The sequence below is a fragment of the Amycolatopsis sp. WAC 01376 genome (assembly GCF_003947415.1).
In the GTDB taxonomy this organism is placed as follows: domain Bacteria; phylum Actinomycetota; class Actinomycetes; order Mycobacteriales; family Pseudonocardiaceae; genus Amycolatopsis.
Genome location: NZ_QHKL01000003.1, coordinates 1,133,737 through 1,191,407, shown reverse-complemented (window position 1 = coordinate 1,191,407; position 57,671 = coordinate 1,133,737). Strand labels below are relative to the sequence as shown.

Genomic DNA, 57,671 nt, shown 5'->3' with positions numbered 1-57,671 from the left:
AGATGCGCTACACCGGCGCCTCGCTCGGCTACCAGATCAGCGCGGTCGTCGGCGGCGGGCTCGCGCCGTTCATCATGGTGCTGCTGCTCGAATCCACCGGGACGTCGATGTCGGTTTCGCTCTACATCATCGTGCTGGCACTGATCTCGCTCGGCTCGATCGGCCTGCTGGCCAAACGCGCCAAGCGAGCCGAACAGTCCACTTCGGACTCACACGACCGCGCGCGCGAAACGGTCGGCGACCAGCCTTAGCTTCTCCTTGACCTCGTCGGGCGCCTCTTCCACGACGAAGTCGACGTCCCAGTGGGCGAGGTAGTACGGCATCACGGAAAGGTCGTTGGAGCCGACCCGGACCCGGCAGGTGTGCTCGTCGATGGCCTCGATCGCGCCGACGGTCGGTGCCACGTATTCGGCGAGCGCGTCCGCCGGGGCGTTCACCCGCAACACCATCTGATGCGGATACGGCGACGACGAGATCCCGCGGGAGACGTAGGCCGCGAGGTCCTCGGCGGGCGGTTCCCTCGGCGTGAACCGGAAACTGGTGTCCGGGACGCCGTCGATGCGGTCGACGCGGAAGGTCCGCCAGTCGTCACGGTCGAGGTCGAACGCGACCAGGTACCACCGGCGCCCGGTGTGCACCAGGCGCAGGGGCTCGATGCGGCGCTCGCTGACGTCGCCCTTGTGGCTGCGGTAACCGAATCGGAGCTGCTGATGGTCGCGGCACGCGGACGCGATCACCGTCAGCGCCGCCGCGTCGATGACCGGGACGACGCCGCCGATCGGGATCATCGCCGTGTTCAGCGCGGTCACCCGGTGCCGGAGCCGGGCGGGCAGCACCTGCTCCAGTTTCGCGAGCGCGCGCACCGACGTCTCCTCGATGCCCGAAACCGTCCCGTTCGCGGCCGTGCGGAGCCCGACGGCGACCGCGACGGCCTCGTCGTCGTCCAGCAGCAGCGGCGGCAGCGCGGCCCCCGCGCCGAGCCGGTAGCCGCCCGCGACACCGGGGGTGGCGTGCACCGGGTAGCCCAGTTCCCGCAGCCGCTCGACGTCGCGCCGGACCGTGCGGACGTCCACCTGCAGGCGGTCGGCCAGGTCGGCGCCCGGCCAGTCGCGCCGCGCCTGCAGCAGGGAGAGCAGCCTCAGCAGCCGCGCCGACGTGCCCGTGGTCATCGGTTCGCTCGCTTCATGGGAGGAGTGTGGCAGACATCGAGGACAGTTCCGGTCCGCATTGGGCTCGCGAGTGGTAAGGCAAAGGTGTCGGGGTGGCCGTGTCGCGAAAGCCACTTTCGGGACCTCAGGCGTCGCGAAAGTGGCTTTCGCAACCTCCCACCTTTGCCTTACCCCTCGAGAACCGTCCTCACCGCTCACGAGCCGTAAGGTGAACCTCGTGATCGATCCCGCGCACCTGCTGTCCGTCGCCCGTGAAGAGGCCGAACTCGGCAAGGCCGAGGGCGGGGTCCCGATCGGCGCCGCGCTCTTCGACACCGCCGGTGTCCTGCTCGGCCGCGGCCACAACCGCCGGGTCCAGGACGGCGACCCGTCGATGCACGCCGAGACCTCCGCGTTCCGGAACGCGGGCAGGCGGGCGCACTACCGGGACACGATCATGGTCACCACTCTCTCCCCCTGCTGGTACTGCAGCGGGCTGGTGCGCCAGTTCGGCATCGGCCGCGTGATCATCGGCGAGGCGGCCACGTTCGAGGGCGGGCACGGCTGGCTCGAGGAGAACGGCGTCGAGATCACCCTGCTCGACGACCCGGCGTGCACCGCGCTGATGACCGAGTTCATCCGGGATCACCCGGAGCTGTGGTTCGAGGACATCGGCGGCCCGGCCGAAGATTAGTTTTCGGCCTCGAAGACGACGGTCCGGTTGCGTCCGGCCCCCTTCGCGGCGCGCAGTGCCTGATCCGCCGCGCCGACGAGCCGGTCGAGCGTCTCGCCGGCGGCCGCTTGTGACGACACCCCGATCGAGACGGTCGCCCCGGCGAACGTCCCACCCAGTGAGACGAAGGTCGAGGAGATCCGCAGCCGGATGCGTTCGGCGATCGCGTGCGCGTCGAATCGGCTCGTGCCGGGCAGCAGGACGACGAACTCTTCGCCGCCGAACCGGCCGACGAGATCCGCCGCCCGCACCTCCGCGCGCAGAGTGTCCGCCACGGCACGGAGAACGTCGTCCCCCACATGTCTGCCGTGCTGGTCGTTGAGCCGGGCGAAGTGGTCGAGATCGAGCATCAGCAGCGAAAGATCGGCGCCACGGCCGCGAAGAAGCTCGAACTGGGTGCGGGCACCGTCCAACCAGGACGACGCGGTGAGCAGTCCGGTGCCGGAGTCCGTCCCCGCATGGCCGCGCAGGGCACGCATCGTCCCCGCCCGGTGAAGTACCACGAGTGCGCCCGCGAGTACCACGGTGACGAACGGCCAGTCCGCCGCCGACCACGCGAGCAGCAAACCGAACGCGACCATCGCCGCGTCGAAGGCGAATCCCGAAGGTTCCGCCCCGAATTCGGCCGCCGGGGCGGCCAAGGCGGCGTCGACGGACAGGAACACCAGGCCGGTCGCGAAAACCAGCGCGAAACTTTCGAAATCCCTTGCCGCGTCGAGGAATGGCGGCGCACCCAGCAGGACAGGGATGATCGACGCACCGAGCGCCGAAAGCATGGTGGCGGAAGCCGCGAACACCTGGCGGTGCGGGATACCGCGCCGGATCCGGCACCAGCGGTATGCCGCCGAGGCGACGACGAGTACCGCTGCCAGCGCCGGCGGCAGCAGCAACGCGCCCGCGAAGATCCAAGCCGCGTCCAGTCCGGCACCGAGCCGGGTGTCGGCGCGGGACCGCTCGACGGGACGCGAAAGCTCCGAGCTGAGGATCATTCCCGCCAGCAGAGCGGAAAACGGGAGCAAGGACGACGGCGCGGGCGGCCGTAACGCGAAGAGGTACGCGGTGGCGGCGAAAGCGGCGGCGTCGACGAGGAGCAGATATCCGATCAGGCCACGCCTGGGTACTTCCCACAGGCTCCAGGACCCCAGTATTCGGCGCGGCGCCGCGAGCCGGTCTCTCCGGCCGCGGCTTCCGGTCGCCATCAGGGAGTCCCCCACCATTTCGGCAAACTAGCCGGTAATCGCGGTGGTGTCGATCCGCTTTCCGGGTCAAGACCCCCCTACTAAGGTCGGTCGTTTCCCCCGGGAATTCCGGTGAATTCTTGACAGTCCTCATTGGTCCAGTCCACTGTGAGTGAGCACACAGTTACCTCCCGGTTGATCCGCCGCGTCAAGACGGAGGTGCTCCACACCTGCGCGCCCTCGCCGCGCGCGTACCAGTTGGAGGACCGATGAAATCCCTACGACGCTGGGCGACCTTGGCCACCACCGTCGGCACCGCGCTCGCCACGGCCGTCGGCCTCGCCCCTGTCGCCTCGGCGGCCCCGGACGCGGTGCTCGCTTCGCCCTATCTGTACCAATGGTCGGGACAGACGGATCCGATCGCCGCGATGAACGCCACCGGGGTCAAGGCGTTCACCCTCGCGTTCATCCTCTCCGACGGCGGCTGCAACCCGAAATGGGACGGCAGCCGTTCACTCACCGGTGCCGACGCCACGATGATCGCCAACATCCGGGCGAAGGGCGGCGACGTCATCCCGTCGTTCGGCGGCTGGTCCGGCACGAAACTCGGCCCGAAATGCGGCACCCCCGCGGCACTCGCCGGCGCCTACCAGAAGGTCATCGACGCCTACAAACTCAAGGCGATCGACCTCGACGTCGAAAACACCGACGAATTCGAGAACTACACGGTCCAGGACCGGATCCTGAACGCCGTCAAGATCACGAAGCAGAAGAACCCCGGCCTGCGCGTGGTCATCACCATCCCGACCGAGGTCGGCGGCCCCAACGCACACGGGAAGCGGCTGATCAACCGGTCGAAGGCACTCGGCGCGGGGGTCGACGCGTGGTCGGTCATGCCGTTCGACTTCTCCAGCGGCGGTGACATGGCAGGCAAGACCCGCAGTGCCGTGGACGGATTGAAGAACGTCGTGAAGTCCACCTTCGGCCTGAGCGACGACGCGGCCTACCGGCGCAGCGGGCTTTCGTCGATGAACGGGAAGACCGACGTGGCGGGTGAAACCGTCAGCGTCGCCGACTTCCGGGCCATCCGCGACTACGCGGCGAGCAAACATCTCGCCCGGCTGTCGTTCTGGGCGGTGAACCGCGACTGCGACAACTGCGCGGGAATCGCGCAGGGCAAGTACGACTACACCAAGATCGTGGCGGGTTACACCGGCTGACTTCCGTTCCCCACCGGTGTCAGTCCGTGAAGGCCTCCTTCCCTGCTCTCGAGGTCAGGGTCCCGGCAAAGTCGCCTAACCGCTGTTCGGTTCAGGGTCGTGAGCTACTCAAGGCATGCGTCAAGCCCCTGAGTGCCCACAAGGGACACCTTCGAGCGGTGAAGTGTCTGAATGATGGCTAGATGTGCGGTTCTCGATGGGGGTCGTGAGTGGTAAGTGTCGTTAGAACGATCATTACCACTCACGACCCCTTCACGACCTTCGCCCTTCAGCGACCGCAGTCCGCCTTCGTGTTCAACGGCCGCCCGCGCGACCACACGAGGTCGACCGGATGCACCGAACCGTCCGGGTCGATGGACAGGATCGGCAACGCCTTGTCGAGCTGGTTCCCGGTCGCCTGGTCGAAGGCGACGAATCCGGTAGCGCCGGGCACCGGGGAGTTGCAGTCGATGGCGCGCAACACATCCGCCACCGAAACGGGATCCGCCGACACGTTCTGCACCGCCGCTTCGACCGCCGCGGCGACGGCGTCGTGTTCGATCATCGCGGCGCCGTCCCACAGTTCCGCCTTGGGAAATCCGTGGGTTCCGGTGAATTCGGCGACGAAGTTGTCGTAGTTCTTCTTGTACGCCGGATGCGCCGGATCGGCGGTGAACATATCCCACTGGTCGGGATAGGCGAGTGCCGTGTAGCGAAGACGGACACTGATGTCCCCGTTCAACGGCAGGGGGTTCCCGGCGAGTGTGCTCGCGTCGTCCCCGGTCATCACGGTCACCGTGTCCAGCCCTTCGCAGGCGCCGTCGCCCGCCAGCGCCGGCACGAGGGCGCCGACATCGAGCCCACGGCCGGCGAAGTAGATCAGATCGGGCCTCGCGCCGCAGATGTCGTTGTGCCACTTACTGAACAGACCTCGCAGATAGCCCTCACGCGAAATGTCGGTGAACGGCTTGACGTCGTAGGTCTTCGTGAAGATGACCGGGATCTTCGACGAGTTCTGGAACGCCTCGGCGAGCGTGGTCGCGTAGGTGTCCTCCTTGCTCACTCCCTGGATCATCATCACGCGCTTGAAACCGTGCGCGGCGATGTATCCGGCCGCGGCGCGGGCCTCGTCGGTGTTCGTGGGGCCCACCCGGAAGAAGTTGTCGATCCGCACGCCCTTCGGATCGGTGTTCATGTTGTCCGCGGTGGGGGTCGCGCCGATCGTGGCGATGCCGTGCCGGGACAGCTCGGCCACCAGCGCCCGGCTGTTCTCCGAACTGTTGCCGACAGCGGTGACCGCCACGATGCGCTGGGCCGCGGCCGCCGCGACGATCTCTTCGGCGGCGACACGCCAGTGGTCGGCGTTGCTCCCGTAGTTGGCCAGCAGGAGCTTGATCCCCGGGGGCCCGTTCTTCGGCCAGGCGGCGGTGATCGCGCCCTGGACCTCCCGCTGGATGAACGGGAACGGCTGGCTGTCGACCTTCGGATCGGGCGTGAGGTTCTCCAGCATCACGATGGTCTTGAAGTTGTCGCCCGCCTTCTCGTTGCGGCTCTTGATGAGCTTTTCGAGTGGGTCGAGCGGGTCGTCGTCCCGCACCGGGCCGGAGTCGAGGTTCAGCCCGACGCAGACGTACGACGAGCCGACCGAATCCTTGTCCGCGTCCACCGCCCGCAGCCCCGGACCGCAGGACTCCCAGGGTCTGATCCCCAGCAGCACGGCACTCACCAGCAGGGCCACGACCGCGATCAGCAGCACCCGATGGCGGCGCCCCCAGCCCCGTGGCCGCACCGGCGGCCCCGTCACCGCGCGTTCACGGGCCTCGGACATACGTGTTCTCAACGAATCGAGCCAGGACATCACAGAGTTCCGTTCAGGTTCAGGGGAATTCGCCGCGCCGCGCGGCTTCCTTGGCCGACACGAGCGCGCCGACGTCCGGCTGGTGCGAGGTGGTGGCCAGCGCTGCGAAGGCGTTCGCGATCACCTGGTGCTGGCCCTGCCCGCGGACCGCGAAGGGGTCGGCGGTCAGCCAGCCCGCCGCGATGAGCCGGGCGACGTTGTTCCGGATGTCGGACCGGTCGTCCGGGCATCGCGCGTTGTCCAGTTTGACGAGTTCTTCGTACAGCTCCGCGTGATCCCGCCCGGGTGGCAGATCGTCGGGCGCGTTGAGGACCAGTTCGAGCTTCGCGACCCATTCCGCGTGCGGGATCCGGTTGAACTCCCGCTCGAAGAAGGTGACCACCTCGCCGATGTCGCCCAGCGCGAGGTTGCAATAGGCCAGGCGCACCGGATCCTGTGCGGTGTCCGGGTCGTCGCGCAGGGCCTTGAACTGATCCGTGTAGGTCGGCCCGTCCCCGCGCCTGGCCAGTGCGGACACCAGGTTCGCGGCGATCCACGGATGCAGCGCCGCTTGGTCGTCCGTCGTACCGGGCGAGTTCCTCGCCGTCACCCACAACGAGGTGCGCAGCTCGGTCAGGATCCGCCCGACGTGCGGCTGGTCGATCCGGCTCTGCGCGGCGTCCGGGATCAGCCAGGGCGCGGTCGCGAACGGGGCCGCGGTCACGAAGTCGTCGAGGTCGACGTCGTCGAGATGCTCGGTCAGGCCGAGTTCGGCCAGCCTGCGGTAGCAAGGATCCTGCTCACCGCGGGGATCGGTGGTGAGCAGGCCGCGGTCGCCTTCTCGCACGTCGCTCTCCCGCAACCGCGTCGCGAGCTGCTCGACCGCCGACGGCAGCCCGCCGGTCGCTCGGTGCGCGAGCGTGACCTTCGGGGTCAGCGCGCCGGAATCGAGGACGCGCGCGATCCGCCCGATCGGCTGAGGCGAGATCCGGACCGGGTAGTACGCCGAATCGAGCGCGCCGTGGGCGGGGTTCGCCCAGTCGTCGTAGGAGGCCTCTTCGCAGTCCACCATCGGCCGGACGGCGGACGGCGCGCCGGAGGCGGGTTTCCACGGCGCCAGCCAGGCGGTGCCCCAATCGTCGTGCCACCGCCCGCTGGTGGCGATGACCAGCAGCGCGTCGTGGGCCTCCCGGTCGTTCGGATGCTGGACGGCGTGCCGTTCCCGTGCGGTGATCAGATGGGCGAGGAACTCGGTCCCGCCGGCGTGGTCGACGTCGTCGAGTACCACCACCCAGTTGTGCCAGTGCCTGCGCTGCTGCGTGATGTCGCAGGCGCAAGGGCTCTTCTCCTCCGGTCTCGCCATCCGCGGATGGTTCTCCCGGACGTCGCCGAGGAACGCCGCCATCAGCCATTCGGTGACGGCCTTGGCGTCACGGGCGGTACCGTGCGCGAGCCGGTTGAGTTCGAGCAGCGCGTCGAACGGGGATCTCCCTTCGGCGTTGGGGAAGTCGGCCAGCGACCGCAGCGCCTTGCCGAGCCGCGGCCGGATGTTCCGGACCAGATGCGGGAACGTCTGGCGGAACAGATCCGCATACGGCGGTTCGACGAGGCCGGTCGCCTTCGCCGCCTCGGTCAGCGTGGCGAGCGCCTTGTCCAGCGCCGGTGTCCAGATGATTCCATGGAAACTGTTGATCAACGATTTCAGCTGCACCAGATCTTCGTCACGATTTCGCCCGGAAAGCTCCGCTTGAACCGCGATCAGCGCGATGGTGAAACGAACGAACTGCGGTTTCGGCCGATTCCGCCATTTACTCGACAACGAGTAGGCCAGTTTCGTGAGCACGTCGATCGTGCCCGCCCTGCCGCCGTGCCCGAAATCGAATCCGGCGTGCACGACACCCCAGCCCAGATCCTGACGGATCGCTTCCAGTGCCGTGGTCTTACCCGAACCGACCGGCCCGAGCAGCAGCGTCACCGGCTGCTGACGGGACGGATTCCCGACCTCACGATTGATCAGCATTCTCCGGGCGAGCTGCACCGCGGGAGAATGTCGCCCCACACTCATTTTTCCTGTTCAGCCCCTCGCTCTGCTCCGGAATAAATGGAGAGTGCGAACCATCGTAGATACCGGGCCGAAGCCCGCACACGGGAAAAGGGGCACCAGACACGAAAGGACGAGAGCCGGAGCGAATCGTGATTCTTGTTCGACGGTGAGCGACGCCGCCGGTCACCCGAACGGCGCTATTTGCCCCACTGCGGCCAGCGGCCGCCACCCGGATATCCGCCGTGGTACCAGTCGTCATACCACTCGTGGTGACCGGCGCGCGGATCCGGCCGTTCCTCACGGACCGGGGTGGGCGTCGGTGACGGCGTCTCCGAGCCGTGCATCGACGCCGTCATGGGTGGCGGGGGCGCGACACTGCCGCCCGAAGGCCCCGACGGGGTGGTCGGAGAAGCCGTGTCATCCGGGGCATCGACAGCCTGCGGGGCGATGATCAGCGACGGCGGCGGGAGCGGCGTCCCCGGGACGACCTCGACCGGGTCGGCCGGAGTGAGCAGGAAGACCAGCACACCGCCGACGACGACTCCGCCCGCCGAAAGCGCCGAAATCCGCCGGATCTTCCCGTTGCCGGGAGCGGCGGTGTCCGGAGCACGGTGTCGGGGCCCGCGCGGTCCCCGGCGACGGGGCGACGCACCGGCTTTCCGCATCAACTCGCTCAGTGTCTGTTGGTGAACCCGCGTCCGCGATCGACGTCGGCAGGGCACGACCTGGTCTTTCAGCTCGCGAAGGGCGGTAAAGGTGCCCTGCCACCGCGTCGGCCGTGGCGGGCTCAGGGCGTCCCCACTGGCATCGCGACGAGCCATGCGTGCCATCGGCACCTCCCAACCCGGTCCGTCGATCGCGCGACGGCCTCATCCCGGGGTGGATCCTAGGAACGCGGGAGGCGGTTGTAAACGATCGTCGTCCACTGCGGACGGACGATGCGGTGAAAGGTCAGGCAGCCGCGGTGACCGCGATCGCGGCCTCGCCCGCCTCGGCCAGCTCGGCGGGCACGCGGCCGGTGACCGCGGAGAGGCCGGTGGACTCGGCGGGGCGGATGTAGCCACCGTGAGCCAGCGCGTGCGCGGTCATCTGATCGCAACAGGCGAACCCGTCGATGAAAAGATCCGGCTCGCAGCTGCACGACATCTGGGCACGGCGCGCCGCGACCGCTCGCAGCATCGCCATGGCTCGATGGGACAGTTCGACCTCTGAACCGGACACCGGTTTGTACCTCTCTCGATCAGCCACCTGAATCAGCAGCACTTACACGGTGTTATCGGTCGCTGCTCCATCAGTGTTAACAACATCTCAGACGTTGTCGTTGACTTTTCGGTTCCGTGAGATCTTCGCGGACGCCAGGGTGGGCTCCAGTACCCGCGCCCACTGCGCCACGATCTGCTTGCGCCGCTTGGTGTCATCGGTCAGCAGGTTCGCCAGGCCCAGGCCGCGGGCAAGATCGAGAGTGGCCTGGACCAGCTCGCGAACGCCCTGGTGGGACTCGTCGACGCCGAGCAGTTCGACGGTCACCCGGTGCGCCTCCCTGCCGACCCGGGCCTCCAGCGGCACCAGGGTCGCGCGCAGCGACTCGTCGGTCGACGCCGCCACCCACAGATGAAGCGCGGCACGGAACATCGGCCCGCTGTAGAGGTTGAGCACCATGTCGACGGCCCGCTCGATCCGCGAGCGCCCCGACGGCAGTTCCGCCGCGCGGGCACGCAGTTCCACGATCTGGATCTCGCCGACGCGCTCGACCGCGGCCGCGACCAGATCCTCCCTGGTCGGGAAGTGATGCTGGGCGGCACCGCGCGAGACCCCGGCGCGTTCGGCGATCAGCGCGACGGTGGTCCCGTTCCAGCCGAGCTCCCCGATCGTCTCGACGGCGGCTTCGACCAGCCGCCGCCGGGTCGTGCGGCTTCGCTCCTGCTGTGGTTCGCGGATCATGGCCCTGATTCTGGGGTATGTGCTTCGACCCAGAAATCGAGTTGCAGGTCTTCTTCGCGCTCACCGATGCGGTACTTCGAGAAGTCCGTGACCCCTTCGGCGGCGAGCACCTCGTCGTCGATGTAGAAGTGCCCGGACGCCTCGCGGGCCGGTTTGGTGAGGATCGCGTGCGCCGCGTCCGCCATGATCTCCGGCGTCCGCGACTTCGCCGCGAGTTCGGCGCCGACGACGTTGCGGATCGCCGCGGTGTCGATGGTGGTCCGCGGCCACAGCGAGTTCGCCGCGATCCCGAACTGCCGCAGTTCCGCGGCGAGCCCGACGGTCACCAGGCTCATCGAGTACTTCGCGATGCTGTACGCGAGATGCCCGGTCTGGAACCACTTCTCGTCGAGGCTGATCGGCGGCGACAGCGTCAGGATATGCGCGTTCTCCGACAGTTTCAGGTACGGGATGGCGAGTTTCGACAGCAGGAACGAACCGCGCGCGTTGACGTCCTGCATCAGGTCGTAACGCTTCATGCTGATCGCTTCGGTCGGCGTCAGGTCGATCGCGCTGGCGTTGTTGAGGACGATGTCGATACCGCCGAACTGCTCCGCGGTCCGCGCCACCGCGGCCTCGACCGACGTGTCGTCGCGGACGTCGCCGACGATCGGCAGCGCCTGCCCGCCGGCGTCCTCGATCGCCTTGGCCGCGGTGTAGAGCGTCCCCGGCAGTTTGGGATGCGGCTCGGCGGTCTTGGCCAGCAGCGCAATGTTCGCGCCGTCGCGGGCGGCGCGAACCGCGATGGCCTCGCCGATCCCCCGGCTGCCACCGGAAATGATGATCGTCTTGCCGTGGAGCGTGCTCATGATTCGCGCCTCTCAGTAGGAGCGGGGCAGGCCGAGGCTGTGCTGGCCGACGAAGTTGAGCACCATCTCGCGGCTCACCGGCGCGATCCGGCCCAGCCGGACGGCCGTGACCAGCGTGCCCAGCCCGTACTCGCTGGCGAGGCCGTTGCCGCCGTGGGTCTGCACGGCCTGGTCGACCGCGCGGATGGCGACCTCGGCGGCGGCGTACTTGGGCATGTTCGCCGACTCGCCCGAGCCGAAATCGTCGCCGGAGTCGTACAGCGACGCCGCCTTCTGCGTCATCAGCTTGGCCAGTTCCAGCTCGATCTTGATCTCGGCCAGCGGATGCGCGAGACCCTGGTGGGTGCCGATCGGCGCGCCCCACACCTTGCGCTCGTTGGCGTAGGAGACGGCCTTGCCCAGCGCGTAGCGGGCGATGCCGAGCGAGAACGACGCGCCCATGATGCGTTCGGGGTTGAGCCCGGCGAACAGCTGCGCGATCGCCGCGTCCTCCTCGCCGACGAGCGCGTCGGCGGGCAGGTGGACGTCGTCGAGGAACAGGCCGAACTGCTTCTCCGGCGAGATGATGTCCATCTCGATCTGCTTGTACTCGAAGCCGGGAGCGTCGGTCGGGACGGTGAACAGCGCGGGCTTGAGCTTGCCGGTCTTCGCGTCCTCCATGCGGCCGACGACCAGGACGGCGTCCGCCTCGTCGACACCGGAGATGAAGACCTTCCGTCCACTGAGGACCCAGCCGTCGCCGTCGCGTTTCGCGGTGGTGGTGATCTTGTGCGAGTTCGACCCGGCGTCCGGTTCGGTGATCGCGAAGACCATCCGCCCGCTGCCGTCGGCGATCCCGGGCAGCCAGCGCTTCTTCTGTTCCTCGGTGCCGAACCGCGAGATGACCGTGCCGCAGATCGCCGGCGAGACGACCATGAGCAGCAGCGGGCAGCCCGCCGCGGCGAGTTCTTCGAGCACCGCGGCGAGATCCGCGATGCCCGCTCCCCCGCCGCCGTACTCCTCGGGCAGGTTCACGCCGAGGTAGCCGAGCCGTCCGGCCTCGGCCCACAGCTCGTCGGTCTTGAGCCCGGCACGGGCCTGTTTCGCGTAGTACTCGTGCCCGTACTTCTTGCCGAGTTCGGCGACGGCGGCCCGCAGCGCGACGCGCTCCTCGGGCTCGGTGAAGTTCATCGCGTTCATTCGTTGTCTCCTACCACCGCGAGGATCGTGCCCACTTCGACCTGTTGTCCGACCACCACCGGGAGTTCCGTCACGACGCCGTCGGCCGGCGCCGCGATCCGGTGTTCCATCTTCATCGCTTCGAGCCACAGCAACGGATCGCCGGTCTTGACGGTGTCGCCCGCTTCGACCGCGAGCCGGACGACCGTGCCCGGCATCGGCGCCACCAGCGATCCGGCGGCGAGCGCCGCGTCGGGATCGGTGTACCTCGGCACCACAGCCAGCTCGACCGCGCCTTCCGGCGAATCGACGTACACCGTGCCGCCGTACCGGGCGACGGCGAACTTCCGCCGCACCCCGGACACTTCCAGGACCACACCGTCGCTCTCGGCGGAAACCAGTTCGACGCCTTCGAAACCGTCGGCACGCAGACCGTCACGGCCGAGGGTGTAGACGACCTCGATCTCGTCTTCGCCGGTGCGGAAACGTTTGCGCTGTCCCTGGGAGTGGACGTTGCGCCAGCCGCTCGGCAGCCGCTCCTGCACTCGCGCTTGCGAGCGGTTCGCGGCCGCACCCGCCAAGGCGGCGGCCAGCGCCGAAATCCGTACGGTGTCCACAGTGGCCAGTGGACGGGCCAGGGTTTCGAGTCCGTGCCGGTCGAAGAACGCCGTGTCGGTCTCGCCGGCGAGGAAGGCCTCGTGGCGCAGGACGTTCACCAGCAGGTCGCGGTTGGTCACCACGCCGTGGATCTCCGCTCCGGCCAAGGCGCCTGCCAGTGCCCGCGCCGCGCTCCGGCGATCCGGGGCGTAGGCGATGACCTTGGCGAGCATCGGGTCGTAGTGCACGCCGACGGTCTGGCCGCTGACGAAACCGGAATCCAGCCGGACACCCGGCCCGACTTCGAATTCCCGTTGCGCGGCGGGCACTGCGAAGCGGTGCAAGGTGCCGCTCTGCGGCTGCCAGCCCGCGGCCGGATCTTCGGCGTAAAGCCGGACCTCGATCGCGTGGCCCCGCGTCTCCGGTTCCTCGATCGGGAGGTGCTCGCCCTCGGCGATCCGCAGTTGCAACGAGACGAGGTCGAGTCCGGTCGTGGCCTCGGTGACCGGATGCTCCACCTGGAGCCGGGTGTTCATCTCCAGGAAGTAGAACCGCCCGTCCGGTCCGGCGAGGAACTCGACCGTCCCGGCGCCGACGTAGTCGATCGCCTGCGCGGCCTTGCGGGCGGCGTCGAACAGCGCCTCTCGCATGGTTTCGTCGACGAACGGCGACGGCGCCTCTTCGACGACCTTCTGGTGGCGGCGCTGGATCGAGCACTCCCGCTCCCCCACCGCCCACACCGTGCCGTGCGTGTCGGCGAGCACCTGCACCTCGATGTGACGGCCGGTCTCCAGGTACCGCTCGCAGAACACGGTCGGGTCGCCGAACGCCGAGGCGGCCTCCGCACTCGCGCCTTCGACGGCTTCGGCGAGTTCGCCGAGCGAGCGCACGACGCGCATGCCACGTCCGCCACCCCCGGCGGAAGCCTTGACCAGCAAGGGAAGATCGGCCTCGGTGACCTCGGCCGGATCCAATTCGGACAGGATCGGGACACCGGCGTCGGCCATCATCCGCTTGGACTCGACCTTGGAGCCCATGCTCTCGATGGCTTCCGGTGGCGGCCCGACCCAGGTGAGCCCGGCGTCGATCACGGCGCGGGCGAACGCGGCGTTCTCGGACAGGAAGCCGTAGCCGGGGTGGATCGCGTCGGCGCCGGTCTCGACGGCCGCCTTGATCAGGAGTTCGGCCCGCAGGTAGGTATCGGAGGGCGCGTTGCCCGGCAAGCGGACGGCGACGTCCGCCTCGGCGGTGTGCGGCGCGTCGGCGTCCGCGTCGGAGAACACCGCGACGGTGCCGATTCCGGCGTCGCGACAGGTGCGGAACACGCGGCGGGCGATCTCGCCGCGGTTGGCGACCAGCAATTTCTCGATCATGCCGCTCACATCCTGAAGACGCCGAAGCCTTCGGCGCCCTTCACTGGTCCATTGTGGATCACGGACAGGCTGAGCCCGAGCACCGTGCGGGTGTCGCGGGGATCGATGATCCCGTCGTCGTAGAGCATCCCGGAGAGGAACATCGGCATCGACTCCGCTTCGATCTGCCCCTCCACCATGGCGCGCATGGCGGCGTCGTGTTCCTCGTTGTAGTCCTGGCCTCGCGACGCGGCGGCGGCGCGGGCCACGATGGACAGCACGCCCGCCAGCTGCTGCGGCCCCATGACCGCGGATTTCGCGCTGGGCCAAGCGAAAAGGAACCGGGGATCGTAGGCCCGGCCGCACATGCCGTAATGCCCGGCGCCGTACGAGGCACCCATGAGCACCGACAGATGCGGCACCTTGGAGTTCGACACGGCGTTGATCATCATCGCGCCGTGTTTGATGATGCCGCTCTGCTCGTATTCCTTGCCGACCATGTAGCCGGTGGTGTTGTGCAGGAAGACCAGCGGCGTGTCGATCTGGTTGGCCAGCTGGATGAACTGCGCGGCCTTCTGCGACTCCTCGCCGAAGAGCACGCCTTGCGCGTTGGCGAGGATGCCGACCGGGTAGCCGTGGATGCTCGCCCAGCCGGTGGCGAGGCTGCTGCCGTACAAGGGTTTGAACTCGTCGAAGTCCGAACCGTCGGCGACCCTGGCGATCACCTCGCGCGGGTCGAACGGCACCTTGAGGTCGGTGGGCACGATGCCGAGCAGGTCCTCGGCGGAGTACAGCGGCTCGGCGTAATCCGGCTTCGGCGTCGGCCCCTGTTTGGACCAGTTGAGCCGTTTGACGATGCTGCGGCCGAGCCGGATCGCGTCCTCTTCGTCCGCCGCGAGGTAGTCGGCCAGACCGGAGGTACGGGCGTGCATCTCGGCGCCGCCGAGCGATTCGTCGTCGGACTCCTCACCGGTGGCCATCTTGACCAGCGGCGGCCCGCCGAGGAACACCTTCGCCCGTTCCTTGACCATCACGACGTAGTCCGACATGCCGGGCAGGTACGCGCCGCCGGCGGTCGAGTTGCCGAACACCAGGGCGATCGTGGGCACCTTCGCCGCCGACGAACGCGTGATGTCGCGGAAGATCCGTCCGCCGGGGATGAAGATCTCTTTCTGCGTCGGCAGATCCGCGCCGCCGGACTCGACGAGGTTGATCACCGGCAGGCGGTTCTGCGCGGCGATGTCCGCGGCGCGGTAGCTCTTCTTGGCCGTCCACGGGTTGCTCGCCCCGCCTTTGACCGTCGGGTCGCTCGCCGAGATCATGCACTCGACGCCTTCGACGACGCCGATCCCGGTGATCACGCTGGCGCCGACCTGGTAGTCCGAACCCCAGGCCGCCAGCGGCGACAGCTCCAGGAACGGCGAGTCCTCGTCGAGGAGAAGCTCGATCCGTTCGCGGGCCAGCAGTTTGCCGCGTTTGCGGTGGCGGGCGACGTACTTCTCTCCGCCGCCCGCGATCGCCTTGGCGTGCTCGCCGTCGATCTCGGCCAGCTTGCCGAGCATAGACTCGCGGTTGGTGGCGAACTCCTCGCTCCGCGTGTCCACAGTGGACCGTATCGTGCTCATGCGGTGTATCCCAATCGCTTCGCGGCCAAGCCGGTGAGGATCTCGTTGGTCCCGCCGCCGATACCGAGGATGCGCACGTCACGGTAGTGACGCTCCACTTCGGACTCTCGCATGTAGCCGAGTCCGCCGTGCAGCTGCACGGCCTCGTTGACCACCCATTCGGCGGTCTCGACGGCGGTGTTCTTCGCGAAACAGGCTTCGGCGATGACCTCTTCGCCCGCGACGTGCCGCTGGGCGACCTGCCGGGTGTAGGTGCGGGCGACGTCGATCTTGCGCGCCATCTCGGTGAGCTTGTGCTGCACCAGCTGACGGGAGATCAGCGAGCGGCCGAAGGTCTCGCGCAGGCGGCACCAGTCCAGCGTCAGGTCGAGCGCTCGCTGCGCGTGCGCGTAGCCCTGCACCGCCAGCGAGACCCGCTCGGTGACGAACTGGGTGGCGACCTGCGCGAAACCGCTGTTCTCGGCGCCGATCAGGTTCTCCGCGGGCACGCGGACGTCCACATAGGACAACTCGGCGGTGTCCGAGCAGAGCCAGCCCATCTTCTCCAGCTTGCGGGAGACGGTGAAACCCGGCGTACCGCGCTCGACCACGATGAGCGAGAGCCCATGGGCGCCTGCCTCACCGGTGCGGACCACGGTGGTCACGAAGTCGGCGCGGCAACCCGAGGTGATGAAGGTCTTGGCCCCGTTGATGACGTACTCGTCGCCTTCGCGCACCGCGGTGGTGCGGATCCCGGCGACGTCGGAGCCGCCGTCGGGTTCGGTGACCGCGAGCGAGCCGATCTTGTTGCCTTCCAGTGCCGGCCGGACCCAGCGTTCGATCTGCACCGGATCGCCTGCCGCCGCGATATGCGGGACGGCGATGCCGCAGGTGAACAGCGAGGCGAACAGGCCGCCGGAACCGCCCGCGTAGTGCAGTTCCTCGGCGATGACCACCGCGTCGAGGTAGTCACCGCCACCGCCACCGGCCTCTTCGGGGAAGCCGACGCCGAGCAGCCCGAGTTCCCCGGCCTTGCGGTGCAGGTCGCGGGGCAGTTCGCCCTCGCGCTCCCAGCCTTCGAGGTGGGGCAGGATCTCGGTTTCGGCGAACCGCCGCACGGTCTTGCGCAGTTCGGCGCGTTCCGGCGTGGCGAAGGGGTCGGTCACAGGAGGGCCTCCGGGATGTCGATCTCGCGGGAGCGCAGCCATTCCCCGAGTGCCTTCGCCTGCGGGTCGAACCGCGCCTGCGACGCGACACCCTCGCCGAGGATGCCTTCGACGACGAAGTTGATCGCCCGCAGGTTCGGGAGCAGATGCCGCCGGACCTCGAGGTCCGCGGTCTCCGGGAGCAGCAGTTTGAACTCGGTGACGGTGAGCCGGTGCGCGAGCCAGCGCCACGCCTCGTCGGAGCGCGCCCAGACACCGACGTTCGCGTTGCCGCCCTTGTCGCCGCTGCGGGCGCCGATCACCCTGCCCAGCGGTGTCCGGCGGACCTGTGCCTGGGTGAAGGGCGCGGGCGACCGGATTTCGTCCACTTCGGACAGAGGCAGTGTTTCGGCGGCGGGTGCGATGTCGCGGCGCGTCCCGTCCGGCAGGACGGCGACGTGCGGCACCTCGTGCGCGTCGACGTACGCGGGCCGGTACACGCCGTAGGGCGAGGCGGCCGCGGGCGGCGCGGTGACGTGGAAGCCGGGGTAGCTCGCCAGCGCGAGTTCGATCGCCGCACCGCTGAACGCGCGCCCGGCGACCTCCGGATCGGCGTCCTTCACCGCGACGTGCAGCAGAGCACTCGCCTGCTGCTCGGTTTCGGCGTCGGAACGGTCGGTGCGGGCAAGGGTCCACTGGACGTCCGCCGGCGGCCTGGCCTTGAGCGCGCCTTCGAGTTGTTCCTTGACCAGCGCGGCTTTCGCCTCGATGTCGAGTCCGGTCAGGACGAACGTCGTCTCGTTGCGGAAACCACCGAGCCCGTTCAGGCAGACCTTGAGTGTCGGAGGCGGCGGCTCACCCGTGACGCCGCTGATCCGGACGCGGTCCGGGCCGTCCTCGGTGAGCGACAGCGTGTCGAACCGCGCCGTGACGTCGGGCCCGGCGTAGCGGGCGCCGGTGATCTCGTAGAGCAGTTGCGCGGTAACGGTTCCGGCGTTCACCACGCCGCCCGTGCCGGGATGTTTGGTGATCACGCTGGAGCCGTCGGCGGAGATCTCGGCGATCGGGAACCCCGGGACGCCGATCTCGTGCTCGGTGAAGAAGGCGTAGTTGCCACCGGTGGCCTGCGTACCGCATTCGATCACGTGCCCTGCCGCGACCGCGCCCGCCAACGCGTCGTAGTCGTCGCGCGCCCAGCCGAAGTGCGCGGCAGCCGGGCCGACGATCACCGACGCGTCGGTGACACGTCCGGTCACCACGATGTCGGCGCCCGCGTTCAGGCATTCCGCGATCCCCCAGGCACCGAGATACGCGTTGGCGGTCAGGGTCTTGCCGAAGCCGAGTTCTTCCGCCCGCTGGACGAGGTCGTCGCCCTCGACGTGCGCGATGGCGACGTCGACGCCGAGTTTCGCGGCCAGTTCACGAAGCGCGTCCGCGAGACCGGCGGGGTTGAGCCCACCGGCGTTCGCCACGATCTTGACGCCCTTTTCCTTCGCCAGCGCGAGATTCTGCTCCATCTGGCGCAGAAAGGTCTTGGCGTACCCGCGATTCGGGTCCTTCATCCGGTCGCGGCCGAGGATCAGCATGGTCAACTCGGCAAGGTAGTCGCCGGTCAGCACATCGAGCGGGCCGCCGGTGAGCATCTCGTGGACGGCGGAGAACCGGTCGCCGTAGAACCCGGACGCGTTGCCGATCCTGATCGGGGTCATGCGAACTGCCCCGGTTTCCGTCCGGCGCCGGGAGGCCCGGCGAAGGCCTGCGCGATCCCGAGCCATTCCTCGACGTCCTTGCCCGTGGCGACCAGGTCGGTGTCGGCGGGATGACGCCGCTGGGTGATGACGAGGCAGAAGTCGACCGCGCTCCCGGTGAGCCGCTGCTCGGCGTCCTCGGGGCCGAACGCCCAGGTGGTGCCGTCGGGCGCGGTCAGCTCGACGCGGAATTCCGCGGCGGGAGGGGAGAGCGAGTTGAGTTTGTAGGCGAAGTCGCGGGTGCGGGTCCCGAACCGGGCGATATGCCAGATCCTGGCCGTGTTCTCCCGCTCCAGGCCGAGCGCGTCGAAGATGTCCTGGCCGTGCGCCCAGGTCTCCATGAGCCGCGCGGTCACCATGGACGCGGCGCTCATCGGCGGGCCGTACCAGGGGATCTTCTGCCCATCGGGCACCGCGGCGAGCGCTTCGGGGAGCAGCGCGCGGCCGGCGCGCCACTCGGCCAGCAGCTCACGAGGCGGCGTCTTCGCGCCCTCCGCTGCGCCATCGTCGACGTAGGACTCGCCCGTCGCGAGCAGCCCTTCGATCTCGGCCTGCCACTCGGCCTCGGAACCGCGCGCCGCGATCAGCGCCTTCTTGTCCGTCCAGGCCAGATGAGCGATCTGATGGGCGATCGTCCAGCCTTCGGCCGGGGTCCGCCGCGCCCAGTCCGACGCGGGCAGGTCCGCCACCACGTCGTCGATGGCCTGCGATTCCGCCGCGAGATCCCCAAGGATCACGCCCAGGTCAGCCATGCCCGCCTCCTCGCGTCTTCTTCAGGCTGGCACCCGGCGCCGGAAAAATCAAGCACGCCTGATTGTTTTGTGGAGACATGAAGGACCCCTTCCTGTACCTAGGCGCAAGGAAGGGGTCCTTCATGTACTTCGGCGGCCGTTTGTGACTGGTGGTGCTGCTGGGGCGCAAGTGGCGGCCTGGTCCGTGAAGGCCTCCTTGAGGGACTCTGGGTCCCTCAAGGAGGCCTTCACGGACCACCGGGCCGGGGAATTGGCGTCACAGGTGTCCCACGGTCACCAGGAACCACATCGGCGGGTAGTGAGGGCCTCCTTCCCTACCCTGAAGGTAGGGAAGGAGGCCCTCACGGACAGGCGAGCCCCCAGCCGCCGTCTTAGTTACCCGCTCGTTCGAATTCCCGGATCAGCACCGGGTACTGCTCTCCCCCGTGCCCGGCGGCGATCGCGCGGTCGGCCATCGCCTTGAACAGCTTCGGCAGTTCGGCGTTCACCCCCAGCGCTTCGCATTCCTCGACCAGGTGCGTCATCGTCCGCGCGTCGGTCTCCAAGGCGGCGACCTCGGCCGGGAAGGAGTCCTTGTCGACCTGTTCGGCGTATCCGGGCAGCCAATCGGCCACCCCGGCGGCGATCTGCCGCGCGAACGGCGCGAACGTCGCGGCGTCGACACCGGCGGTCTTGAGCATCGCCGTGCCCTGAAGCCACGCGTTCAGGACGCTCCACATCATGGTCAGCCCGGCGACGTCGTACAGGGACGCCAGCCCGGGATCCTCGCCGAGATGGCTGATCGTGCCGAGCGCGCCGAGATCGAAGTCCGGCCGCGGCCCGCTGAGCAGGATCATCGCCTCGGCGGTCCCGATCGTCGACGGGATGGCCATGATCGCGCCATCCAGGTAGCGGGCGCCTCGTTTTTCGGCCCAGACGGAGGTTTCCCGTGATTGGGCGGAACTGCCCGAGGACAGGTTGACCAGGGTCGCACCCTCCAGCCCGGCGTCGCCGAGCAGGTCACGCACAGCGGAGTAGTCGGTAAGACACAAGATCGTCACGCCGCCCGCATCGAGCGCTTCGCCGATCGTGGGCGCGAGCCGCGCCCCTTCGGCGACCAAGGAGCCGGCTTTGGCGGCAGTCCGGTTCCACACGGTCGTGGGATGCCCGGCCTTCAGGAACGCGCGGGCGAGCGCGGTGCCCATGAGACCGAGGCCGACGACCGATACCGGGGTGTTCGCGTTGTCAGTCATGGCACGATCGTCAACGTTGATACCGGTATGAAGGTCAAGTGGGGAAAGCGATGAAGATCGGTGAACTGAGTCACCGGACGGGCGTCAACGCCCACCAGTTGCGCTACTACGAAGCCCAAGGCCTCCTGGAGGCGAGCCGCGGCACGAACGGCTACCGCGAGTACGACGAGACGGCCTTGCTGCGGGTGAAGCAGATCCGGCATCTGCTCGCCGCCGGTCTGTCGTCCGAGGACATCGCGTATCTGCTGCCCTGCGCGATCGGCGAGGAGCCCGAGCTGATCGGCTGCCCCGAACTGCTGGCCGCGATGCGCGAGCGGCTCGCACGCCTGGACGAGCAGCTGGCCAAGCTGGCGCGTTCGCGTGACGCGCTGGCCGACTACATCGTGGTGGCCGAGCGCGTCGGCGTCGAGGCCTATCCGCCCTTCGACGGCGCTGCCGCGTGAACGAGACACAGGAAGCGGTCCGGCTGCGGGAGCAGGGCACCGACGAGGCCCGCCTGCGGTTGATCGAGCTGGCCGCGCGGAACCCTCGGGACGCCGTGATCGCCTACCAAACCGCGTGGGCGCATGATTCGGCCGGGCTGGAGGCGGCGGCGGCCCCGTTCTACGAGCAGGCTCTCGCGGGCGAAGGTCTGTCCACAGAGGACAGGCACGGCGTGTTCGTCGGGCTCGGCAGCACGTATCGCGTCCTCGGCCGGTACGACGAGTCGCTCAAGACGTTGCGCCGCGGCCTCGGCGAGTTCCCGGACGACGCGGCGCTGAGGACCTTCCTCGCGATGGCGCTCTACAACGTCGGCGAGGCGCGCGAAGCGGCGGGAACGCTGCTGAAGGTGCTCGCGGCGACGAGCGCGGACGACGGCGTGCAGCGGTACCGGCGGGCGGTCGAGTACTACGCCGACCATCTGGACGACGTCGAATGAGTCTTATTGACACCTTGTCAACATAGCCTTACTTTCACGTCATGAGCGCGTACGCCGAAATCACCTACGAGGTCGCCGACCGCATCGCGACGGTCACGCTCAACCGGCCCGAGGCCCGCAACGGCTACACCACCCGCATGGCCGACGAACTCGGCGACGCGATGGACCGGGCCGACCGCGACGAAGACGTCCGGGTGGTGATCCTGACCGGCAACGGCAAGGACTTCTCGGTGGGCGCCGATCTCACCCAAGGCGGCTTCGACTTCGACCCGGAGACCGGTCCGGACGCGGCATGGCAGGAACCGGCGGGACGTTGCTCGAAGCGGATCTTCACGATGAACAAGCCGGTGATCGCGGCCCTGCGGGGCGCGGCCGTCGGCGGCGGCATCACGATCACGCTGTCGTGCGATTACCGGCTGGCGTCCACGGACTCCCGGTTCGGTTTCGTGTTCGTCCGCCGAGGGATCTACCCCGAAGGCGCGTCCGCGTGGTTCCTCCCGCGGCTCGTCGGGATGGGCACGGCACTCGACTGGATGATCAGCGGCCGCGTGTTCGACGCCGAGGAAGCGAAAACCGCCGGGCTGGTCCACAGTGTTCACGAGCCCGAAGAAGTGCTCGGCAAGGCACGCGAACTGGCCCTCGAGATCGCCAGGACCACCTCACCGGTTTCGGTCGCGGTGACCAGGCAGCTGTTGTACCGGATGGCCAGCGCGGAGTCGCCGTTCCCCGTGCACGAACTGGACTCCAAGCTGATCGGCGGCCTTGGCTCCAGCCCGGACGCCGTCGAAGGCGTCGTGTCCTTCCTGCAGAAACGACCACCGGAGTTCTCCATGCGCGTCGACACCGACCAGCCCGCCTACCTGCCGTGGCGGAACGCATGACCGCCTATCCCCCGGAGCCCTGGAACCTGGCGGGTCAGGCGTACCTGTCGGTCTGGCGTGTCCCGGTGAGCGAACTGCCCGCGCTGCCCGACGGCGCCGAACCCGTCGTACTGGGCGGCAGCGCGCAGGTGTTCACCGCCTGGATCGACTACCAGGAGCCCGGACAGCTTCAGTATCACGAGCTGCTGGCGACCGTCGCGGTCCGCGGCAAGCGCCTCTCCAGCTCGATCACCGACATCTGGGTCGACAGCGAAGTCTCCCTCGCCGGCGGACGCGCGTTGTGGGGCATTCCCAAGGACCTCGCCGCGCTCGACTTCGCCCACGGGCGGACCTTCACCGCCTCGGCGGCCACCCACGAGGACTGGATCGCGACGGCGGCCTTCACCGCCCGCCCGAGCCTTCCGGTGCGGATGCCCGCGGCCTTCGACGTCGTCCAAATGCTGGACGGCCGTCTCAAAAGAAGCCCCGTCCGAGCGACGGCGAACCCGCGTCCCGCGACCGCGGATTGGCGGATCAACGAATCCGGCCCGTTCGGCTTCCTCGCCGGTCAGCGGCCCGTCCTGAGCGCATGCCTGCGCGATTTCAAGCTCGTTTTCGGGGGCTGACCAGCCGCTCAGCGTGATCGGCTAACCCGGCAGGGTGAGACCACGACACGCCACCCATTGGGGCACGTGCAGGCTCCGACCCCTACATGTAGTCTCTGGGAACCGGCACCGCCCAGCGACGGGGAGACCGCTCGGGAGCGGTGGTCGGACAGCTTTGTGAACGTGCAGCGCACGGCCTTGTGAGGCCTTGTGGTGCTTCAACGCGCCCTCTTGGAGTCATGCATGACAGTGGTCAACTCGGAAACCGGTCAGCGGCCGCCCTCGTCCTCGGACACGACGCCCGCGACCGTGCGAGTCATCCGGCGGGACGGCAGCGTGTCCCCCTTCGACGCGAACAAGATCTCGGTCGCCGTGACCAAGGCCTTCCTCGCCGTCGAGGGCGGTGACGCGGCCGCCTCGTCGCGGATCCACCACCTGGTCAACGAACTGACCGAACAGATCGAAGCCACCCTGCTCCGCCACGCCGGTCCCGAGACCGCGCTGCACATCGAGCAGATCCAGGACATCGTCGAGCTCGCGCTGATGCGCGGCGAGCACCACAAGGTCGCCCGCGCGTACGTCCTGTACCGCGATGAGCGCGCGAAGGCCCGTGACGCCGAGAAGCCTGCTTCGTCCGACGTCGCCATCAGCGTCAAGGCGGCCGATGGCTCGCTCCGTCCGCTCGACTGGGCCCGCGTCTCGCACGTCGTCGGCGAGGCCGTCGCCGGCCTGGATGACGTCTCGGCCGAGCCGGTGCTGGCCGAGGCCAAGCGCAATCTCTACGACGGCATCAGCGCCGACGAACTCGCCCTCGCCCAGATCATGGCCGCGCGCGTGCTCGTCGAGCAGGAGCCGAACTACTCCTACGTCAGCGCCCGGCTGCTCGCGGACAAGCTCCGCGGCGAGGCACTCACCTACCTCGCGGGCACGCCGCAGCTGGCCAGCCAGGACGAGATGACCGCCAGGTACCCGCAGTACTTCCGCGACTACCTCAAGCGCGCCATCGAGCTGGAGCTGGTCAACCCCGAGCTCCAGACGTTCGACCTGGACAAGATCACCGCGGCCATCCACGCCGAGCGCGACCTCGACTTCGGCTTCCTCGGCCTGCAGACCCTGTACGACCGGTACTTCCAGCACCACGACGGCATCCGCTTCGAGCTGCCGCAGGCGTTCTTCATGCGCGTCGCGATGGGGCTGGCGATCCGCGAGGACAACCGGGAATCTCGTGCCATCGAGTTTTATGAGCTGCTCTCGACGTTCCACTTCATGGCGTCCACCCCGACGCTGTTCAACTCGGGCACCACTCGCCCGCAGCTGTCGTCCTGCTTCCTGACCACTGTGGACGATGACCTGGACTCGATCTTCCAGGCGTACAAGAACAACGCGCTGCTGGCGAAGTACTCGGGCGGCCTCGGCAACGACTGGACCCCGGTCCGCGGCCTCGGCGCGCACATCAAGGGCACCAACGGCCAGTCGCAGGGCGTCGTGCCGTTCCTCAAGATCGCCAACGACACCGCGGTCGCGGTGAACCAGGGCGGCAAGCGCAAGGGCGCGGCCTGCGCGTACCTCGAGACCTGGCACGTGGACATCGAGGAATTCCTCGACCTGCGCAAGAACACCGGCGACGACCGTCGTCGTACGCACGACATGAACACCGCGAACTGGGTGCCCGACGAGTTCCTTCGCCGCGTCGAGGCCGACGCGCAGTGGACGCTGTTCTCGCCGAACGAGACCCCGGACCTGCACGACCTCTACGGCACCGCGTTCGCCGAGCGCTACCGCGAGTACGAGGCCGCCGCCGAACGCGGCGAGCTGAAGGTGTTCCGCAAGATCCGCGCGGTCGACCTGTGGCGCCGCATGCTGACCATGCTGTTCGAGACCGGCCACCCGTGGATCACCTTCAAGGACCCGTGCAACCTGCGCTCGCCGCAGCAGCACGTGGGTGTCGTGCACTCGTCCAACCTGTGCACCGAGATCACCCTGAACACCACCACCGACGAGGTCGCGGTCTGCAACCTCGGCTCGGTGAACCTGCTCAAGCACGTCACGCCCGAGGGCTTGGACACCGCGCGGCTCGAGAAGACCGTGCGCACCGCGGTCCGCATGCTCGACAACGTGATCGACATCAACTTCTACACGATCCCGGAGGCGCGCCGCTCCAACCTGCGCCACCGCCCGATCGGCCTCGGCCTGATGGGCTTCCAGGACGCGCTGTTCGAGATCGGTGTCCCGCTGTCCTCGGACGAGGCCGTGCAGTTCGCGGACACCAGCATGGAGCACATCAGCTACTACGCGATCTCGGCGTCGACCGACCTCGCCGAGGAGCGCGGCCAGTACCAGACGTTCGAGGGTTCCTTGTGGAGCAAGGGAATCCTGCCGATCGACTCGCTGCAGCTGCTGATCGACGCCCGTCAGGGCGACGCGCTCGACGTCGACACGTCGTCCACTTTGGACTGGGCGCCGCTGCGTGAGCGCGTCAAGACCGTCGGCATGCGCAACTCCAACGTGATGGCGATCGCGCCGACCGCGACGATCTCCAACATCTGCGGCGTCGGGCAGTCGATCGAGCCGCTGTTCCAGAACCTGTTCGTCAAGTCGAACATGTCCGGCGACTTCACCGTGGTGAACCCGCACCTGGTCCGCTCGCTCAAGGAGCGCGGGCTGTGGGACGAGGTCATGGTCTCGGACCTGAAGTACTTCGACGGCAGCCTCGGCCAGATCGACCGCGTGCCGGACGACCTGAAGGCGCTGTACGCCACCGCGTTCGAGATCGAGTCGAAGTGGCTGGTGGACGCCGGTTCGCGGCGTCAGAAGTGGATCGACCAGGCGCAGTCGCTGAACCTGTACATCGCGGCGCCCAGCGGCCGCAAGCTCGACGAGCTGTACCGCTACGCCTGGCACAAGGGCCTCAAGACCACGTACTACCTGCGGGCGCGGTCCGCGACGCACGTGGAGAAGAGCACCCTGCGCGGCACCGACGGCAAGCTGAACGCGGTCTCGGCCACCCCGGCCCCGCCTTCGGCACCCAAGACCGCCGCCCCGGCTCCCGCCGCTTCGCCCGCCCCGTCGGCTTCCGCCGCGGTCTCGCCGCCGCCCGCCGCCGCGGTCCCGGCCGTCCCGGTGACCGCCCCGGCCCCGGCCGCCAAGCCGGAGCCGAAGGAGATGCCGCAGGTCTCGGACGTCGACTTCGTCGCCACCGACGGTGCCGCCTGCCGGATCGACGACCCCGACTGCGAAGCCTGCCAGTGACCGCCCGGTCGTGAGTGGCGATTCGTGTTCTGACCCGAATCGCCACTCACGACCCACCCGACCCACACGTGAAGTGAGCCTCCATGACCACCTTTGACGCTTCCACCGACGCCACCGGGCTCGGTGAGATCGAAGTCGGCGCCGCCCGCATCAACGTCGACGACAAGCGGATGATCAACGCCCGCGCCGACGTCAACCAGCTGCTGCCGATGAAGTACACCTGGGCGTGGGAGAAGTACCTCGCCGGCTGCAACAACCACTGGATGCCGACCGAGGTCGCCATGCAGGCCGACATCGCGCTGTGGAAGTCGGCCGACGGCCTCACCGAGGACGAGCGCACCATGCTCAAGCGCAACCTCGGCTTCTTCGCCACCGCGGAATCGCTGGTGGCCAACAACATCGTGCTCGCGGTGTACCGGCAGATCACCAACCCCGAATGCCGCCAGTACCTGCTGCGCCAGGCGTTCGAGGAGGCCGTGCACACGCACACCTTCCAGTACATCTGCGAGAGCCTCGGCCTGGTCGAGGGCGAGCTGTTCAACATGTACCGCGAGGTCCCGTCCATCTCGGAGAAGGACGCGTGGGCGCTGAAGTACACGCAGAACCTGGAGAACCCGGACTTCGAGACCGGCACCCCCGAGGCCGACCAGAACTTCCTTCGTGACCTGGTCGCGTTCTACGTGATCTTCGAGGGCATGTGGTTCTACACCGGCTTCGCGCAGATCCTCTCGCTCGGCCGCCGGAACAAGATGATCGGCATCGCCGAGCAGTACCAGTACATCCTGCGCGACGAGTCGATCCACCTGAACTTCGGCATCGACTGCATCAACCAGATCAAGATCGAGAACCCGCACCTGTGGACCGAGGAGTTCCAGGCGGAGATCCGCGGCATGCTGACCGAGGCATGCGAGCTCGAGGTCGCCTACGCCCGCGACACCATGCCTCGCGGCATGCTCGGGCTCTCGGCCGAGCTGATCGAGCAGTACATGCACTTCATCACCGACCGTCGCGCGCAGCAGATCGGCCTCGCGCCGATCTTCGGCGAGACCGAGAACCCGTTCCCGTGGATGTCGGAGGCGATGGACCTCAAGAAGGAGAAGAACTTCTTCGAGACCCGCGTCATCGAGTACCAGTCCGGTGGCGCCCTCGACTGGGACTGACCCCCGCCCGTAGTACATGAAGGCCCCCTTCCTTGCGCCTAGGTACAGGAAGGGGGCCTTCATGGCGATGTGCGGTTTTCGATGGGGGTCGTGAGTGGTAAGTGTCGTTAGAACGACACTTACCACTCACGACCTACCTACTTGTGGGCCTGAGTACGCTCCAAGGTGCTACTGGTTCGCCCGGCCTCTCAGTCCGGTCGAGGTAACAGGGAACCCGGTGTGAATCCGGGACTGCCCCGCAGCGGTATGTGGGAACGAAAGCCGTCACCGTGCGAGACACGGTAAAGCACTGGGACATGGCGCCCCGGGAAGCGACGGCCGGTAGGAGCGAGCGAGCCGCCCACGAGTCCGAAGACCTGCCCGTGGTACGCGCGCCGACGGCGTGCGTGAGTCCGGGCCTCGTGGGATGGGCGCGACCGAACGGCGGTCACTCCTGCGCGCTCCGGGCTCTCACGACAAGCTCGCGAGGAGAGAGCTGTGACCGAAATCGGCACGACTGTGCTGGGCTACCCCCGCATCGGACCGGACAGGGAACTCAAGCGTTCACTCGAACGCTACTGGGCGGGCAAGATCGACGAGGCCGAACTGCTGGGCGCCGGCCGCGCGCTGCGCACCCGGGCCTGGCGGGAACTCAAGGACGCGGGGCTGGATTCCGTCCCCTCCAACACGTTCTCCCACTACGATCAGGTGCTCGACACCGCCGAGCTGTTCGGAGCGCTGCCGGAGCGCTTCGCGACGCTCGGTCTTTCGCCGCTCGACACCTACTTCGCCGCCGCGCGCGGGGTGCAGGACGCGCCGGCGATGGAGATGACGAAGTGGTTCGACACGAACTACCACTACATCGTCCCCGAACTCGGCCCGGAGACGTCGTTCGCGCTCTCCGGCACCAAACCGCTCGACGAGTACCGCGAGGCCCGCGCGATCGGCGTCGAGACGCGGCCGGTGCTGGTGGGCCCGGTGACGTTCCTGCTGCTCGCGAAGGCGAGCGAGACCGCTCCGGAGGGCTTCCGTCCACTGGATCTGCTCGACAACCTCCTCGACGGCTACGTCGAGCTGCTAAGGCGCCTGCATGACGAAGGCGTCGAGTGGGTCCAGTTCGACGAACCCGCCTTCGCCGCGGACCGCACCGAGCGGGAACTCAACGCACTCATCCGCGCCTACCACCGGCTCGCGAAGGAGACCGCGCGCCCGAAGATCCTGGTCGCCGGGTACTTCGGCGGTCTCGGTCGTGGCTTGGGCGTGCTCGCCCGCTCCCCGATCGACGCGATCGCCGTCGACCTCGTCACCGATGAGTCCTTTGTGGACGCGGTCGCGGCCGAACCCGCCTTGCGGGACAAGGAGGTCCTGGCCGGTGTCGTCGACGGACGCAACGTCTGGCGCACCGACCCCGCCCGCGCGCTCGGCCGGGCGGCGACGTTGCTCGGCACCGCCAGGTCGGTCAGCGTGTCGACGTCCTGCTCGCTGCTGCACGTGCCCTACGACGTCGAGCGGGAGGACGGGCTCCATCCGCGGCTGAAGGGCTGGCTGGCGTTCGCGAAGCAGAAGGTCGACGAGGTCGTCCTGCTCGGACGCGCGTTGAAGGAAGACGGCGTCGACCTCTCCGCCGCTCGTGCCGCGGCCGCGGATCGCGCGACGGCGGCCGACCTGGCCGACGCCGGGGTGCGTGCCCGGCTGGAGGCGCTGCGGCCGGAGGACACCGTCCGCTCCCCCTACGCCGAGCGCGCCGCGGCGCAGCAGGCCGCCTTGGAGCTGCCGCCGTTGCCGAGCACCACGATCGGCTCGTTCCCGCAGACCACCGGCGTCCGCAAGGCGCGGGCCGCGCACAAGGCGGGCTCGCTGGACGACGCGGGCTACGAGGCCGCGATGAAGGCCGAGATCGAGCGCGTCATCCGGTTGCAGGAGGAGCTCGGGCTGGACGTGCTGGTGCACGGCGAACCCGAACGCAACGACATGGTGCAGTACTTCGCCGAGCGGCTGGCCGGGTTCGCGGCCACCGACTTCGGCTGGGTGCAGTCCTACGGTTCGCGGTGTGTCCGGCCGCCGATCCTGTACGGCGACGTCTCACGTCCGGAGCCGATGACCGTCGAGTGGGCGCGCTACGCGCAGAGCCTGACCGGCAAGCCCGTCAAGGGGATGCTGACCGGTCCGGTGACGATCCTGGCGTGGTCGTTCGTCCGCGACGATCAACCGCTGGGCGAGACCGCCCGCCAGGTGGCGCTGGCCATCCGCGACGAGGTGCACGACCTGCAGCAGGCGGGCATCCGCGTCATCCAGGTGGACGAGCCGGCGCTGCGCGAACTGCTCCCGCTGCGCGCGGCGGCGCACGAGGCGTACTTCGCGTGGGCGGTTTCGTCGTTCCGGCTCGCGACGTCCGGGATCGACGACGCGACCCAGATCCACACGCATATGTGCTACTCGGAGTTCGGTGAGGTGGTCAAGGCGATCGACGCGCTCGACGCCGACGTCACCAGCATCGAGGCCGCGCGGTCGAAGATGGAGGTCGTCACCGACCTCGGCGCGGCGGGCTTCGGCCGCGGTGTCGGGCCGGGCGTGTACGACATCCACTCGCCGCGCGTCCCCGGTGTCGACGAGGTCAGCGGGCTGTTGCGGACCGCCGTCGGTGCCGTGCCCGCCGAGCGGATCTGGGTCAATCCGGACTGTGGCCTGAAGACGCGCGGGTACGCCGAGGTCGAGCCCGCGCTGCGGAACCTGGTCGCGGCCGCCCAAGCGGTCCGCGCCGAGCTTTCCTGACGTTCCGTGAGGGCCTCCTTCCCTACCCTGAAAGTAGGGAAGGAGGCCCTCACGGACTTCCGCCGAGGTATTGTCAGAACGTCAATAAGGGTGCGATGGTGGAGCGGTAGCCGATCTCAGCGGGGAGATGGTCACCATGGCGAACGCCGTCGAAAAGGTCACCGGGGCGCTGCGCGAGCGGGTCCCACCGCTCACGTCGATCCCCTTGCCGCGTTCGGTCGACCAGCGCTGGCTCGGCGCGACCTGGCCGGTCCGCGAACTCGCGCCCGCCCCGCCGGGCCTCAAACCCGTCCTCGGCGACGAAGGCCCGCCGGTCATCGGGCACGCGCTGGACTTCATGCGCTTCGGCATCGAGTTCGGCCTCAAACGCTACGAGACCTACGGCCCGGTGTCGTGGATGGGCGCGTTCGGCCGCCGCATCGTCGCGCTCTCCGGCCCGGAGGCCACGCAGATCGCGTTGGTGAACAAGGACAAGGCCTTCTCCCAGGAGGGCTGGAAGTTCTTCATCGAGCAGTTCTTCGACCGCGGCCTGATGCTGCTCGACTTCGGCGAGCATCACCTGCACCGCCGGATCATGCAGGCGGCGTTCACCCGGCAACGGCTCACCGGCTACGTCGACCAGATGGGCCCGGCCCTGCGGGAGGGCATCGCCGCGTGGGCGGACCGGCCGAACCCGCGGATCTACTGGTCCCTCAAGCAACTCACGCTCGACGTCGCGACGCGGGTGTTCATGGGCATGCGATCCGGCGACGACGCGGCCGCGATCAACCGCGCGTTCGTGAATTCCGTGCGCGCGGGCACGGCCATCGTGCGCTTTCCCGTTCCCGGCGGCCGCTGGGCGGCTGGTCTGCACGGCCGCAAGGTCCTCGAACGCTACTTCTCGGCGAATCTGCCCGCGAAACGGGCGAGCGACGGCGACGACCTCTTCACCGCCTTGTGCCACGCCACCACCGAAGACGGTGATCGCTTCACCGACTCCGACGTCGTCAACCACATGATCTTCCTGATGATGGCCGCGCACGACACGTCGACCATCACCAGCGCCGCGGCCGTCTACCACCTCGCGAAGAACCCCGAATGGCAGGAACGTGCCCGCCAGGAGTCCCTCGCGCTCGGCGACGACGTGCCGGACATCGAGGCGCTGGAGACCCTGACGACGCTGGACCTGGTGATCAAGGAAGCCCTGCGGCTGGTGGCGCCGGTTCCTTCGCTGGCAAGGAAGACCGTGAAGGACACCGAGGTTCTCGGCCACTTCATTCCCGAAGGGACACTCGTCGGGGTTTCCCCCACCGTCAACCATTTCGCGCCGGAGTACTGGACCGACCCGATGCGGTTCGACCCGGAACGCTTCGGCGAGGAACGCCGCGAGGACAAGTCGCACCGCTACGCGTGGATGCCGTTCGGCGGCGGCGCGCACAAGTGCATCGGCCTGCATTTCGGGACGTTCGAGGTGAAGGCACTGCTGCACGAGATGCTGCGGGCGTATCGGTGGTCGGTCCCGGAGGACTACACCGCACGCTGGGACTATGTCTCGCTGCCCGTTCCCGCGGACGGCCTGCCGATCCGGCTGGCAACGCGCTGAACTCCGACCAAACGGACATTCACGATCGAGTACTCTTGGTGACATCCGGTCACCACTCGTGTAGTAGCGATCACCCTTTCAGCCGGTAGACACCCCGGATCGCGCATGATGCCGTGGCACTACACCCGGTCGGCTCATACCTAGTGTGGGCCCATGAGTTCGGACACCCGGTCTGAGCTGGCCATAAACCGCGCATGAAGAGGTGAAGTGTGCCCGAGCCTGGTTCCGCGCCAGGGTTGGTGGACGTAGCTCGGAGATGGGCCGAGACGCTCGCTGACACTAAAGGAGTATCGCTTCCCAAGGAGCAACTCGAACAGCTGCTGCTCGGCGTCGCCAAGGACGCCGTGCGGGCCGAGCCCGATCACCAGCCCGCTGTGCGGCGCTTCTCCAAGCTCTATTCCGCCTCGCCCATCGGGATCGCGCTCGCCGATCCCCACGGCACGATCGTCGAGGCGAACGCCGCCCTCGGCAAACTCCTCGGCTGCCGTCCCGCCACACTGCGCGGACGGGAGATCCCCGATCTCGGCTCCGCCGACCACGACGTCACCCGGCTGCGGAACGCGCTCTCGCAACTCATGACGGCAGGAAGGCCGACGCAGCAGGAACGCCTGCTGCTGACCCACAGCGAGGAAGGCCCGCTCTGGGTCGACGTGACCCTGACCGATCTGCCCGGTGACCGGCCCGGTTCGACCTATCCGGTGCTGATGGTCGCCGACGCCAACGAGATCCACCTGCTGCAGGAACAACTGCTGCACCAGAACGTGCACGACCCGCTGACCGGCCTGCCGAACGCCACCGCCTTCGGCAACGCGCTCGAAGCCGCACTGGCGGGGTCCGGCAGCGAGCAGATCGCGCTCGTCTACCTCGACGTCGACGGCTTCAAGGTGATCAACGACGGTCTGGGCGCCGGCGTCGGCGATCCGGTGCTGCGCGGGGTCGCGAAGAAGCTCACGTCCGTCTTCACCGGCAGGCACGGCGGTTCGGTCGCCCGGCTGTCCGGCGACGGATTCGCCGTCCTGCTGCACGGCGACTTCACCCCACCCGAGGTGATCGCGCTGGTCGAGCAGGCTCTGGAGGAACTGGTCGAGCCGATCTACCTCGGCGGGCACGGTATCGGGGTCAGCGCGAGCGCGGGCATCGTCGTCCGCCCGATCGCCGACGGCGGCCCCGAAGACCTGCTTCGCGCCGCGGAAATCGCCCTGCACCGCGCCAAGGAGGCGGGCAAGGCGCAATGGATGCTGTTCGATCCGGAACTCGACGCGCGTGACCGGGGTCGCTACCAGCTGGGCGCGGTCATCGCGGGCGCGCTGGAGAACGGCGAGTTCTCGCTGATCTACCAGCCGACGGTGAAGCTCGCGAACCCCGACCAGCTGGCCGCCGTCAACGCCGGATTGCGCTGGAGCCACCCGGAGAAGGGCGAACTGGACTCGGACGAGTTCTACCCGCTCGCGCAGATCACCGGAATGACCATCCCGCTCGGCCGGTGGCTGCTGGCCGAATCGCTCGCCGCCACCGCGAGGTGGCGGAACAGGTTCGGCGAAGCCGCGCCCGACGTGTGCGTGCGGCTGCCGAACCGGCTGGCCATCGAGCCCGATCTGGTGCTGCTGGTCAAGGAACAGCTCGACCGGCACAGCCTGCCCGCCCAGGCCTTGCGGTTGTGCACGGACCGCGAATCCATCCTCGACGGAGGCGGCGAGGTGCTCGACTCCTTCGCCGTACTGGCCGATCTGGGCGCCCAGCTCGTGCTGACGATCTCCGGCTCCGACGATCTCGAGCTGATCCCGCGGCACCGGCTGCCGGTCCGCCACGTGAGCCTGTCCGGCGCCGTGGTCGACGCGCTGGCCGACGGCGAGGACGAGGCCGACGTCCGCCACCTGTGCCAGCTGGTCGCCAGGGCCAAGGAGCTGAAACTTCGCATCGGCGCGGAAGGCGTCCACAATCACGAACAGGCCGAGCGGCTCCGGCGGTACGGCGTGCTCGCCGCGCGCGGTTCGTTCGTCGCGGATTCCGCGACCGGGGACGAGGTCGACGAGCTCATCGAACGCCACGCCCATTGACGTGACAGGATCGCGTCCATGGACCAAGGTGACATCGCCCCGGACTTCACCCTTCCCGACGACAAGGGCGAGCAGCGCACGCTGTCGGACTTCCTCGCGTCCGGCCCGGTCGTGCTGTTCTTCTACCCCGCCGCGATGACCAGCGGCTGCACCGCGGAAAGCTGCCACTTCCGCGATCTGGCCGCCGAATTCGCCGAGGTGGGCGCGCATCGCGTCGGGATCAGCCCGGACGCCGTCGCCAAACAGCGGGAGTTCTCGGCCCAACACGGCTTCGACTATCCCCTGCTGTCCGATGTGGACGGTGTGGTGGCGAAACAGTTCGGCGTGTGGCGCAAGTTCAGCCCGCTGCACGCCAAACGGCACACCTTCGTCATCGACACCGACCGCAAGGTGCTCGAAGTGATCAAGAGCGAACTGAAGTTCACCGTGCACGCCGACAAGGCACTCGCCGCTTTGCGCGAGCGCAAGACTAAGGACGCTTGAGCCGCCAGATCCTGGTGACACCCGCGCAGGCGGGGGCGAGCGGCGGTTCGGTGGCCTCGTCACCGATCATCGTGAACCCCAGCCGCGCGGGCACGGCGCCGCTCGCGACGTTGTTCTCGTCGTGCCGGATCTCGACCTCCGGCGCGCCGAGCCGGAACGCCTCGTCGGCCAGGAGCTTCGCGGCCCTGGTCACGAAGCCGCGACCGGTGTGGTGCCTGCCGAGCCAGTAGCCGATCTCGATCCGGTCCGGATGGATGATCATGCCCGTGCCGCCGACGATTTCGTCCTCGGCGAGGATCGCGAAATCGTAGGTCTTGCCTTCGGCCCAGTTCCTTGCGGTGTTCTCCAGGAAGCCGGCAGCTTCGCGACGGCCGTAACCGTTGGTGGCCCAGAGCATCCACGCGCCGAGATGCGCGGCGGAATCCCCCGCGACGACGGCGAGGGCTTCGAGTTGCCGCGGCTGCCAGCGGCGCAGCGTGACGACTTCGTCGGCAAGGGTCTCGGCGGGCGCTTCCATCCGCCCATGGTGACTCGCCTTCGCTCCGGGCGCCTCCGGTTTTCGGGCCCCGGACGGCCTCGCGGGTGTCATGAAAGGGTCGTTCAGGACGAAAAACGTCCTGAACGACCCTTTCATGACATCGGCCCGGCAGCGAGCAGCGTCCGAAGCACGCGAGCCCCCGCAGACGCTAGGAACGGTCCTTTCCTGGCAAAATTTGCAAGGAAAGGACCGTTCATGGCGCCGGAAGGACCGATGATCAGGTCATCAGGTCAGGATCGCGCTGTCCGGGATCTCCGTGTCGTTCTTCAACGCGTCGAAAAGCAGCTTCGACTTCGTCTTGTCCCAGTTCTCCGCCGAGCCGTTGGTCACCGGCACCGTCGTGGTGACGACGCCGCCCGAGGAGATCCCGCGCATCGCCAGCGCCAGCCCCACCAGGTTGTGCACGTGGTCGCCGGTGTCCATCGTCAGCGCGTCGGGCCCCGTTGACAGCAACGGGAACAGCGAGAACGGGTTCAGCAGGGTGCCGGGGCTGCCGATCTCGCTGACCAGCGCGCCGATGAACTTGCGCTGGTTGGCGACGCGGTCGAGGTCCGAGCGCGGCGTCGCGTCGCTGTGCCGCATGCGGACGAACCCGAGCGCCTGCGGCCCCTGGAGGTCCTGGCAGCCCGCGGGGATCTTGATCCCGGTGAGGGTGTCCTCCATCGGCTTCTCGACGCACATGTGGACCCCGCCGATCGCGTCGACGATCTTGGCGAACCCGCCGAAGCCGATCTCGGCGTAGTGGTCGATGCGCAGGCCGGTGGCGCCTTCGACGGTCTGCGCGAGCAGTGCCGGGCCGCCGATCGAGAACGCGGCGTTGATCTTGTTCTTGCCGTGCCCCGGGATGGCCACCTGCGAGTCGCGCGGGAGGCTCAGCAGCGTCGGCTTGGTGCTGTTGGACGGGACGTGCGCGATCATGATGGTGTCGGTCCGCTTGCCGCCGCCGGCGGCCTTGGAGTCACCGGTGACCAGCTTCTCCTGCTCTTCGGGCGTCAGCCCGTCCCGGCTGTCGGAGCCCACGATCAGCCAGTTGGTGCCCTCGGCCGCGACGGGGCGGCCGGAGTATTCGGCCAGCGCGTCGACGCGGTTGATGGAGAACTCCAGGTACACCCACACGCCGGCGAGGAACACCACGAACACGGTCAGCAGGGTGACCAGCACCTTGCCGAAACCCCAGCGCTTGCGTCGCGCCGGCGGCCTCGGCCGCGCGGCCGAGCGGCCGGGAGGGGGCTGCGGCGGGCCGGGACGACGCGGTGGCGGACCGGCGGGGCGTTCCTGGCCCCCGTGCCCCATGGGCGCGGTCCGCTCGTCGTACGGGCTGCTCCCCCGGCCCGGCAGCGGCATCATCTGCGCCGGCTGGTGCCGCCGGGGGCGGCCGGACGGCGGCCGCTGTGGCGGCATCCGTCGCCCTCGGTCGTCGCCTCCATACGTCATGCCGAATCACCCGTCCCGATTTCGCGTGTAGGCCCAGTCAACCGCAGACCCTAGGTGAAGGACGTCCGGCACCCCGCATCGGTTGGGTGGCGTTCACCGTCCGTTTTCGGCGAATCCGAACTGGTGGACCTTGAGATACCCCGAGCGGAACCCCGCTTCGGAGTACGCCAGGTAGAACTCCCACATCCGCTTGAAGACGTCGTCGAAGCCCAGTTCGGTGATGTCGTCCCACCGCTGGGTGAACCTCTCCCGCCACAGCCGCAACGTGTGCGCGTAGTCCTGGCCGAACTCGCGCACCCCTTGCAGGGTCAGCCGGGTGTTGGCCAGCATGCCCTGCTCGATCGAGGTGGTCGACGGGATGAGCCCGCCGGGGAAGACGTACTTGTGCATCCAGGTGTACGAACGGGCCGCGGCGAGCATGCGTTCGTGGTCCATGGTGATGGCCTGGAGGCCGAATCTGCCGCCCGGCTTCAGCCGCTTCCCGATGGTCTCGAAGAACGTGGGCCAGTAGGACTCGCCGACGGCCTCGATCATCTCGACGCTGACCACGGCGTCGTACTCGCCGGTCGAGTCGCGGTAGTCACACAGCCGGACGTCGACGCGGTCGGCGAAACCCGCCGCCGCGATGCGCTCGGTCGCCAGCTTCGCCTGTTCCTCGGAAATGGTCAGTGACGTGACCCTGGCCCCGCGTGCGGCGGCCCGGATCGAGAGTTCGCCCCAGCCGGTGCCGATCTCGAGCACCGTGCTGCCTTCCCGGACACCCGCGTAGTCCAGGACGCTGTCGATCTTGCGGTGCTGCGCGGTGGTGAGGTCGTCGTCCGGGCCGAACAACGCCGACGAGTACATCATCGACGGGTCCAGGAACGTGCCGAACAGCTCGTTGGACAGGTCGTAGTGGCGATGGATGTTCGCCCGCGCCCCCGCCACGGTGTTCTCCTCGGTCGCGGGGTGGCCGCGGTCGACGAACCGGCGGAACCGTTGCAGCAGCGGCGGGACGAGCGTCGCCATCCGTTCCGCGAACGGGGTCAGCACCTCGGCGAGCGCGTCGCTCGTCCAGTCGCCGACCAGGTAGGCCTCGCCGAAGCCGATCTTCGCGTCCACGCCGAGGCGGTGGAAGAAGGCGGCGGGACGGTTGAGCCGCATCTCGGGCGCGTCCGGGCCGCCCGCGCCCAGCTGCGAGCCGTCGGGCATGCGCACGCGGACGTTCAACGGGCGCACCGCGTGCCGGAACAACTGCTCGGCGATCCGCGCCCGGAACGGGGAATGCGGCGGGGTGGCCAGCCCCGGCCACCGGGTTTCGTCAGGGACGGGCAGGCCGGACGAACCTGCCGCCCGATCGACGCTGAACGTGGACATGAGTACTCCCTCCCACCCGGTTCAGACCGGGATCCGCAGCCGTTCCGAGGTCGGCCGTCTCCAGGCCCCGCTCAGTGTTTCGTCGATTCCCCCGGCTTCGATCAGCTCGAGGGTGAAAGCCCGTACGAGGCGGTTCCAGACGCGGGATCTGCGCAGCATCGCGTGTCCTTCGCCACCGATCTCGAACCGTGCGGACCGCGACGTCACCTTTTCGGCACGTTCGGCGAAAGCGTGTGAGGCCACCGGATCGGTCATCCGGTCCTTGGTCCCGTGCGCGATGAGCACGGCGCGACCGCCCACGGCGTCGATGGATTCACCCGGTGGTGTCCACGGTGCCAGCGCGCAGACGCCGGCCACGGCCGGATCGTCGGCGACGCGCAGGGCGACCCGCCCGCCCATCGAATGACCGACGAGGACCACCGGCACATCCGGGTGATCGTCGTGGATCTGTTTCAAAGCCCAGCGCGCGTCGGCGAGCGCGTCGGTACCGTGGTCGTTCCAGCCGTAGATCCGGTTGCGCAGCAGCCGCACCTCGACCCCGTGCCCCCGGCACGCCCGGTGGACGTCCTTCGCCAGCGGCACCATCCGCTGGTACGCCAGCCGCCACGGCGCCACGCGGGCGTGACTGTGCTCCGCGCCGCCGTGCAGTACCAGCACCACGGCTTTCACCTGGCCGCGTGCTCGCCAAGTCCGCACCGCGGGATCCGCCTCGTTCACCCTGGGCCCTCCAGTCTCCGAAACCCCGGCCGCAGTGATCGGGTCAACCTCGATCATGACCCGATGTATTCCACTTCGGCCATTGGTCCACGCGATACATTCGTCGCTGACCTCCAGACGGAAGGGCGGATGTGGTGAGCACCACCGAACGTTATGCAGACGTCGCCGAACGGCTCGCGGAAGCCGAACGGGGTAACGCGGCGCAGATCCGGAAATCGGCCGAGCTGATCCTGGACGTCATCCGGGCGGACGCCCTGGTGTTCACCGCCGGGGCCGGGCATTCGCTGGCCGCGGTCGCCGAGACCTTCTACCGCGCGGGCGGCCTCGCCTGCGTGTACCCGGTCTACCACCCCGAACTGCTGCCGCTGCACGGCGCGCAGCACAGCACCAAGACCGAGCGCCGCTCCGGGCTCGCCGAAGAGGTGCTGGCCGAGCGCGCGCCGGGTCCGGACGACCTGCTGGTGGTGTTCTCGACCTCGGGCGTCAACCCGTACCCGGTCGAACTGGCCGCCGGTGCGCGGAAGCGCGGGGCATCGGTCATCGCGGTGAGTTCGGCCGCGTCCGTGGCCGCGGCACCCAAACGGGCGGCGACGACCCTGATCGAAGAAGCGAGCATCGTGCTCGACTCCCACGTCCGCCCCGGCGACTCGAGCTACCCGCCGGACGCGCCGCGGACCGCACCACTGTCCACTGTGATCAACGCGTTCCTGTGGAACCTCGTCCTCGCCGAGGTCGTGGACCTCGGTGCGGCGCAGGGCGTCGACATCCCGCTGTGGCGCAGTTCCAACGTGGACGGTGGCGACGAGGCCAACGCCGCGCTGCTGGCCAAGTACGGCGAGCGGGTCCCCGCTCTCCGCTAGCTCCTCGCCCGCGCGGATTGCGAGCGCACCGCCGCCGGGCCCCCACGCGCGCTATGAACGGACCGTTCCTTGCAAATTTTGCAAGGAACGGTCCGTTCATAGCATCCGGTCACGCGGCAGCAGGCTCCTCCGAAAACTGCGTCAGGTACAGCGCCGAGTAGCGCCCTTCCCGCGCGAGGAGCTCCTCGTGCGTTCCCCGCTCGACGATCTCCCCGTGCTCGATCACCAGGATCTGGTCGGCCGCCCGCACCGTCGACAACCGGTGCGCGATGACCAGCGCGGTCCGCCCGTCGAGCGCGTCGGTCAGCGCCTCGCCCACGGCGGCCTCGGACTGCGAGTCCAGATGCGCGGTCGCCTCGTCGAGGACGACGACCCTCGGCTGCGCCAGCAGGAGCCGGGCGATGGTCAGCCGCTGCCGTTCCCCGCCGGAGAGCCGGTAGCCCCGCTCCCCCACCAGGGTCTCCAGCCCGTCCGGCAGGTCCCGGATCAGCTGGGCCAGCCGCGCCTTCTCCAGCGCCGACCAGATCTCGGCATCGGTGACGCCGGGCCGCGCGTATTCGAGGTTCGCCCGGATCGTGTCGTGGAAGAGGTGCCCGTCCTGGGTCACCACGCCGACGGTTTCCCGCAGCGCGGCGAAACCCAGGTCGCGAACATCCACATCGGACAAGCGGACCGATCCGGCGTCGACGTCGTAGAGGCGCGGCAGCAGCGAGGCGATCGTCGACTTGCCCGCCCCGGACGAACCGACCAACGCCACCATCTGCCCGGGTTCGGCGCGGAAGCTGATGCCGTGCAACACCTCTTCGCCACCTCGGTGATCCAAAGTGGACACATCCTCCAACGACGCCAGCGAATACCGGTCCGCGGCGGGGTAGCCGAACCGGACGTCCGAGAACTCCACCGAAACCGGGCCTTCGGGAACGCGGCGCGGCTCCGGCTTCTCTTCGATCATCGGCTTGAGGTCGAGCACCTCGAAGACCCGCTCGAACGAAACCAGCGCGGTCATCACGTCCACCCGGACGTTCGCCAGCGCGGTGAGCGGCGAGTACAGCCTGGTCAGCAGCAACGCCAGCGCGGCGACGGTGCCCGGCGCGAGCGCCCCGGTCAGCGCGAGGTAGCCGCCCAGCCCGTAGACCAAGGCCTGCGCGAGCGCGGAGACCGTGGTCAGACTCGTCAGGAACCAGCGCGTCAGCATCGCCGTCCGCACCCCGATGTCGCGCACCCGCCCGGCCCGCGAGCCGAAGTCGCCCGCCTCACGCGCCGGGTCGCCGAACAGCTTCACCAGCGTGGCGCCCGGCGCGGAGAACCGTTCGGTCATCTGCGTGGTCATCGACGCGTTGAGCTGCCCGGCCTCCCGCTGCAGCGCGGCCATCCGCCGTCCGAGCCGCCGCGTCGGCAGGATGAACACCGGCAGCAGCACCAGCGCCAGCAGCGTGACCTGCCAGGACAGCGTCATCATGACCACCAGCGACAGCACGAGCTGGATCACGTTGGTGACCAATCCGGACAGTGTCGCGGTGAACGTGCGCTGCGCGCCGATGACGTCGTTGTTGAGCCTGCTCACCAGCGCGCCGGTGCGGGTGCGCGTGAAGAACGCGACCGGCATCCGCTGCACGTGCCGGTACACCGCGAGCCGCAGGTCGAGGATGATCCCCTCGCCGATCCTCGACGACTGCGCCCGTTCCGCCAGCCCGAGTCCGGCGTCGATCAGCGCCAGCACCGCGATCACCACGGCCAGCCACACCACCAGTGCGACGTCGTGCCCGCCGATGATCGCGTCGACCACCTTCCCGGCCAGCACCGGCGTGCTCACCGCCAGCACCGCCGACACGACGGTGAGCACCAGGAATACCAGCAGCCTCCGCCAATGCGGCCTGGCGAACCGTGCGACACGGCGGAGCGTGCCCTTGTGCAGACCCTTCGGAACGTCGGCGGACTTCATCGCCGAGTTCATCAGCGACCAAGTGTTGTCCATGAGAACCCTCTCTTACCCCCAGAACCTCGATATTAGTCGAGGGTTTTCCCGGATATAAGCATCACCAACACCGGAGCACACCGGATGCTTCCCGGTTTCCGCGTCCTCTTTCCGGCGGACGCGGCCACGTCGGTAGCCTGAGCCGGTGACCATGGACCCCGACCGGCGACGACTGACCACAGACCTGGTCTTCTACACGGGCTGCCTCGTCTTCGCCGTCGTGAACACGGCCGTCGCGGAGTTCTACGGTTATCGCGTGTGGGCGAACTTCGCTGTAGCGGGTTACGGCCTCGCCGCGGTCCACTCCGGCTGGCTGCTGGTCGCCGCGCGGCGCGGCAAACGCACGTCCGGCATGTTCGGCTCGCGGTGGATCGGTATCGGGGCGATCGGCCTGTTCGCGATGATCCTTCCGTTGGGAATGCTCGTCATTCGCCGTCTGACCGGAGTGGACTGGCTCGTCACGCCGAACTCGTGGGCCGCCCAGCCCGAGGTCTGGGTGATCGAACGATCGGCGAAACTCCTTCTGGAGAACGGAACCCCGTACGTCGACGTCACCGCGCTCGGTCGCGCGGTGGAAGTAAACGATTACACACCATACGGTCCGGTGATGACCGTCTTCGGGCTGCCGCGTGCCTTGTCCGGCGGCGGACCGGTCGCGAACGCCCTCACCGACGCGCGCTGGATGTTCGCGCTGGCGGCCGTCACGTGTGTGCTGCTGACGCTGCGGCTGCTGAAGTGGCCGAAGATCCCGGTCAGTGCGGCGCAACTCGCGCTCGCCTGCCCGCTGACCGCGCTGACCTGGGCGGTCGCCGGCCCGGATCTGGCCATCGTCGGCCTGTTGGTGCTGTCCTTCGCGCTGGCCGCGACCGGCCGCGCGGTGCTGTCGGGCCTGGTGCTGGCACTGGTGGTCAGCGCGAAACTCATCGTCGCGCCCGCGATCGTGGTGCTGGGTGTCCTGTTGATCACACGGCGTGGTCCTCGCGCACTGGGCGGATTCGCCGCGGCACTCGTGGTGACGACACTCGTCCTGCACGTACCCGTCTACCTGGTCGACCCCAAGGCTTTCGTCGAACACGTCTTCCGGTTCCCGCTGGGAATCGGCGTGCTCAAGTCACCGGCGGCGAGCCCGTTGCCCGGCCACCTCATCGCCTCGCTCGGCCCGGTGGGCACGGCGATTTCCTTCACCCTGCTCGGGATCGCGGCCGTCGCGATCCTGGTCTGGCTGTTGCGCCGTCCTCCCGCGACCGGTTCGGACGCGCTGCTGCGCATGGCCGTCGGGCTCGTCGCGCTGATCATGCTCACTCCGGCGACCAGGTACGGGTACCTGGTGTATCCGCTGGTCCTGCTCGGTGCCAGGCTGGCCTTCCTGGCCGCGGAAACCCGTGAAACAGCGGTCCCTGGAAAGGGAACTGCGCCCCCCGCGCAGCAGTCCGCTACTTCCTCGTGACTACTTCTTCTTGACCCTGGTGGCACCGCCACGGCCGCGCAGCTGGACGCCGGACTCCGAGAGGACCCGGTGCACGAACCCGTACGAGCGACCCGTGGACTCCGCGAGGGCGCGGATGCTCGAGCCCTTCTCGTATTTCTTCTTCAGGTCAGCGGCCAGCTTGTCACGCGTGTTGCCGGTGATCCGCGCGCCTTTCTTGAGATCAGCCACGTCGATCGCCTTCCCGCCGAGAGTGTTCTGGGCCACATAACGGCCCCTGTCGCCGCAATGATCGAACACTGAGCGCCGGAATGCCAGACGACGAGCGCAAAACTGGCGAAACCGCGATCACATTGGGCCATTTCAGTGGCCGGATGGCATCGATCAAGCACCCGAACGGACGCAGGCGTCACGCAAGCTGGACAAGTTCCAGATAATCCGCCGACCAATGGTCCTCGGTTCCGTCCGGCAGCAGGATCACGCGTTCCGGCTCCAGTGCCTCGACGGCGCCCGGGTCGTGCGTCACCAGGACGACGGCTCCGGCGAAGCTGCGCAAAGCGTCCAGGACCTGGGCACGGCTGGCCGGATCCAGGTTGTTCGTCGGCTCGTCGAGCAGCAAAACGTTGGCAGCGCTGGACACCAGACCGGCGAGCGCGAGCCTCGTCTTCTCACCACCTGAGAGCGTGCCGGCGGGCTGATCGAGTTGCTCGCCGGTGAAGAGGAACGACCCGAGAAGGTTCCGCAACTCTTGCGCTCCCGTGTCCGGGGCAAGGTGACGGATATTTTCCCACACGGACGCATCGTGGTCGAGCGTTTCATGTTCCTGTGCGTAATAGCCCAAACGCAATCCGTGACCCGGAATGACCCCGCCGGTATCCGGAGTTTCCATTCCGCCGAGCAAGCGGAGCAAAGTCGTCTTTCCGGCACCGTTCAATCCGAGTACGACGACCTTCGAACCGCGATCGATCGCGAGGTCCACTCCGGTGAAGATCTCGAGCGAACCGTAGGACTTCGAGAGCCCCTCCGCGGTCATCGGCGTCCGGCCGCACGGGGCGGGCTCGGGGAACTTGATCCGGGCGACCTTGTCGGCCTGCCGGGTCTCGTCGAGCGCGGACAGCATCTGCTCGGCGCGGCGGGCCATGTTCTTGGCGGCCACCGCCTTCGTCGCCTTGGCACCGAGTTTCGCGGCCTGCTGCTGCAGCGTGGCCGCCTTCTTCTCGGCGTTCGCCCGCTCGCGACGGCGGCGCTTCTCGTCGGTGGCGCGCGCGTCGAGGTAGCGCTGCCAGCCCATGTTGTACAGGTCCAGCTCGCTTCGGGTCGCGTCGAGGAACCACACCTTGTTGACGACGTCCGCGAGCAGGTCGACGTCGTGACTGATCACGACGAGACCGCCGTCATGCTGCTTGAGGAATCCGCGCAGCCAGGTGACGGAGTCGGCGTCGAGGTGGTTGGTGGGCTCGTCGAGCAGCAGGATCGTCTCGGATTTGCCGCCCGCGCCCGCTTCGGCGGCGGCGAACAGGATCCGGGCCAGCTCCACGCGACGGCGCTGACCACCCGAGAGCGTTTGCAGCGTCTGTTCGAGCACGCGGTCGGCGAGGCCGAGGTTGGAACAGATCCGCGCCGCTTCGCTCTCGGCGGCATACCCACCGAGGGAGGCGAAGCGCTCTTCGAGACGGCTGTAGCGGCTGATCGCCTTGTCGCGTTCCTTGTCGTCCACCAGCTCCGACATCGCGGTCTGCGCCTTTTCCATGTTGCGCATCAACGAGTCGAGGCCGCGGGCGGAGAGCACGCGGTCTTTCGCGGTGACGGACAGGTCGCCCTCACGCGGATCCTGCGGCAGGTAGCCGAGCTCGCTGCTGCGGCGGACCTCGCCGGCATGCGGCTCGCCCTCCCCCGCCAGCACCTTGAGCGAGGTGGTCTTGCCGGCGCCGTTGCGGCCGACCAGGCCGATGCGGTCGCCCTGCTGGATGCGGACGTTGGTTTCGTCGAGCAGAATGCGCGAACCGGCGCGCAGCTGCAGGCCAGAGGCCGTGATCACGGGAACTCCCGGTAAAAGGGGGTGGATGAGCGGACAGCTTCGACTCGCCTGCCGTCGGGCAGGCGAGGAGCTCACTCCAAGAGGATGTCCACACGATCAGTGTACGGGCCGCTGTCGAGCGATTTTATCCGACCGTGCCCGACGTCACGGCCCGGAGAGGGTGATCTCGACCGCGACCGCGCGTTCGGCGGCGTCGTCGAGCACCGTGCGGCGCGGTTCGGCGATGTCGAGCACACGACGTTCGGCGCGCTTGAACAACGGCGCCAGCCGCCTGTCCTCACGCAGTGTTTCCAGCGCCCGGCGGTCGCCGCCGAGCACGACGGCGTCCACTTCGGACAGTTGCGGGAGGAGTACCTCGAACGCGTCATCCGCGGCGGACCGAAGCGCTGTGCGTGCTTGCCCTTCCCTGCGCCGCGCGAACCGCTGCTGCGACCAGCCCCCCGCCGCGGACCGGCCTTGGACCAGATGCCGGTCCGTCCTGGACTGGACGACCACTCCCCCGCGCGCGATCCCGACGCTGTGCCCGCCACGGCGCACCAGCAGGAGCGCGATCCTTCGCGAGATCAGCGCGTGTTCGACGAGCGCGCCGACAGCGAGACCCGGCACGGTTCCTTCGGCGTTCAACGGTCCGAAAGGGACGGTCGCGACGGCGACGACGCCGTTGCCCGCGGTGACCGTGACGGTGTCCGCGCCGAGTTCCGTCGAGCGGACACCGTCGTTGCGAACGGCGAAGCGGGCGTACCAGCCTTCGAGGCGATCCGGCGCGACCTCGACCGCCCGTCCCCCGCCCGCCACCTGCCGCTCCTTCGCCATGGGTCCAACGTACGGGGCCCGGCTCGGATCGGCAGGCGATCGGCCGTTGCCGTTCCGCGGCTATGGCAGGTACGGCTCGATGTCTCCCGGAGACGTAACTCGCGTGATCAGGCCCGTAACTCGCGTGATCAGAGACGTAACTCGCGAGTGCGGCCTCCAATCACGCGAGTTACGTGTCCAGTCACGCGAGTCGCGCCTTCGCGCCGGCGACCAAAGCGCGTGAAGGCCCCCTTCCCACGGCTCAGCCGAGGGAAGGGGGCCTTCACGCGCACACCGAAAGGACTAGACCGGCTTCACCGGCCCGCGCCCCACCGACTTCCCGACACCCGCGGGCCGCTCAGCCACGGCGGGCTGAACGAAACCGTTGACGTGCAAGGAAACCGAGCGGATCGACCCGGTGTCGCCACCGACGACGTCCGCCGCGGTGAACGTCCAGGTGCCGTCGGCGGTACCGGCGGCCAGGCCGCCGAGCGCCTGCACCGGCTTGTAGGTGCCGGTGAACGGCGCGTTCGCCGCGCTCACCGAACTGAACGCGGCGGCCGCGCTGTCGGCGAAGACGACCTGGCACAGGTTGTTGCCCGAGCTGCCGCTGCGCTGGAACACGGTCGCCTTCGCACCCGAGGGCGAGGTCAGCGTGCCGACCAGGTCACCGACGTACGAGTGGTTGATGCCCACCGTCGTCGAGGTCTGGTCGGCGTTGCAGGTCGCCCCGTCCACCGAGAACGTCAGCTTCGACGCGCGCCCGACCCCGCTCACCGTGATCGGCACGGTCACGCCGGTCGGATCGCTGTCCGGGATCGCCACCGCGGCCCCGGCGTAGGCGAAGTCCCGCGTCACCGGCGACGGGGTGCCGACCGGCAGCGAGAACGTGGACGTGGTCGGCGAGAACGAACCCGCGAAGGTCACGCGAGCGTTCAGCACCACCGGCACACCGAGTTCCTGCGTGGCGGGAACGGTGATGGTGAAGTCGTTCACGCCGGTCTGCCCGGGGCTGATCGTGCCGTACGACTTCGACCGCGGCGCCACCGTGACACCGGGGGTCGGGCTGGAGAGCACGACGCTGGTGGACGTCGCGGTGCCGTCGCCGCGGTTGGTCACCGGCACGGTCACCTTGGCGGTGTCGCCCGGGTCGAGCGCGGAGCCGCCGTCGGCCGGGGTGACCGTCGGCTGTCCCGCGGACGCGAGCGGCTGCGGGCTGGCGCCGGTGTAGGCGAGCACCTTGTCGGCGAGGATGACGCCCGCGCCGCTGGAGTTGTCGCGGCCCGGGGCCAGGATGTCGACGGCGGTGTTGATCAGTGCTTCGCGCACGTCGGCCGGAGGCAGCCCCGGGTTACCCGAAAGCACGAGGCCCGCGATCGCGGCGGCGTGCGGCGCGGCGGCCGACGTGCCGTAGAACGTGGTGAAGCCGGTGACGCTGGTCGAGACGCCGTCGGCCGCGGTGATGTCCGGCTTGGCGCGGACCTCACCACCGGTCGCGGACACGTTGCCCGGGGTGATCGGCGTGCCGTCGGCCTGGAAGAAGACCCGCCGCGGACCGTCCGAAGTGAACCGTTCGACCTTCGTGGTCGCGCCGAACGCACCGGGGAACGGGCCCGCCGGGTTGGCCGGGTCGCCCGGTTCGAGGGCACGCGGGAACGCCTTGGCCGCCGGGGCCGCCGCGACGCTGAACGCGTCCCGCGCGGCCGAGTGGCCCACGGTCACGCCGGGGCTGGTGTAGGCCTTGAGACCGTCGGCCGAATCGGAGAAACGACCGCGCAGCGCGGAAAGCGAAAGGTAGCGGCCCTCACCCGAGAACTTGACGATGGCCAGCCGGAGCCCGATCCCACCGGCGGCGGGTGTGTCCACTCGCTCGTAGGCGTCCTGTGTCCCGGTCTGGTTGTCCTGGCTGAAGTCCACGACGTTGCCCGCCGCGTTCAGCAGGTACAGGTCGTAGTCGTTGTTCGAGGCGCCCAGCGGGTCCGACCAGAACAGCGTGACCGGCACCCGCGCCGAGGAGACGTCCGAGATCGGCTCGAAGATCTGGTTGCCCGCGGCACCGGCGAAGTTGTGCGCGGTACCGGCGAACTTGCCGACGCCCTTGCCGGAGTCGACGAAGTCGCCTTCCCAGTGGCCCGAGGTGCCGTCGGTGACGTTGCCCTCGTTACCGGCCGAGGAGAAGTACAGCGCGCCGTCGGCGGTCACGTCGTTCACGGCCTGGGCGATGATCCAGTCCTGGAACGGCGATTCCTTGAAGTACAGGACATCGTCGACGATGACGTCGCAGCCCGCGTCGAACCGCAGCTTGCGGATGTTGTCGGCGAAACTGGCGTCGGAGTTGAACGCGCTGGCGAAACCGAGCGACGCGTTCGGCGCGAGATCGTGGATGATCTCGAGCATCGCGGTGCCCTCGTCACCGTCGCCTTCCTGACCGGGGATCACGTCGACGCCCGCCGGGAGTTCGCCGCGCGCCTGCGAGGTCGCGAGCGAATCGATGCCGTCGGACAACGCGCAGATCTTGGTGCCCACGCCGGTGACGCCGAACTGCTGACGCGCGGTGTCGGCGTTGTGCGCGCGGTCGCCTTCGCTGGTGACCGGTCCGGCCGCGATACCGGGCTGTCCCTTGGCATCGACGGCTTTCTTCAGCTCGCCGCCGATCCGGGCGGCCTTCTCTTCCTTGCTCTCCCGCTTGCCCGCGACGGCGGGCTCGGCGAGCTGGCGGGCGGTGAACGCCTCGTTGGCGGTCTCGACCTTCTTGACGTCGGCGCGGCCCGCGATCGCCGGGACCGCGTTCAGCGGAACCTCGGCGCGCACACTGCCGTAGCGCTGCGACACCGCGCGAATCCCCGCACCGGATTCCCGCAGTCCCTTGAGAAGTTCTTCCGAGACCTGGCCCCGGATGTCCACGAGTACGGTGCCGGCCGCGGAGACATTCGCCCCAGACCCCAGTGCGGGAACCGCGGAAGCCGACATCCGCCGATCGCGGAGTTTCTGTTCGACGAGCAGGCGGCTGTCCACTTTGGACTCGCCGGTGTGCTGGCTCTTCTTGATCGACTGAAGGGCTTCGATCTGCCGGACGGTGTTCTCCGAGAACGCGTCCGGGGACGATCCGCTCATCCCCGCCGCGACGGGCGGGCTCACCAGGCCCAGCGCGGTGACGAGGGCAGCGGTGCCCGCGGTCAGGATCGTTCTTCTTCTCCTATTGGAACGGGTTGGACGCACGTGCGCCTCCGATACCTAGGCGCGTGCCCCGACTCACGCTGACCGACGCCGGCGATCACCGGCTCGATCAAGCTAAGTACCGAGCGTGCACCGGCGGCAGGAGCCGTTCGGGTGACGTCGGATGGAGATTTTCCGGATTCGGCCGCAGGCCGTGGGCCGTTCAGGGTAATCGAGTCGCTACAGGACGAACGAATCCGACCAAGGCTGGGAAGCACGGCCCGACAAGCCGTCCAAAAGGGTCACCGCCTGCTTGTCCGTCAGCGACGCCACGAAGTCGACCACGGCCCGCCCTCGCGCCAGACCGCGCACGGCGTCGGCGCCGGTGACCGGTTCCCCGGTCGCTCCGACGAGCAGTTCCGGCGACGTCCGCGCCAGCGCGGAGAACTCGGACCGCGCCAGCTCCACCAAATCGTGCAACCGTCGCGGAAGCCGGTAGAACTCGTCACGATCGAGCAGCCACGCGTCGAGGGCGTCGACCAAGGTGGTCACCAGGCTCGCCTGCCCGCGCTGGTGCAGCGCCAGTTCCGGGCGCAGCAACACGAATCGCCGGTGCACGAACTTCAGCACCTGCACCTCGTGCCACTGCGCGGGCCGCAGGGTGAGATGCCCTGTCCGGGCCGAAGGCGACGCCACCACCTGCACACCGTCGACGAGCCGCGCGGTCCACTTCGAGGAGAAGGCGGCGGTGGCCTGTTCGGCCTCGATGGAACCGTCGAACCCGGTGGCGAGCAGGCCGTCGACGAGTTCGGCGCGGACACGGGCGACGGCGCTGGTGAAGGCGTCGTCGTCGACGATCCAGCCGTCCTTGGCGTGCATCCGGCGGCGCAGCCGTTCCAGTGAACGGCCGGGCAGCCGCCGTTCGGCGGTCAAGGTCGCGTCGTCCAGCCCGGCCAGTTCCAGCGCGTGGTCGACCCAGCCGGTGAACTCGGCCGCGACCGGCGCGTGCTGCAGCACGCCGATCCGGTGGAAGTCCTGGAGGTCGTGGATGGCGTAGGCGATGTCGTCCGCGGTGTCCATCACGGACGCTTCGACGGTCTGCTGCCAGGGTTCGATCCGGCCGTCGAACGGGGCCCGCGCCTGGGTGAAGTCGTCGAGTTCGGTGCTGTAGGCGGAGAACTTGCTCGCGCCGGTGCCGGGAGCGTCGGCGGACCCGGCGGCGCCGCGCGGCTGGACGGGCATCGACGTCGGATGCGGATCGGGCACGTGCAACCGCGCCCACGGGTACTTCAGCACCGCGGCACGCACCGCCGTGGTGAGGTCGAGCCCGGAGGCCGACGGGCCGCGCACGTCGGTGGTGGTGATGATCCGGAACGACTGCGCGTTGCCTTCGAAACCGTCCGCGAGGCCGAACCGGTGCCGCGCGATCCGGTCCAGGGTCTGCTCGCCGAGGTGCCCGAACGGCGGATGCCCCAGATCGTGCGCGAGCGAGGCGGCCTCGGCGACGTCCGGATCGCAGCCGCCCAGTTTCGCGGCGAGTTCGGCGGAGTCGCTGCTCGCGTTGATCCGCTCGGCGATGGCGCGCGCGACCTGCGCGACCTTGAGACTGTGCGTGAGCCGGTTGTGCAGCAACCCGGCGCCCCCGGCGCTGACGACCTGTGTCACGCCGCCGAGCCGGGCGAAGAACGGCGAAGCGGCGATCCGGTCCCGGTCGATCCGGAACGGGCTCGTGGCGAGATCGCTGAACCCGGCGTTCGCGCTCTCCGGATCGCGCCGCCATGCCCTCGGGTCCGTCTGTTCCATGCGTCACACCGTATCCGTCGTGGCTTTGAGACACTGCCCAGGTGGCGGACGTGGTGATCGCGGGCGGCGGTCCGGCCGGGCGGGCGCTCGCGCGTGCCTGTGCCCGGCGCGGCCTGGAGACGACCCTGATCGACCCGGCGCCGGGCAGGCGCTGGCGGGCGACCTACGGGCTGTGGGCCGACGAGCTGCCCGCGTTGCCGGAGACCGCCGTCGCCTGCGCACCTTCGACCACATTGGCCTTCGGGACCGTGCCGCATGTACTCGATCGGCAGTACCTGGTGCTGGACAACGCCGGCCTGCGCACGTGGCTGGACGGCGGCTACGACGTCGTCACCGGGACTGTGTCCGGCGTGGACCACGGCGGACAGGGTTCGTCGGTGCGCCTTGAGGACGGCCGTGTCCTCGCGACGGGTCTCTATGTCGACGCTTCCGGTGCCCGGCCGCGGGGCGACCGGTACGAACAGACGGCGTTCGGCGCCGTCCTCCCCGCCGAGGACGCGCTGCGGCTGGTCGACGGCCCGGATACCGCCGTGTTCATGGACTGGCGGAAGACCGAGTCCGGGTTCCTGTACGTGCTGCCGCTCGGCGACGGCACCGTCATGGTCGAGGAGACCTCGCTGGCCCGCAAACCCGGTCTGCCGCTGGAGGTCCTGGCTGCACGGCTGCATGCCCGGCTCAGGGCCGTCGGGCTGACGTCACGCGGGCGCGAGGAACGCGTGCGGATCGTGCTCGACGTGCCGGTGCCCCGGCGTGGCCGGACGGTGCCGTTCGGGGCCGCCGCCGGGCTGGTGCATCCGGCGACCGGGTACAGCGTCGCGACGTCGACCCGGCTCGCGGAACCGGTGGCCGACGCCGTCGCACTGGCCTGGGACCGAGGGCCGGCCGCGGCCGCGTCGGCCGCGCACCGGGCGCTGTGGCCGTCCTCGGCGCGCACCGTGCAGGGGCTTCGGCGGCACGGGCTGCGTGCGCTGTGCGGGATGCCGCCCGGAACGGTCCCGGTGTTCTTCGATCTGTTCTTCATGCTGCCCACCCCGCTCCAGCGGGCTTTCACCAGCGGCCGCGAAGATGTTCCGGCTACCGTCGAAGCGATGTCGGCGCTTTTCCGATTGTCACCATGGCAAGTAAGAAAACACCTGATCGGGTGGCGTGCGTTACGCCGTTCTAGGTAACCCAGGTGCCTTCACGATGAACATCAGTTGACACGTATTTCGTTTCCTGCCGCCACCCGCGAATATGCGCTTGTGACGTTGCAGATCGCTGTCCGCTTCGCTTACCAGCCGTTGTACAGCCTGCACACCGGTGGCGTCGTCGCGTTCGAGGCCTTGGCACGGCCGGGCCGCGGCACCGCCCACGAACTGCTCGCCGACGCCCGGCGCAGCGGCAGGCTGGCCGAGGTCGACGTCGGGCTGGCCGCCGAGGCCGTCCGGCAGCTGCGCGAGCCGCAGGCCGCCCTCCCCCTGCACCTGAACCTGTCCGCACGCACGGTGGCGGCACCGCCCGCCCACTTCGACCCGCTGACCGAGGCGCTCGGCCTGGCGGGCCGCCGGACAAGGGACGTCGTGCTGGAGATCGGGCCGCCGTTCACGCAGATCCCCGCCGACCTGCTGCTCACCGGTATGCGACGGCTCACCGACCTCGGGTTCCGGCTCGCGCTCGACGGCCTCGGCCGCGGCGACCTCCCGCTCACCCTGCTCGCTTCGGCGCCCGTCGACCTGGTGAAACTGGATCGCAGTGTGCTGCGCGGCCTGCCGCACGACCCGGCCGCCGTCGCGGTGGTCGAAGCGGTGCTGCATTTCGCGTCGCGCACCGACAACCGCCTGGTCGCGACCGGGCTCGAAACCACCGAGCAGCTGGAGTCCGCCCGGCGGCTCGGCGTGCGCATCGCGCAGGGCAACCTGCTCGCCCCGCCGGACGGCGACCACGCGCCGCTGCCCGCGCCGGACGCGCCCGGCCCGTTCGTCCCCGGCACCGCCCGCGCCCGCCGCGTCGGCGACTTCCTCCGGCCCGCGACCACGCTGCCGGAGGACGCGACCTGCGACGACGTGCGCGAGGTACTGGCCGCCGCCGACGGGCCGAGCGGCATCGTCGGCATCGACGACCGGCACCGTCCACAGTGGTCGATCGACCGGACGCGGTTCCTGGTCGCGGTCACCGGGTTGTACGGCCACGCCCTGCACGCCAAACGGCCGGCGTCACGGCTCGCCGACCGGCCGCACACGATCCACGCCGACGCGAGCGCGCTCGAATTCCTCGAACTGGTCACCGACGCGGACTGGGGCCGGACCGGCGACGACGTCGTGGTGGTCGACGACCGCGGCCGGTGTGTCGGCGTGGTGCTGGTGAACGAGGTCGTCCGCGGCGTCGCGGAGGCGAAGGTCGAGGAGGCGGTCTCGTTGAGCCCGCTGACACGGCTGCCCGGCAGTGACGCCGTCGCCAGGGACGTCGACCGCCGGATCAACGCGCGGGAGCCGTTCGTCGCGGCCTGGCTGGACGTCGACTCGTTCAAGACGGTCAACGACACGGCCGGGTTCGCCGCGGGCGACGACCTGATCCGCACGCTCGGCCGGACACTCACCGACCTCGAGGCCCGGCTGCGCCGGATGCGCGTCAGCCACGTCGGCGGGGACGACTTCCTGATCGCCTGCGACGTCGACGAGATCGGCACGGTCGCCGCGGCGCTGCTGGACACGCCGTGGTCGGCCGACGGGCTGCCGGTGACGGTTTCCCTGGCGACCCTGGTGTGCGGGAACGGCGCGATCAGGTCCTACAAGGACGCTTCCCGGCTCCTGGCGCCACTGAAGAAGCAGGCCAAGGAGGTCCCCGGGTCGAGCTGGGTGCTCGGGCGGCCGGGTTCGGACCGCGTCGAGGTGCTGCGCGGGATCACGACCCGCGGCCTCCCCGCCCAACGCGCCGCCGGCTTCTGACCCCGCCGCATTTATTGAGGGGTAAGGCAAACGTGGCGTGTCTCGAGTGAGGCGGGGGGCTGGGTGACGCGGCACCGTACTCGCGTGCTCAGACCCGGATCTCGCGTGCTTACCGAAGTACATGAAGGCCCCCTTCCTTGCGTCTAGCGCAAGGAAGGGGGCCTTCATGTACTTCACGACCAGCCGCCGAGACCACAACCGTCCCACCGTCACCAAGGACCACATCCGACGGTAGCGAAAGCCTCCTTCACTACCCTCAGAGTAGGCAAAGAGGCCCTCACTACCAGAAGAACGCCTACGCACAAGCGACACCGGCCCCGCGCCACGACACGTTTGCCTTACCCCTCATTTAGTCCTCTGAATGCGGTCCTTGCGCGTGCAACTACCGCATCCAGAGGACTAAATGCGGGGGTTTCAGAGGGCGTAAGCGGCGCGGTAGGCCGAGAAGCGTTCGTCGACCTCGCCGGCGGTGAGCCCGAAGTCCGCGAGGTCGTACCGGTGCACGGGTTTCCTTTCCCCGGAACGGCTTTCGGCGTGCACCACGGTCATCGCGTCCCGGGCTGCTTCGCTCAGCGGGAGCCCGAAATGCCGGTAGACGCCTTCGACCGTACCGATCGGATCGGCGACGAAATCCTCGTACCGGACATCGCAGAACTGCGCCGGATCGTGCCGTTTCCTCGCCTCCATTGAGTTTTCCGCACCACGCGCCCACAGATCCAGCTGGCTGCGGCCGATCACGTCACCGCGGAAGACGTCGGACCAGCCCGCCGAAGCCTGCTCGTTCAAACTGCACACCGACGCGACGATCGTGCTCGGCGCGCGATGGGTCTGCACGATCAGCGCGTCCGGGTACACCTCCAGCAGCGCGTCGAGCGCGAAGAGGTGGCTCGGGTTCTTGAGCACCCAGCGGCGTCCGGCGTCCGGCAGGCCGATGAGCTGCAGATTGCGCCGATGCCTTCGATACGCGTCGGTCCAGCTCTGCCCGTCCAGCCACCGCGAGTACGACGGCACGTGCGCGAGGCATTCGTAGGACACCGATTTCAGGGACTGCCGCAGGAGCTGCCAGCATTCCTCGACCTGATCGGCGGACATGTGGTGCAGGCCCATGAACTCGGGATGTTCGACGTGGTGTTTCTCGTATCCCGCCTGGATCCCTTGGAAGACCGGGTTCTCCGCCCACGTCTCGCGCGGCGGCCGCGGTTGCGGCACCTCGGTCAGCCAGACCTCCAGTCCTTGGTGCGCGGGATCCTCGGTGAGCAGCCGGTGCAGTGCCGTGGTCCCGGTCCGCGGCAGACCGGTGACGAAAATGGGCCGCTCGACGGGAACGTCGGCGTACTCCGGATTCTGCTTCCAGGAAGCCTCGCTCAACGACCTCGCCACCAGGGCCCCGCGCAGGAACGCGCGATGGATCTTGTTGCCGTACGGGGTCAGACCTGCCTCGCCCGCGTACGAATCCAGCAGCACGCGGAGACCTTCGAGGTGGTCTTCGCCGCCGAAGTCGTAGAGCCCGGTGAGTTTCGCCGCCGACGCGTGCAGATCGTCCACGGTGCCGACGTTTTCCCGCCCTGGCAGCATGTTCTCCCCTTCAGTGGTGGTATTCGCCGGCGTTGACGTCGAGGCACTGACCGGTGACGCACCGGGCGAGCGACGAGGCGAGGAACACGACGGTGTCGGCGATCTCGTCCGGCTCCGGGAGGCGGCGCAGGTCGATCGTCTCCGCCGTTTCGGCGTACACCTGCTCCGGCGGAACCCCGCGTTCCTTGGCCAGGTAGGCGAAATACCACTTCAGTGAATCCGCCCAGATGTAGCCGGGTGCCACGGAATTGACCCGGATCCCGCGCGGCCCGAGCTCGGAGGCAAGGCTCTGCGCGAGCGCGAGGAGGCTCGCTTTCGCCATCTTGTACGCGCCGAACGTCCGCCGGGAATGCCGCAGCACGGCCGAATTGATCATCACCACCGAACCGCCGCTCTCCGCGAGCGAAGGCGTGAACAGCCGTGTGAGCCGAAGCGCGGCGAGCACGTTGGTCTCGAAGCCCGCCCGCACGTCGGCGAGGTCGACGTCGGCGAGATCCATGATCGGCGGGATGGCGAAAGCGTTGTTCACCAAGGCGTCCACCCGGCCGAACGCCTTCAACGCGGCCTCGGTGAGGTTCGCCGCCGAAGCGTCGTCGGTGATGTCGGTGGACACGGTGACCGCGCGCCGGCCGAGCGCGTCGACCTCCTTGGCGACCTCGGCGAGCCGGGATTCGGTGCGGGCGGCGAGGACGACGTCGGCGCCCGCCGCGGCACAGCGCACGGCGATCGACCTGCCGAGCCCCGGGCCGACCCCGGAGACCACGATCACCTTGTCCCGCAAGAGATCCGTCATCCCAGCATCCTCGCCGCGACCGCCTTCTGACGGGCCGAGATCCGATCCGCCCGCTCCTGCGGGGTCACGCGCGCCTCGTCGTGGAACGGCAGCCGGTCGGCGAGTTCGCCGAACTTCACGACCTCGACCGCGGGACCGTCGGCTTCGTCCAGCACGCGGGACAGGCGCTGCCAGCGGATCTGGACGTATCCGCGGTCGTGCCCGGTGCGTTCGAGCCAGTTCGCCAGGCCGGGATCGCGTTCGCTGATCACGAAGCGGATCTTGCCGTCCGGATCGACCCGCGCCTGGTCGGCGGTGAGGCTCGTCTGATGGTTGATGTAATCCAGCGAGAGATACCAGACGCTGCCGAGCTGGATGCCCTGGTACGGCGCGTCGGAGCGCGGCACCGTAACGATCATGACCTCTTCGTCGCCCAGTTCGTAGTGCCCGGCCGAGGAGTACTGCGTGGTCAGGCCGCCCGGCGTGGGCCGGGGCTCGGTCATCGTGTTCACCGGCAGGTTCAGGTAGAACCACTTCGGGAACGCGAGGAAGGTGCGCAGCCTGCTCAGCAGGATCTTGCCGGTGACGCCGTAGCGTTTGGCCAGCCCGTCGCGGGTGAGCGGCGCGGGTGCGCCGCCCGCGGTGTCGGCGCACTGGATCTGGATCGTGCCGCGGCGTTCGGTGGCCCAGTCGCTGTAGACCTCGCGCACCACGAGCATCGACGAACCAGGGCCGAGGACGAAGTAGTTCGGTCCCGGGTCGGGTTTCGCCGGTCCGAAGCGGAGTTCGAACGAGCCGTCCTCGGCGATCTCGATCTCACGGTCGTCGAAGGCGGCGAGGCTGTCGGGCACCTCGACGGGCGAGTAGTCGCCGTTGAGGACTTGGAAACTGACGTCGGCCGTGCTCCCCCGCGTCCCGGTGACGACGTATTCGCGGTCCTCGCGGATGTTCGCGTTGAAGTACAGCGTGTCCGGATTGTCGAGACCCATCTTCGTGTACGGCCCGGTGGACTGGGTGAAGAACGGATAGTCCCGTTCGTAGGCCCACGCCATCTGCAAGGACGCGCGGATGCTGCCGGCGAGGTAGTCGTACCCCTCGACCAGATCCTGTTCGGTCCGGATGTGCGGCGCCTCCGCGATGACCTTCTCGGCTTCGGCGATCGCGTCCGCGAGCGGTTGAGTGAGCACCGGCGACTCCTCATACTGGTACAAATACGTACCGACTTGGTACGTTCTTCGCGACATCAGACTAGAACGCGTTCTAAGGATGGGTCAATGACCCGACGCTCACCGCCCACCGAGCGGGTCGTGCGGCTGCTCGACTTCTTCGCCGCGCACCCCGGCCGCCGCTTCGGCCTGTCGGAACTCGCGCGCGAGCTGGACCTCGCCAAACCGACCTGCCTCGGCATCGTGACCGAGCTGACGGCGGGCGGCTACCTGGTCCGGGACCCTCAGCCGGTCACCTACCGGCTAGGGCCGGCCATGGTCGCCGCGGGCCGCGTCGCCAGCGAAGGCTTCGGCGCGAGCGAGGTCGCGCGCCGTCATCTCGAGGAGCTGAGCAGGCGATACGGCGCCACGTGCACGGCATCGGCCGTGGTCGGCGACCGGATCCTCATGTTGCAGAGCGCCGGTCCCGGCCGGGTGAAATTGGGCGAGACCTATCCGTTCGCGCCACCGGTCGGCCTGATGTACGTGCTGTGGGACTCCGACGCGGCGTTCGACGCTTGGCTCGCCAAACCCCCGGCGGTGCCGGTGCGGCTGGACGAAGCGCACCTTCGCCGCGTCGTCGCCGAATGCCGCGAGCACGGTTACCTGGTGGAGAGCCTGACCACCGCGGGCCGTCGGCTCTACGCGCTGATGGCCGGCGTCGGCGCGGAGGAGCTGCCGCCGGAAGTGCGGGGCCTGGTGGGAGAACTCGTGTCGAGCCTCGGCGAGCGCGTCTACCTCGGCGCCGATCTGGAGCCGCGCCGCAAGCACGCGGTGAGCCTGCTCGCCGCGCCGACGTTCGACGCTTCGGGACGGCAGGAGCTGGTGCTCACGCTGTCGGTCGGCGAGCCGATCACCGGCGCCGAGATCGCGCGCCGGGGCGCGGCACTGGTCGCCGCCGCCGACGCCGTCACCACC

At 68.8% G+C, this 57,671-nt stretch carries 46 protein-coding genes and 1 riboswitch (2 of these 47 only partly in view); of the genes, 18 read left to right on the top strand and 28 right to left on the bottom strand.

Going from position 1 to position 57,671, the window contains the following annotated elements:
- Window positions 1-251 carry the final stretch of an MFS transporter gene (locus tag DMH03_RS22370; protein WP_125793878.1) on the top strand. The gene continues 1,135 nt to the left of window position 1, outside the view, so the window shows 251 of its 1,386 coding nt (coding positions 1,136-1,386); its start codon lies beyond the left edge, outside the window; its stop codon occupies window positions 249-251.
- Here the strand turns inward: DMH03_RS22370 and DMH03_RS22365 are convergent.
- A complete protein-coding gene (locus DMH03_RS22365) occupies window positions 210-1,169 on the bottom strand; it encodes a YafY family protein (RefSeq protein WP_125793877.1) in 960 nt (319 codons plus the stop codon). The two genes, DMH03_RS22370 and DMH03_RS22365, sit on opposite strands and share 42 nt — an antisense overlap.
- A gap of 208 nt (window positions 1,170-1,377) precedes the next feature.
- Between DMH03_RS22365 and DMH03_RS22360 the strand changes: the two genes are divergently transcribed.
- Window positions 1,378-1,842: a nucleoside deaminase gene (locus DMH03_RS22360; protein WP_125793876.1), complete on the top strand. Its 465-nt coding sequence runs from the start codon at window positions 1,378-1,380 to the stop codon at window positions 1,840-1,842.
- Here DMH03_RS22360 and DMH03_RS22355 read toward each other — a convergent pair.
- Entirely contained in the window at window positions 1,839-3,098 is a 1,260-nt protein-coding gene (locus DMH03_RS22355; RefSeq protein ID WP_233611583.1) for a GGDEF domain-containing protein, read from the bottom strand. The genes DMH03_RS22360 and DMH03_RS22355 overlap by 4 nt on opposite strands.
- Window positions 3,099-3,328: 230 nt before the next feature.
- On the opposite strand from DMH03_RS22355, the gene DMH03_RS22350 reads away from it, so the two are divergent.
- Complete coding sequence (locus DMH03_RS22350; RefSeq protein WP_125793875.1) at window positions 3,329-4,279, top strand: chitinase; 951 nt, start codon at window positions 3,329-3,331, stop codon at window positions 4,277-4,279.
- A 268-nt stretch (window positions 4,280-4,547) separates the two neighbouring features.
- On the opposite strand, the gene DMH03_RS22345 is transcribed toward DMH03_RS22350, so the two are convergent.
- The 13 genes from DMH03_RS22345 to DMH03_RS22285 form a co-directional block, all read right to left on the bottom strand.
- A complete protein-coding gene (locus DMH03_RS22345; protein ID WP_125793874.1) occupies window positions 4,548-6,086 on the bottom strand; it encodes an ABC transporter substrate-binding protein in 1,539 nt (512 codons plus the stop codon).
- A 49-nt stretch (window positions 6,087-6,135) separates the two neighbouring features.
- Window positions 6,136-8,115 carry a CobW-like GTP-binding protein gene (locus DMH03_RS22340; protein ID WP_233611582.1) on the bottom strand — a complete coding sequence of 660 codons (1,980 nt, stop codon included), beginning with the start codon at window positions 8,113-8,115 and terminating at the stop codon, window positions 6,136-6,138.
- A 221-nt stretch (window positions 8,116-8,336) separates the two neighbouring features.
- On the bottom strand, window positions 8,337-8,804 hold the full coding sequence (locus tag DMH03_RS22335; protein ID WP_125793872.1) for a hypothetical protein: 468 nt from the start codon (window positions 8,802-8,804) through the stop codon (window positions 8,337-8,339).
- Between the two features lie 286 nt (window positions 8,805-9,090).
- Window positions 9,091-9,360, bottom strand: coding sequence for a hypothetical protein (locus tag DMH03_RS22330; protein ID WP_125793871.1), 270 nt, complete (start codon window positions 9,358-9,360; stop codon window positions 9,091-9,093).
- 87 nt (window positions 9,361-9,447) lie between these two features.
- Window positions 9,448-10,080 carry a TetR/AcrR family transcriptional regulator gene (locus DMH03_RS22325; RefSeq protein WP_125793870.1) on the bottom strand — a complete coding sequence of 211 codons (633 nt, stop codon included), beginning with the start codon at window positions 10,078-10,080 and terminating at the stop codon, window positions 9,448-9,450.
- Window positions 10,077-10,928 (bottom strand): NAD(P)-dependent oxidoreductase, encoded by an 852-nt coding sequence (locus DMH03_RS22320; protein ID WP_125793869.1) that lies wholly within the window; start codon window positions 10,926-10,928, stop codon window positions 10,077-10,079. The genes DMH03_RS22325 and DMH03_RS22320 overlap by 4 nt, the downstream gene beginning before the upstream one ends.
- Window positions 10,929-10,940: 12 nt before the next feature.
- Window positions 10,941-12,107, bottom strand: a complete 1,167-nt coding sequence (locus tag DMH03_RS22315) for an acyl-CoA dehydrogenase family protein (protein WP_125793868.1) — start codon at window positions 12,105-12,107, stop codon at window positions 10,941-10,943.
- On the bottom strand, window positions 12,104-14,056 hold the full coding sequence (locus tag DMH03_RS22310; protein WP_125793867.1) for a biotin carboxylase N-terminal domain-containing protein: 1,953 nt from the start codon (window positions 14,054-14,056) through the stop codon (window positions 12,104-12,106). Before DMH03_RS22310 ends, DMH03_RS22315 begins: the two co-directional genes overlap by 4 nt.
- A gap of 5 nt (window positions 14,057-14,061) precedes the next feature.
- Window positions 14,062-15,660 carry an acyl-CoA carboxylase subunit beta gene (locus DMH03_RS22305; RefSeq protein WP_199748968.1) on the bottom strand — a complete coding sequence of 533 codons (1,599 nt, stop codon included), beginning with the start codon at window positions 15,658-15,660 and terminating at the stop codon, window positions 14,062-14,064.
- Window positions 15,657-16,805: an acyl-CoA dehydrogenase family protein gene (locus DMH03_RS22300; protein WP_125793866.1), complete on the bottom strand. Its 1,149-nt coding sequence runs from the start codon at window positions 16,803-16,805 to the stop codon at window positions 15,657-15,659. The genes DMH03_RS22305 and DMH03_RS22300 overlap by 4 nt, the downstream gene beginning before the upstream one ends.
- A complete protein-coding gene (locus DMH03_RS22295; protein ID WP_125793865.1) occupies window positions 16,802-18,493 on the bottom strand; it encodes an acyclic terpene utilization AtuA family protein in 1,692 nt (563 codons plus the stop codon). The genes DMH03_RS22300 and DMH03_RS22295 overlap by 4 nt, the downstream gene beginning before the upstream one ends.
- A complete protein-coding gene (locus tag DMH03_RS22290) occupies window positions 18,490-19,284 on the bottom strand; it encodes a TIGR03084 family metal-binding protein (RefSeq protein WP_125793864.1) in 795 nt (264 codons plus the stop codon). Before DMH03_RS22290 ends, DMH03_RS22295 begins: the two co-directional genes overlap by 4 nt.
- 371 nt (window positions 19,285-19,655) lie before the next feature.
- Complete coding sequence (locus tag DMH03_RS22285; RefSeq protein ID WP_125793863.1) at window positions 19,656-20,516, bottom strand: NAD(P)-dependent oxidoreductase; 861 nt, start codon at window positions 20,514-20,516, stop codon at window positions 19,656-19,658.
- A gap of 50 nt (window positions 20,517-20,566) precedes the next feature.
- On the opposite strand from DMH03_RS22285, the gene DMH03_RS22280 reads away from it, so the two are divergent.
- The 10 genes from DMH03_RS22280 to DMH03_RS22235 all read left to right on the top strand — a co-directional run bounded on the left by DMH03_RS22280 (window position 20,567) and on the right by DMH03_RS22235 (window position 34,182).
- Entirely contained in the window at window positions 20,567-20,959 is a 393-nt protein-coding gene (locus DMH03_RS22280; protein WP_125793862.1) for a MerR family transcriptional regulator, read from the top strand.
- Entirely contained in the window at window positions 20,956-21,435 is a 480-nt protein-coding gene (locus tag DMH03_RS22275) for a tetratricopeptide repeat protein (protein ID WP_233611581.1), read from the top strand. Before DMH03_RS22280 ends, DMH03_RS22275 begins: the two co-directional genes overlap by 4 nt.
- Before the next feature lie 41 nt (window positions 21,436-21,476).
- Window positions 21,477-22,316, top strand: coding sequence for an enoyl-CoA hydratase-related protein (locus DMH03_RS22270; RefSeq protein WP_125793861.1), 840 nt, complete (start codon window positions 21,477-21,479; stop codon window positions 22,314-22,316).
- Window positions 22,313-22,921, top strand: coding sequence for an acetoacetate decarboxylase family protein (locus DMH03_RS22265; RefSeq protein ID WP_125793860.1), 609 nt, complete (start codon window positions 22,313-22,315; stop codon window positions 22,919-22,921). Before DMH03_RS22270 ends, DMH03_RS22265 begins: the two co-directional genes overlap by 4 nt.
- Before the next feature lie 222 nt (window positions 22,922-23,143).
- Window positions 23,144-26,149 (top strand): ribonucleoside-diphosphate reductase subunit alpha, encoded by a 3,006-nt coding sequence (locus DMH03_RS22260; RefSeq protein WP_125793859.1) that lies wholly within the window; start codon window positions 23,144-23,146, stop codon window positions 26,147-26,149.
- Between the two features lie 83 nt (window positions 26,150-26,232).
- A complete protein-coding gene (locus tag DMH03_RS22255) occupies window positions 26,233-27,309 on the top strand; it encodes a ribonucleotide-diphosphate reductase subunit beta (RefSeq protein WP_125793858.1) in 1,077 nt (358 codons plus the stop codon).
- Between the two features lie 155 nt (window positions 27,310-27,464).
- Window positions 27,465-27,688: riboswitch (cobalamin riboswitch) on the top strand.
- A 98-nt stretch (window positions 27,689-27,786) separates the two neighbouring features.
- Window positions 27,787-30,060, top strand: coding sequence for a 5-methyltetrahydropteroyltriglutamate--homocysteine S-methyltransferase (gene metE, locus DMH03_RS22250; protein WP_125793857.1), 2,274 nt, complete (start codon window positions 27,787-27,789; stop codon window positions 30,058-30,060).
- A 136-nt stretch (window positions 30,061-30,196) separates the two neighbouring features.
- The gene (locus DMH03_RS22245) at window positions 30,197-31,642 is read left to right on the top strand and encodes a cytochrome P450 (RefSeq protein WP_199748967.1); all 1,446 of its coding nucleotides are present in this window, start codon (window positions 30,197-30,199) and stop codon (window positions 31,640-31,642) included.
- A gap of 209 nt (window positions 31,643-31,851) precedes the next feature.
- Entirely contained in the window at window positions 31,852-33,699 is a 1,848-nt protein-coding gene (locus tag DMH03_RS22240) for a bifunctional diguanylate cyclase/phosphodiesterase (protein ID WP_233611580.1), read from the top strand.
- Between the two features lie 18 nt (window positions 33,700-33,717).
- Entirely contained in the window at window positions 33,718-34,182 is a 465-nt protein-coding gene (locus DMH03_RS22235; protein ID WP_125793855.1) for a peroxiredoxin, read from the top strand.
- On the opposite strand, the gene DMH03_RS22230 is transcribed toward DMH03_RS22235, so the two are convergent.
- The 4 genes from DMH03_RS22230 to DMH03_RS22215 all read right to left on the bottom strand — a co-directional run bounded on the left by DMH03_RS22230 (window position 34,169) and on the right by DMH03_RS22215 (window position 38,227).
- Window positions 34,169-34,699, bottom strand: coding sequence for a GNAT family N-acetyltransferase (locus DMH03_RS22230; protein ID WP_125793854.1), 531 nt, complete (start codon window positions 34,697-34,699; stop codon window positions 34,169-34,171). The two genes, DMH03_RS22235 and DMH03_RS22230, sit on opposite strands and share 14 nt — an antisense overlap.
- Before the next feature lie 246 nt (window positions 34,700-34,945).
- Window positions 34,946-36,121, bottom strand: a complete 1,176-nt coding sequence (locus DMH03_RS22225) for an LCP family protein (RefSeq protein ID WP_233611579.1) — start codon at window positions 36,119-36,121, stop codon at window positions 34,946-34,948.
- Window positions 36,122-36,247: 126 nt separating this feature from the next.
- Window positions 36,248-37,510 (bottom strand): cyclopropane-fatty-acyl-phospholipid synthase family protein, encoded by a 1,263-nt coding sequence (locus tag DMH03_RS22220; RefSeq protein ID WP_125793852.1) that lies wholly within the window; start codon window positions 37,508-37,510, stop codon window positions 36,248-36,250.
- Window positions 37,511-37,531: 21 nt separating this feature from the next.
- Window positions 37,532-38,227: an alpha/beta hydrolase gene (locus DMH03_RS22215; protein WP_125793851.1), complete on the bottom strand. Its 696-nt coding sequence runs from the start codon at window positions 38,225-38,227 to the stop codon at window positions 37,532-37,534.
- A gap of 131 nt (window positions 38,228-38,358) precedes the next feature.
- On the opposite strand from DMH03_RS22215, the gene DMH03_RS22210 reads away from it, so the two are divergent.
- On the top strand, window positions 38,359-39,087 hold the full coding sequence (locus DMH03_RS22210; protein WP_125783797.1) for an SIS domain-containing protein: 729 nt from the start codon (window positions 38,359-38,361) through the stop codon (window positions 39,085-39,087).
- 109 nt (window positions 39,088-39,196) lie between these two features.
- On the opposite strand, the gene DMH03_RS22205 is transcribed toward DMH03_RS22210, so the two are convergent.
- A complete protein-coding gene (locus tag DMH03_RS22205) occupies window positions 39,197-41,062 on the bottom strand; it encodes an ABC transporter ATP-binding protein (RefSeq protein WP_125793850.1) in 1,866 nt (621 codons plus the stop codon).
- A gap of 145 nt (window positions 41,063-41,207) precedes the next feature.
- Here DMH03_RS22205 and DMH03_RS22200 point away from each other — a divergent pair, with 145 nt between their 5' ends.
- Window positions 41,208-42,509 carry a glycosyltransferase 87 family protein gene (locus DMH03_RS22200; protein WP_125793849.1) on the top strand — a complete coding sequence of 434 codons (1,302 nt, stop codon included), beginning with the start codon at window positions 41,208-41,210 and terminating at the stop codon, window positions 42,507-42,509.
- Here the strand turns inward: DMH03_RS22200 and DMH03_RS22195 are convergent, their stop codons facing one another.
- From DMH03_RS22195 to DMH03_RS22175, 5 genes are all read right to left on the bottom strand, one after another.
- Window positions 42,510-42,719: a helix-turn-helix domain-containing protein gene (locus DMH03_RS22195; protein ID WP_003071237.1), complete on the bottom strand. Its 210-nt coding sequence runs from the start codon at window positions 42,717-42,719 to the stop codon at window positions 42,510-42,512.
- A 178-nt stretch (window positions 42,720-42,897) separates the two neighbouring features.
- A complete protein-coding gene (locus tag DMH03_RS22190) occupies window positions 42,898-44,526 on the bottom strand; it encodes an ABC-F family ATP-binding cassette domain-containing protein (protein ID WP_125793848.1) in 1,629 nt (542 codons plus the stop codon).
- Between the two features lie 144 nt (window positions 44,527-44,670).
- Window positions 44,671-45,339, bottom strand: coding sequence for an acVLRF1 family peptidyl-tRNA hydrolase (locus tag DMH03_RS22185; protein WP_199748966.1), 669 nt, complete (start codon window positions 45,337-45,339; stop codon window positions 44,671-44,673).
- Between the two features lie 282 nt (window positions 45,340-45,621).
- Entirely contained in the window at window positions 45,622-48,501 is a 2,880-nt protein-coding gene (locus DMH03_RS22180; protein WP_125794033.1) for a S8 family serine peptidase, read from the bottom strand.
- Between the two features lie 213 nt (window positions 48,502-48,714).
- Complete coding sequence (locus tag DMH03_RS22175) at window positions 48,715-50,277, bottom strand: deoxyguanosinetriphosphate triphosphohydrolase family protein (protein WP_125793847.1); 1,563 nt, start codon at window positions 50,275-50,277, stop codon at window positions 48,715-48,717.
- Between the two features lie 41 nt (window positions 50,278-50,318).
- Between DMH03_RS22175 and DMH03_RS22170 the strand changes: the two genes are divergently transcribed.
- Window positions 50,319-51,446: a lycopene cyclase family protein gene (locus DMH03_RS22170; protein WP_125793846.1), complete on the top strand. Its 1,128-nt coding sequence runs from the start codon at window positions 50,319-50,321 to the stop codon at window positions 51,444-51,446.
- A 72-nt stretch (window positions 51,447-51,518) separates the two neighbouring features.
- Window positions 51,519-53,201, top strand: coding sequence for a GGDEF domain-containing protein (locus DMH03_RS22165; RefSeq protein ID WP_125793845.1), 1,683 nt, complete (start codon window positions 51,519-51,521; stop codon window positions 53,199-53,201).
- A 414-nt stretch (window positions 53,202-53,615) separates the two neighbouring features.
- On the opposite strand, the gene DMH03_RS22160 is transcribed toward DMH03_RS22165, so the two are convergent.
- From DMH03_RS22160 to DMH03_RS22150, 3 genes are read right to left on the bottom strand one after another with little or no spacing between them, the layout of a single operon-like run.
- Complete coding sequence (locus DMH03_RS22160) at window positions 53,616-54,776, bottom strand: sulfotransferase (RefSeq protein ID WP_125793844.1); 1,161 nt, start codon at window positions 54,774-54,776, stop codon at window positions 53,616-53,618.
- A 10-nt stretch (window positions 54,777-54,786) separates the two neighbouring features.
- Window positions 54,787-55,569, bottom strand: coding sequence for an SDR family oxidoreductase (locus DMH03_RS22155; protein ID WP_125793843.1), 783 nt, complete (start codon window positions 55,567-55,569; stop codon window positions 54,787-54,789).
- Window positions 55,566-56,735 (bottom strand): DUF1214 domain-containing protein, encoded by a 1,170-nt coding sequence (locus DMH03_RS22150; RefSeq protein ID WP_199748964.1) that lies wholly within the window; start codon window positions 56,733-56,735, stop codon window positions 55,566-55,568. Before DMH03_RS22150 ends, DMH03_RS22155 begins: the two co-directional genes overlap by 4 nt.
- 87 nt (window positions 56,736-56,822) lie before the next feature.
- On the opposite strand from DMH03_RS22150, the gene DMH03_RS22145 reads away from it, so the two are divergent.
- On the top strand, window positions 56,823-57,671 hold the 5' portion of the coding sequence (locus tag DMH03_RS22145; protein ID WP_125793841.1) for a helix-turn-helix domain-containing protein. Its footprint extends 30 nt past the window's final position; 849 of the gene's 879 nt are visible here — the first part of the coding sequence; it begins with the start codon at window positions 56,823-56,825; its stop codon lies off the right edge, out of view.

Excerpts from the sequence above, each read along its gene's own strand:
- DMH03_RS22365 (WP_125793877.1), bottom strand. The coding sequence starts at position 1,169 with ATGACCACGGGCACGTCGGCGCGGCTGCTGAGGCTGCTCTCCCTGCTG.
- DMH03_RS22355 (WP_233611583.1), bottom strand. The coding sequence starts at position 3,098 with ATGGTGGGGGACTCCCTGATGGCGACCGGAAGCCGCGGCCGGAGAGAC.
- DMH03_RS22350 (WP_125793875.1), top strand. The coding sequence starts at position 3,329 with ATGAAATCCCTACGACGCTGGGCGACCTTGGCCACCACCGTCGGCACC.
- DMH03_RS22345 (WP_125793874.1), bottom strand. The coding sequence starts at position 6,086 with ATGTCCGAGGCCCGTGAACGCGCGGTGACGGGGCCGCCGGTGCGGCCA.
- DMH03_RS22340 (WP_233611582.1), bottom strand. The coding sequence starts at position 8,115 with ATGCTGATCAATCGTGAGGTCGGGAATCCGTCCCGTCAGCAGCCGGTG.
- DMH03_RS22335 (WP_125793872.1), bottom strand. The coding sequence starts at position 8,804 with ATGCGGAAAGCCGGTGCGTCGCCCCGTCGCCGGGGACCGCGCGGGCCC.
- DMH03_RS22325 (WP_125793870.1), bottom strand. The coding sequence starts at position 10,080 with ATGATCCGCGAACCACAGCAGGAGCGAAGCCGCACGACCCGGCGGCGG.
- DMH03_RS22320 (WP_125793869.1), bottom strand. The coding sequence starts at position 10,928 with ATGAGCACGCTCCACGGCAAGACGATCATCATTTCCGGTGGCAGCCGG.
- DMH03_RS22315 (WP_125793868.1), bottom strand. The coding sequence starts at position 12,107 with ATGAACGCGATGAACTTCACCGAGCCCGAGGAGCGCGTCGCGCTGCGG.
- DMH03_RS22310 (WP_125793867.1), bottom strand. The coding sequence starts at position 14,056 with ATGATCGAGAAATTGCTGGTCGCCAACCGCGGCGAGATCGCCCGCCGC.
- DMH03_RS22305 (WP_199748968.1), bottom strand. The coding sequence starts at position 15,660 with ATGAGCACGATACGGTCCACTGTGGACACGCGGAGCGAGGAGTTCGCC.
- DMH03_RS22295 (WP_125793865.1), bottom strand. The coding sequence starts at position 18,493 with ATGACCCCGATCAGGATCGGCAACGCGTCCGGGTTCTACGGCGACCGG.
- DMH03_RS22290 (WP_125793864.1), bottom strand. The coding sequence starts at position 19,284 with ATGGCTGACCTGGGCGTGATCCTTGGGGATCTCGCGGCGGAATCGCAG.
- DMH03_RS22285 (WP_125793863.1), bottom strand. The coding sequence starts at position 20,516 with ATGACTGACAACGCGAACACCCCGGTATCGGTCGTCGGCCTCGGTCTC.
- DMH03_RS22280 (WP_125793862.1), top strand. The coding sequence starts at position 20,567 with ATGAAGATCGGTGAACTGAGTCACCGGACGGGCGTCAACGCCCACCAG.
- DMH03_RS22270 (WP_125793861.1), top strand. The coding sequence starts at position 21,477 with ATGAGCGCGTACGCCGAAATCACCTACGAGGTCGCCGACCGCATCGCG.
- DMH03_RS22265 (WP_125793860.1), top strand. The coding sequence starts at position 22,313 with ATGACCGCCTATCCCCCGGAGCCCTGGAACCTGGCGGGTCAGGCGTAC.
- DMH03_RS22260 (WP_125793859.1), top strand. The coding sequence starts at position 23,144 with ATGACAGTGGTCAACTCGGAAACCGGTCAGCGGCCGCCCTCGTCCTCG.
- DMH03_RS22255 (WP_125793858.1), top strand. The coding sequence starts at position 26,233 with ATGACCACCTTTGACGCTTCCACCGACGCCACCGGGCTCGGTGAGATC.
- DMH03_RS22245 (WP_199748967.1), top strand. The coding sequence starts at position 30,197 with ATGGCGAACGCCGTCGAAAAGGTCACCGGGGCGCTGCGCGAGCGGGTC.
- DMH03_RS22235 (WP_125793855.1), top strand. The coding sequence starts at position 33,718 with ATGGACCAAGGTGACATCGCCCCGGACTTCACCCTTCCCGACGACAAG.
- DMH03_RS22230 (WP_125793854.1), bottom strand. The coding sequence starts at position 34,699 with ATGGAAGCGCCCGCCGAGACCCTTGCCGACGAAGTCGTCACGCTGCGC.
- DMH03_RS22225 (WP_233611579.1), bottom strand. The coding sequence starts at position 36,121 with ATGCCGCCACAGCGGCCGCCGTCCGGCCGCCCCCGGCGGCACCAGCCG.
- DMH03_RS22220 (WP_125793852.1), bottom strand. The coding sequence starts at position 37,510 with ATGTCCACGTTCAGCGTCGATCGGGCGGCAGGTTCGTCCGGCCTGCCC.
- DMH03_RS22205 (WP_125793850.1), bottom strand. The coding sequence starts at position 41,062 with ATGGACAACACTTGGTCGCTGATGAACTCGGCGATGAAGTCCGCCGAC.
- DMH03_RS22185 (WP_199748966.1), bottom strand. The coding sequence starts at position 45,339 with ATGGCGAAGGAGCGGCAGGTGGCGGGCGGGGGACGGGCGGTCGAGGTC.
- DMH03_RS22175 (WP_125793847.1), bottom strand. The coding sequence starts at position 50,277 with ATGGAACAGACGGACCCGAGGGCATGGCGGCGCGATCCGGAGAGCGCG.
- DMH03_RS22160 (WP_125793844.1), bottom strand. The coding sequence starts at position 54,776 with ATGCTGCCAGGGCGGGAAAACGTCGGCACCGTGGACGATCTGCACGCG.
- DMH03_RS22155 (WP_125793843.1), bottom strand. The coding sequence starts at position 55,569 with ATGACGGATCTCTTGCGGGACAAGGTGATCGTGGTCTCCGGGGTCGGC.